A 57,671-nucleotide genomic window follows, 5' to 3' on the forward strand; every position below is an offset into this window, starting at 1 on the left:
ATATTTAACTGAGATTTCAGATATTGTGAGCTCCTGTTCTTAGTTTGCGATCGATTATTCAGCAAGTCCTAATTAAACTACTAATGCTTGAGTATGTTGAGCGAAATGGATAGAGTTTAGTATAAAGGAAAATGCAGATTCCTAAACAAAACTAATATTAACTGTTACAATGGCAGGCCAAGTATAACAATTTTCGCATCATTTGTGTGTGTAATTATTGTAGGGGCAAACCCCCCGTGGTTGCCCCGCTTTGCCTGTGATCGGGGTAGGCAAAGAAAGGCACTACCCCTACATCTTTGTACGACTCCTGCAAGGACTGCTATAGCTGAAAAATTGCTAACCTAATTTGTTAGATACTTCTGCCAGTTTAGTCACCATTTGGGATACGGCTTTGTCAACTGCAGCGCTCAAAAGTGAGTCTTCATTGCTGCTGCCAGAATTGCTGCTGATACCTCTGACAGAAATATTAGAATCGCTTTGATCGGCTTCTCCTACTGCTTTTGCAGTGGCAAGAATATCTCCTGAAGCTGTACCGATTAACCGCACATCTATTTGAACGGTAGCTTTGGTTTTTTGTGAACCGGCGCCGATTCCCATGAAACTGCCGCCGCCGGATTGTTTGTCGATATTAAACTTGGTAATGGTGCCGATGAGCACGGCGTCAACTCCTAACTCTTTGCCAATTTCGGCAGCGGTACCGGCATCCATCGCACCGCTGCGATTTTGCTGTTTGAGCACTTGTTCGAGTTTGCTGCGATCGACTACTGTATAAGTGCCGTTGTTGACGAGTTCGTTGATTAGCAGTTCGCTGATGCCTTTGGCGGCGCCGACTCCCCTGTAGGAAGTGTAATAGCTGTTGGTGGTGCCGTAGTCGAAATCCATGACGACTAGGCGCTTTTTGGCAGTCGCTTGGGCGAGTTGGGTTGCGGGTTGGGTGGTGGCTGGGGTGGCGATCGCGTTGACTGAAACGCCGGCTAGCATTAGGGTAGCGAGGGAAATGCTGGTTAAGCGAGATATGGTGGTTGTTTTCATAAAGGTTTCCTCACAGTGACTTTGTGCCGACTCTAGGATACTTTACGGAACAGTCCGATGTCAGGGTTGGGGGTGAGGAGGTTGGAATTGGCGGGTTTTAGTGTTTTTTGACTTTCAACGGGCTTAATTTTTGTTAATTAACCGCAGAGGACGCAGAGGACACAGAGAAAGAAAGGAAGAGTGTAATCAAGCTTTCAATCCTTTATAGGGATTTAGGGGTTTGTCTGCCAATAATTTTAATATCTCTGTACTTTAACGGTGGCCACAACCGCACAGCCATCCAATATTCCTCTTACGCCCCAGCTTCCATAAAACCCATCAACCAATTAGCCATCGTCGCCCTGCGAGTCTGTCTTGGCCCGAATTCCCCAATTTTATAGCCTTTAAAGCCCAATTTTTCCTTCAGCAACTGCTTCTTTTCTGGAGGGGTCGATCGAGTCAATTTCACCGTCGCGGGCCTAGAATCGATAAAATCCGGCGGTTCCGGGTACTCTTGCCGCCACTCGGATGCAACACCTGCACTGTTCCACTTGCCAGTCTCGGCATCCCAGCGGTAGCCCAGATATTGCCAAACTAATTGGTTGACAGCAGCATCGTCGATTTCTTCGTTGAGAATAGCCCAAATAGTTTCGTTATTCAGCGGTGGTAATTCAGACATAAGCGCGATCGAATCGGAAATAAAAAAAGTTTAACTCACATTAGATAACATGATCAGGAACGGGCCGGACAGCCCGTTCCACAAAACATCATAGGAATTTGTTTGTGGGGTGGATACGCGAACCCGCCCAAAATGCCACCCCCAAAAAAATTAATTATTCAAAATTCCGTCTTTCTGGGCCATAGACAGCATTAAGTCAATTACGCGGCTAGAATAACCCCACTCGTTGTCGTACCAGGAAACAACTTTGAAAAACTTAGAATTCAGTTCAATTCCCGCACCTGCATCGAAAATGCTCGATCGCGCGTCGCCCTTAAAATCTGTCGAAACAACTGCATCCTCAGTATATCCAAGAATGTTTTTGAGTTCGCCCTCTGAAGCTTTTTTCATTGCCTCGCAAATTTCTTTATAGCTAGTTTCCTTCGCCGTTTTGAAAGTAAGGTCAACTACAGACACGTCGGGAGTTGGCACGCGCAAAGCCATTCCAGTCAATTTTCCTTTCAATTCAGGCAACACTAAAGTAACAGCTTTCGCTGCACCGGTCGAAGATGGAATAATATTTTGAGCCGCACCGCGTCCTCCCCGCCAATCTTTTTGGCTAGGGCCGTCTACAGTTGGTTGAGTAGCTGTCATTGCGTGAACTGTAGTCATTAAACCTTCTTCCAATCCGAAGTTATCGTTGATAACTTTGGCAATTGGTGCTAAACAATTTGTCGTACAGCTAGCATTAGAAACAACCGTATCTTTTGCCGGGTCAAATTTGTGGTGGTTGACGCCTACTAGAAAAGTTGGAACTTTTTCCGGGTCTTTTGTCGGTGCTGAAAGTATTACTCGTTTTGCTCCCGCCGTCAAGTGTTTTGATGCGCCTTCAAAATCTGTAAACAATCCGGTAGATTCTACAACATAATCGGCGCCGGATTTACCCCAGGGCAATTCGGCAGGATTTCTAATCGCTGTACAGGGGATAAATTTTCCGTCAACGACAATCCCGTCTGGTTTACTTTCAACTTCGCCGTCGTAAATGCCGTGGGTGGAGTCGTATTTGAAAAGATAAGCCAGGTTTTCTGGCGAAACTAAGTCGTTAATGCCGACAAATTCGATGTTGGGGTTTTTGATGCCGGCACGCATGACTAGCCGTCCGATGCGACCAAATCCGTTGATGCCGACTTTTAATGCAGCCATGTTTAAACTCCTATTGAAAATATAGTTAGTCGATCGGGCGTTAGCGAAGCCCTCGCAGAGGAGCGCCTGTTGTGGCTTAGAATTTACCACGCTCACTGATTTTTGCAACTGATTCTTTTCTATCTCTTAAGAATTCTGAATTCTGCCCCGGCTGGGAAGGGCAATTCATCCTGAAATAACCGCTGACTAATGGCTAAGGGCTGATGATTATCAACTTGTAAAAGTGCTATAATAGACTGAGATTATTTTCAAAATAGCTTTTTTTAAATCAGGTTAAAGTAATAATAAAAAACTTATACAAAATGCGAAACGGATTGGCATTCTCACCAGTGGCGATTGTCGGAACCAAAGCCTAGTATTAAAGTCGCATATCCGCTCAAGGACACGGCAATGCCGTGTCCCTAAACATATGGCGTAGAATCTATATGTAGCTCAAATTTTCCGAATTGGTCTAATCACCAATAACTAATGACTACCCGACGCACCTAGTAATTAGCAATTCCACCGCATCTGAAATAAAACACGACCCACCAAACTTATTTAGAACTGGTCTAATGTTTTCTGCAACTGCTGAAACTTGAGCTGGTGAACAAAAAGCAAGCACATAAATGTTATCCAGCGCCGTCATTGATGACTGGCGCGAAACGTGATCCCTGGTGCTTTTTCCCGCGACATCACGAATCACCGAATAACCGGGTACGCCAGCTTTGTCTAAACCGTCTAAAATCTTGCCGAGCTCCACTGAGTGGGCTATGATTTCTACTCTTTTGACTGACTCCATCATCTCACCTCCAAAACATATTGATTCCGTATAGATACAGGGGAATGCCTACAATGATATTAAATGGAAATGTCACTGCTAAGGCAGTTGAAATGTAAAGACTTGGGTTCGCTTCGGGAACAGTTAGGCGCATGGCTGCTGGTACTGCTATATAAGAAGCACTCGCGCACAATACGGCAAACAGCAAAGTGTCTCCTTGCGGCATTCCGATTAATTTGGCTATTAGCAAAGCAATTACTGCGTTGAGTATGGGAATTAGGATTGCAAAGCCGATCAGAAAAATTCCTGCTTCTTGCAAATCTTTAATTCTGCTAGCGGCAACCAGCCCCATGTCTAGCAAGAAAAAAGTCAGAACTCCGTAAAACAAGTCTTGAGTAAACGGACTCATAACTTCCCAACCGTGTTCTCCTGTCATTATGCCCATAATTAGGCTGCCAATCAGTAGAAAAACTGAACTGTTTAGGAATGCTTCTTGCAACACTTCTGGCCAAACTATTTCGCGTTTTCCTTCTTCCCCGCCAAATACACTGACTAGAATGAGACCGACTATAATGGCTGGGGATTCCATTAATGCTAGCGCGGCTACCATGTAACCGTCAAAGTCGATCCCCTGTGCTGTGAGGAAGGAGGTTGCGGTGATAAATGTGACGGCGCTGATGGAACCGTAGGTGGCTGCGATCGCTGCGGCATTGTAGGAGTCGAGTTTGACCCTCAGTATGAAAAAAGTATAAATGGGTACTAGCATTGACATCAGCATCGCTGCCAAAATTGTCAGGGCAACTTGCTGGTCAATGCCGCTTTTGGACAGTTCGACACCGCCTTTAAATCCGATCGCAAACAGCAGGTACAGCGAAAACAGTTTGGGGATGGGCGCTGGAATTTCTAAATCAGATTTGAGAAAAATTGCCAGCATTCCCATGAAAAAAGCCAATATGGGTGGATTTAAGATATTTGACGCGACTAAACTCAAATCCACGATCGTTCACTCCCATTTCTTGCGTTTTTAATATTACTTCCCCAGTAATTGTGGCACGAGAATGGATCAATAGACCGATCGAACTTTTGAGGCGAAAGCTCGATCACGCTAAATACCGCCAAATACGGCAAAGGCGCACAGTACGCACCCTACAACGAAGGTATGCACTGGGCACCTGCAAGCTAAGTATTTTGGTTTAACTAAGCAACACCCAAATAAGACTCTAGGGCTTCGGAACCACCGATCAACTTGCCGTCGATAAATACTTGCGGCACAGTTGTAGCCCCAGTCATAGCCCGGAGCGATCGAGTTGTGATCTCCCGGCCCAAGACGATTTCTTCATAATCAAAGCCATGTTTACTCAGCAGTGCCTTAGCCTTAGCGCAGAAGGGACAGCCCATTTTTGTAAACAACGAAACGACCTTCGGCTTGGCTGCTGCGGAGTTGATGTAGTTGAGCATCGTCTCGGCATCGGACACTTTGAAAGGGTCGCCCGGTTCATCAGGCTCAATAAACATTTTTTCAACCACGCCATCTTTTACCAGCATCGAATAACGCCAAGACCGCTTGCCAAAGCCTAAATCTGTTTTGTCTACCAGCATTCCCATGCCTTCAGTAAATTCACCGTTACCGTCGGGAATTAACGTCACATTGTCTGATTCTTGGTCTTTTGCCCACTCGTTCATCACAAAAGTGTCGTTGACGGAAATACAAACTATTTCATCTACGCCATTTTCTTTGAAAACTTTGGCACATTCGTTGTAACCGGGGAGGTGCGTTGACGAACAAGTGGGCGTAAAAGCTCCTGGCAGCGAGAAGACTACTACGGTTTTACCTGCAAATATATCATCGGTGGTGACATCCACCCACTCGTTGTCTTTGCGAGTGCGAAAGGTGACTTTGGGTACTCTTTGACCTTCTTGGTTCGTCAGCATGATTTTAAATTCTTAGGTACTTGGGTTAAATTCCTTTCCTGATTATAGCGTACTCATAACGAGTATGACTTGTCAAGGGGCAGCGGGTTTTTTCCTGGGACGTGGGCGCGGGGCCGTAAGAAATCAGGTTTCTGCACAATACAAAACTTTTTAAGTATGTTAAGTACAGAAAAACCTGTTTTTATATAAATGGAAATATATTTTTACAAATATGACTTTTATAATTTGATGAATTTACATTGTGAATTTTATGACTTTTATGTATTGACAGGCTCAGCAGTTTATTTTATGATGTTAATTACAACTTTTAATCAGGGCATACATCATGGTTTTACAAGCAGATCCATCTGAACCGCGCCGCTTAATTGGCGACAATACATCCGAAATCGATTTTTTATTTAGTTTAGATGAAATTGATTTCCCTTTGGGAGCATAGATGCTCGGAGGTGACGATATACTTTTCGGTTCCCCAGCTAACGATTTAGCTTATGGCAATGAAGGAGAAGATGCTTTTGACGGAGATTTGGGTAACGATTCCTTGTTCGGAGGAAGGGGGAAAGATGCACTATCTGGAGAGGAGGGAAATGACTATATCAGCGGAGGGCAAGATGCAGATATTATTGATGGCGGTGACGGAAACGATTTTTTATTGGGCGGTAGAGGCAATGATTGGTTAATCAGCGGTAACGGAGATGACACTCTAATTGGAGGTTTGGGGCGAGACTATTTATATAGCGCGGGCGACGATCCAGATTTACCTAAAATCGGCAGCAATTTGTACGTCTTACAAGCAGAGCCCGGACTTACAGATATCAATAATGCGGATGTGATTTTACCTTTCAAAGTTGGTGCCGATCGAATTGGATTAGCGGGCGGTTTGACGGCCAGCGATGTAGTTTTGGAAAACCTGACAAATGTGACAATTGTACTTCGGTTAGACCTGCCGCAAAGTTTTCAAAACTTTATCGAACCTGGTCAATTTGATGGTGTACCGACGGTGAGTTCAGGAACTGTAATCAGAGTTAAAAATTCCAGCGATATATTAGGTTTTGTTGACGGTGTAACGCCTGCCCAGATTCAAGGCAGTATTATTTCGGTTCAAGGATTCTAATCTCAAACGACAAGAAGGTACTCAGTTTAGCGGCGGGTAATAAGGGGAACCGGAATAACTCAAAGTTCCCCTTCTTCTGGGGGAGTAGGAGGTATGGGAGGACGAGGGAGACTCAGCTAAAAATAAGATGTATGCAGAGGAGGTCATCAAGAAGATTTTAAACTTGGTGTTTAGTCCGATCGCAAATTTCGCCTCCATTCCTTTGCTGCTGCTAACGGGTGAGGATTTTTTACACATTCTGTCAACATATCGATATCAATTCCCGGTAGCAATTCGCTTTGTGTGATTAATTCATAACCGCAGTTGGACACGAATTCAACCGGAATTTCTTCTCGCAAATGGTAGATAGAAAATCGGTCATTTCGCCAGAACCAAACCTCTCGCACATTCAACCTTCTATACAGTTCTAGTTTATTGATGCTGCCACTGGTAACAATCACTTCAATTACCAAATCGGGAAATTCTTTATCTGTGCCAATACAGTAAGCTTCATCCGGTTCCGTACCGCCACTTTTTTCCTCTTGTCGCAGAGTTGTAGACCCAAAAGGAAAATATTCGATGTCAGCTTCTACAAAATAAATAAGCAGCAGATCTCCAATGCGAGTTTTTCTACTTTCATGGCGGCGAGAAGGTGACATAATTTCCAAAACTCCATCTAAATAAGTAACTCGATATCCTGCCGCATCTCCAATCCGATTCAGCAGTGTCTCGTATTGTTCCCAGTTGGCGCTATCGGTAATGTAGCGATCTTCAGGATCTTGGCGTTGGAGTGCTTGTTCCTTAAGTAGCGTATCTAGCTCGAACGTCAGCATTGGTATTACCTCCTTAGAAGTTGTTCTAATCTTAGCTCAACTTTATTCCCAATCAAACTGCCTCCCCAAATATTCCTCTAATTCCTGATTGTAAGGTCGGAAATAATCGCTCAACCTGTCGCGAACCGATTCATTGATCGGCTGGTAAGAACCGGGATTAGCATTTTGGTATTCAGATAATTGATATTCCGGCAAATCTAAAAATTCTAAAACTTGCTTGACAGTTGTCGCCGCACCTGAATAAAAATCTTCGCTTTTCAAAATTAACAACTGTTCTGGGGGAAAGAAATTCCGCCAGTTTTTGATAAATTCTATGTACCTACCGCGAGCTAAATAATTCCCCGGTTCCTCGCCGATGATGTATTCTGGATTTTGACTCAACCGTTCAACTTCATCGCTAATTACTCGATCGAGCGATCGCGCTTCCCAATTTAAGCCCGTCAAGCGGTAGAATTGAGAAATCGCCCGATCGACCGGATTTCGCAAAAGTACAATCAGTTTAGCCTCTGGAAACAGGCTGTAGAGACGTTCCGGTGCTTCCCGATAGTCAAAATAGCTCGGACTTGCTTCGCCAGTCAAAAATTCCTCACCCTCCGGCATTGGCGGAAAATGAGCCAAATACCAATCAATCCCTCTGTCAAAGTGCCACGATAAAAAATCCATCTCCTTTTTAATCGGAGTCAAAATTTGCGGGTGTTGAGCTAAATAAGTATAAAGAGAAGTTGTACCGCACCGCTGAGAACCAATAATTATAAAGTTAGGAACTTTGACTGGTTTTAAGTTCAAATTTTGTAGAACAGGCATCTTGCCTGTTCTATTACTTAGAATAGATGCAAAACTTTGTTTGAAACTGACTGTTCGATAAAAATCAATCGCCTCGGCAATTTTACCTTGCCTCGTCAAAGCTTCTCCCAAATTCAGATAAGGCCAAAAAGCCTCCGGTTTAGCTGCAACAACTTCGCGGCACAAGTTCTCCACTTCATCTAGCTTGTTTTGCCTAACAAAAACTTCCCACAAATTGTAATAAAACCACCAAGGAAGATCGGGATTTATTTCTATTGCTTGGAAAAATGCCGCCGCCGCTTCCTCCCAATATTTTTGGTGGCTCAGAACAGCACCTAAATTATAATAAGACCAGCAATCATCGGGTTTTTGGGCTACAGTTGCGCGAGATGAGGCTAATGCGCGGTCGCACTTTTCTTGCTGCTGCAACAAGTCCTCTAATTTCGCTGATATTTCTGCACAACTCGGCATCCTTGTCAATAGCAATTTGTAAATAATAATTGCGCTTTTTGGGCGATCGTACTTGGCTAAATTCTCTCCTAACTTCAAATAAAAATCCCAATTTTCCGGTGTAATTTGCAATTGAGATTGTTCTAACACTAAATTTAAATCCGACTCTGTTTGTCCGAGAGCATATCCCAACTTCTCGTAAATTCCCGGCAAATCTCTGTCAATTTCAACAGCTTTTAAATACCTAGCGATAGCTTCATCCCACTGTTTTAGTTTAGTTAAAGTGTCGCCTAAATTGCAAAAAGACCAAGCAAAATCCGAGTTGAGTGCAATCTCGCAACGGTAAGCGACAGCAGCTTCTTCCCATTGCCCAAGTTTCAGCAAAGCATCGCCCAAATTGTGATAAGACCAGGAAAAATCGGGATTTAACTCAACAGCTTTTTTGTAAGCAGCGACAGCTTCCTCCCATTTTTCAAGTTTCAGGAAAACATCGCCCAAACTGTGATAAGACCAAGAAAAATTGGGATTTAATTCAATAGCTTTTTTGTAAGCAGCAACAGCCTCATCAAAGCGGCCGCTTTCTTGCAGGGAATTCCCCAAACTGTGGTAGTCATTATCCATGCAAAACTCCTGCCATAGCCAGTAATTTCTCCAGCGAACTCAAATCCAACTGCATATCTTTATGTAAAGGTTTGGTCGGAGTTCCATCATCAACCAAATCACCAATTAAATAGTAATGTTCCAAACCGCACAAATTACTAATCATCCAATAACAATGCGGAACGTAAAGGGGAGAAAAAATCTCAATTACCTTAGTTCCAGAACTGCAAAAAACTAGATTTGTCAACCCCCCTCCGTGGGGTGCGACAACTACTTTAGCAGCAGCCAAACACGCTGCTTGTTCCGCTATGGACATCGTTTCCAGCTTCACACTGCGGAACCCAAATTTTTCTAAATATTTAATTACCTCTTCATCGTTGACTATTTGCCGATAAGATGCTTTTTGGCGGCTGATATAAATTCGCTCTGAATAGTCTGTATTGCGAGGCTGTTGTTCATTTGAAAATGTCTGTTTCAGATATTCACACTTCCATTTTGAAACCGCCCCAGATCCGTCATAAGATATTGAAGGAACTATTAATTTATCTGCTGTAATATGTAAATTGCAGCGACTTTCTAAAAGTTTCTCTTGAGGAATTCCTAAAATCTTTAAAGTTTCTGCTTGATAGGAAGAATCCGAGGCATTGACAACAAACTTATCTATAGTTTCTATCAATCCGCTACGCTGCAAAAGGTCAAATCGCGTAATCACATCAAACATCCAATGAAAATAAGCGGCTCCACCCCAGCGAGCAGATAAAAAAGCCACATTTCCATGGACGTGTTCAGCGGGAGTCAATTTGTCGGAAGTGATTACCAATTCAGAACAGCCCATTGAAATATCAGCAACAAGTTTATTGTTTGAAGTAATCACGGCGGTAGTCACAACATCTGCCCAAGCTCGTCCGTTTGGCAATACGGCAACAAAAGCTTTTCTGGAATGACTTTGATGTTCCCAAAATCTGCGGCTGCTGTCGATTGTTTTGGAATCAGATAAATTGATTTGACTCGCAGGATGGATGTCAATGCAGGTGAGGTGCGGATTGGATTCTGCTACAACGGTCAAATCTTCTGTAAACCCACAGTATTTTTCGAGAATACTTAAGGGTAAATTTTGATTACTGCATTTTGCCCGATCGCTCTCATCGACTTCTCCTTGTTGTTCCAGAGCATAACCTATATTATCGTATGCTTCAAACAAATCGGGTTTAATTTGCAGGGCTTGAACTAAATTAGTGATTGCAGGTTCCCACTGCTGTTTTGCAATTAAACTCAAACCCAATCCTTCGTAACACCAGCAGGATTTTGGATCGAGATTGATACCTTTTTCATAAATGGCGATCGCCCTTTCCAATTCTCCTTGATTCCGCAGTGCATCACCCAACTTTTTGTACAGCCAACTATGCTCAGCTTCTAGCTCAATAGCACGATTAAAAGCCCCTGCTGCTTCGGGCCAATTTTCTTGTAATTCCAGAACTTCTCCCAAAGCATTGTACAGCCAACAATCATCAGAATTTAATTCAATAGCTTTGCGGTAAGCCACCGCCGCTTCTTCCCAATGTTCCAGTGCAATCAAAGCCTTACCTAATCTATCGTAAGACCAACAAAAATCGGGATTTAGTTCAACTAACTTGCGGTAAGCAACAGCAGCTTCCTCCCACTCAGAAAGCTCCATCAGCACATCGCCTAAATTGTTGTAAGTCCAACAAAAATCGGGATTTAACTCAATAGCTTTGCGGTAAGCAGCAGCGGCTTCGCCCTGTTCCTCAATCGCCTGCAAAGTTTCCCCCAAAAAGTGGTAAGCCCAACTAAAATTAGGGTTTAGTGCGATCGCCCGTTGGTAAGCGACCCTAGCTTCGTCAAATAGTTCTTTTTTTTGCAAACTTTTACCCAACTTGTGGTAAGTTAAGTAGTTGCCCGACTTAATTTTAATAGCTGTTTGATAGCGGGCGATCGCCTCATCCAAATAACCCGCATTTGCTGCAATATCCCCCAACTTTTCCCAACCCAGAGACAACAGAGTTTGCTCTTCGCCCAAACTTTGATTGCCGATTTTTTTAACAATCAGTTGATAGCCTTTATGTACTACTTCTAACTGACTTGCAAACATCTCCAAAAAAACATCTATCCCTATTTTAGTATCTTGCTCCGGGCTGTCGGGAAACGTAAACTCGTAATCGTCAAAAATCATCAATCCCCCAACTTTCACCAACCTCCAAGATAAAATTGCATCTTGCAGAGCACTGGTGGGTTTGTGACAGCCGTCAACGTAAGCAACATCGTAATATTCCGAAGTCAAATTAATTAACAAATCTTGAGAGTAACCTTCTAATTCAATTACCCGATCTGCTGCTCCCGTTTTAACAATATTGCCCTTAAAATGTTGTTGAAAAAACAAATCAATACAAGTAATCTTTGCCGTCGGATGAGTTAAAATATTATCCAGCAGCCAGCAAGCCGACATTCCCTGAAAACTGCCGATTTCCACAACTTGAAAATCTGCAATTCCGGTAAATTCCTGCAAATGCCGTTTCCAAATAGGAATATTGTGGGTAAACCAATCTTGGGTAAATTGATAATCTTTCGCCGCACACTCAGCCCAACCCCTCAATTCGGCCGCTTTTTGGTGGCAAATAATTGCTTCTTCTAATTCCCCTAATTGGGGTAAAATATTTCCTAAATCGTTGTAAGGCTTAGAATTGCTCGGATCGATTTCAATTTGGTGGCGGTAAGTGGCAATTTGTGCGTATAACTCCTGTTGTTTCGCCCGAACATCATTCAGTTGGGCGACAACTTCCGCAGCATTGGGTTCAATTTGCAGTGCCATGCTATAAAATACGATCGCACCTTCCAACTGCTTCTGTTTCGCTAAACTATTGCCTAAATTTATATAAAACTCCGCTCCATCTAACTCAATTCCCAGCAAGTTGTGGTAAATTTTCCCGCTTGCAAGTACCTCTACACCTTGACAATAAGTTTCGATTGTGCTGTCTAAACCCGATTCGCTGCGCTTCCGTAAAACATATCCCAACCTCTGATTAATTCCCGTTAAATTCGGCTCAATCTGAACCGCGTGCAGGTAAGCGCTAACAGCTTCATCCCAGGATTGTTCGCAGGTTAAGGCAATTCCCAAATTACAATAAAACCAAGGAATATTGGGATTTATTGCAATAGCTTTGCGGTAGCAACTAATAGCTTCGGGCCACAGTTGTTTTTGAGCCAAAGCTTCCCCTAAATAATTGTAGGCCCAGTAGGAATTATCATTAATTTCAAGAGCCTGACGGTAACATTTAATAGCTTCATCCAACTCGCGCTTCTGCACCAAAACATTGCCCAAACCAAGGTAAGCACGAGCGTAGTTGGGATTGAGTTCGAGGCTTTTGCGGTAACAGGCGATCGCCCGATTTAATTCTCCTCGCTCCGCCCAAGTTTTACCCAAACTGTGGTAAGATTCAAACGAATTTGGATTGATGGCAATGGCTTGTCGGTAATTGGCGATCGCCTCATCCCACCGTTTCTCCCCGACCAGCATTTCCCCCAAATTGTGATAAGCTGTTGCCAGTTGCGGGTTTAACTTAATTGCCCGCGAATAACATTCAAGAGCGCGATCGAACTTCCCCAATTCAACTAAACTATTTCCTAGAGTGACGTGCTCGTCAGCAGTTGCCCAATTCGGCTCGATATTAAAAGCTTGATACCAGCACTCTGCCGCCTCTTCTGGCTTCTCTAACTGCGTCCAAATTCTCGCCAACTGCCGATAAACAGCAGCAAAATTAGGCGCTAGCGAAATCGCTTTTTCACAATTGGCGATCGCATTTTCCCACAGTTTTTCTTGAGAATACAAAATGCCGAGATTAGCATAAACTTCCGGCAAATTTGGATTGCGATCGATCGCCCTTTCATACCAATGCTTAGCTTGCTCGATTTCACCTCGAACCTGCATCACCTTTCCCAGCGTCTGACAAGCTGCCGCCAAATTCGGTTCAATTTTCAACGCTGACTCGCAAGCAGCAACTGCCTCATTCAACTTTCCTTCGGCTAAATAAACTTCTGCTTGCCGACTCAAATCAACCGCTGCCTTTTCCATCTTCTCAATCGAGGGCATAATTAAACTTTCTCCAGACACCAACTAACCCAAACCCACCACTTCAACCATCCTTTTCAGCGAACTCAAGTTCACTAAAATATCCTCAGTCAGCGAATTCTGATACATCAACTGTCTAATAGGATAGCATTCAAAAGCCTCGCCCGTTAAAAAGTAATGTTCCAACTGCAAATATTGACTGATTCCCCAGTAATAATGGCTGATATAGTGAGGCGACACCAACTCAATTACTTTAGTTCCCTGGCGACAAAAAATCGTATTTGTCAAGCCGCTGCCGTGGGCTGCAACTATTACCTCAGCGTGGTAAAAATGAGCAATTTGCTCTGCCAAAGACAAGGACTCAGGTAAAATAGAAACAAAGCCAAATTTCTCCAAAACCTCAACCACATCTTCCTCGTTCAAGACTCGTCGGTATCTTGCTTTGCTGCGGCTGATATAAATGCGTTTTGGATAGCTCGAACTAGGTACAATTCCCTTGAGAAACTCGCGCCTCAAAAAATCCATCGCCCACCCAGAAGGCCAGCCCAAATATCCCGCAAAAGACGGTACAATTAACTCGGTTGCTTGAATATGAGGCAAGCGATCGCTCTCCAAGACTTTCTCTTCTGGAATGCCCAGAATTCTTAGACTTTCCCGCTGAAATTGGTGCTGACAACTATTCACCAAAAACCAATCAATCTCCGCCCAATCCCTACCGCTGAGCCGCAGCAATTCTATCCTCGGCAAAACATCAACCATCCAGTGAAAATAGACATTTCCCGACAAACCCGAAAGCACCGCCACGCTGCCGTCAATTTGCTTTAAGCCTGGAAACGATTCTAACTGAAAAACGCTGTGTTTCCTCACATCATACTTTTCGCATCCCGGCAAAAACCCCGGATAATCTCTCGACACATCAGCCAACAAATAATTGTCAGGAGTAATTACAGCGATCGCCTTGCAAATCAGCCAATAATTTTCCTGCGGCACAATCCAAACTCGCCCGTTAGGAATTGCAGCCACAAAAGTCTTGGGCGACTGTACAGGTATTGGTTGCGAGTTGGACAAACGGCAAACTCCCCAACCCAAATGCACCGGATCGAACCACTTAGAAAGTCGCTGCAAACACAGCCCGCAAGTTAACCCGGCACAATCGGAATTTGCCAATTGGGAATTGGATCTCACAAATTGGGAATTCGGAATATTTTCTGCACTTGCTTCTGGTGCGGATTCCCAAAATATTTCCACATAATTGTCAGCATCCAACTTAGCATTAACCAGCCAATCCCAACTCGATAAATAAATAGCGTGAGGAGGTTTTATAGAAGTGCTATCTGGCAATATAAAACTCTGTTTTTCCCACTCTTTCTGGTCTCCATACCCGTGCAATTGCAACTCTAAAACTTTTTGATAATAATCAAGCGCCCGTTCCCAGCGCCCCTGTTTTTCCAGCAGTTTTGCCAACTCAAAATAAACCTGCGGTAAAGCAGGTTGAATCGTCAAAGCCATGCGGTAAACTGCAATTGCTGCACTGAACCGCTTTTGCTGGGCTAAGGAATTTCCCACCCGCCAGTAAATCTCTGCATTTTGTGGCTGAATTTGCAAAGCTTTTTGATAATAAGCGGTGGCAGATTCGTGTCCGCCGTACTCTGTTAAAGCATTTCCCAAATGCAAGTAAATTTCGGCTAAGTTATCGCAAATTTGAGCAATTGGTAATTGGGCATTGGGCATTGGGCATTGGGCATTGGGAATAGTTTCTTTTTCTTCCTTCTTCCCTCTTCCTTCTTCCTTCTTCCCTCTTCCTTCTTCCTTCTTCCCTCTTCCTTCTTCCTTCTTCCTTCCAATTAGTGCTGTGAGAAATCGATCGCACGCAGCGATCGCCCTGGACAATTCATCATCTTCTACCGCCGCAACTCTGCGCCTGTCTCCTAAGCGGCAGTAAGCTTCAACAAAATCAGGCTTCAGAGCTATTGCCCGCTCAAAATAAGGCATGGCTTCAGCAATTTTGCCCAAAACCATCAAAGAAAACCCAGCGTCTGTATAGCCCGAAATATAGTCGGAATTGATCTCGATCGCGCGATCGAAACAAGCAACCGCAGCCGAATGTTCCCCCTGTAATTGCCACGCTTTCCCCAGATTGTAATGAGCCAAAACCATGTCCGGCTCCAACTCAATAGCGGTGAGGTAAGATGCGATCGCCCGATCGGGATTTTTGTCCAGCAAGGCTTGACCCAAATTATTGTGCAGCGTCGCCCAATCCGGCTTAATCTCCATCGCCCGCTGGTAAACCTCGATCGCCTCAGCAGCCCGATCGTCCTTTAGCAAAATCACACCCAGATTGCTGTAAGCTTCCACGTAATCCGGCGCCACGGCGATGGCCTGCCGGTAGGTATCCATTGCCTCTTCGAGCTGACTATTTTCATCTAAAACCACAGCCAGATTGTATAAAGCATCGAGATAATCCGGTTTTTGGGCGATCGCCTTTCGGTAACACTCGATCGCCCCCAACAAATTACCCTGCTTGTGAAAAACATTTCCCAAGTTATAATGAACTTCCGCCCAATCTGGTTTCAAATCCAGAGCTTGTCGGTAGTGAAAAACCGCTTCATCCAGCCACGAATAGTCGTTGTAAAGTTGACCCAAATAAGCATGAGCCAGAAAAAACTGCGGCGAAATCTCCAAAGCTTGCACAAAAGCGTCTCTTGCCGCCGTCGGATCGCCTTGAGCTTCGAGAATTTCGCCTAAAGTCGTGTAAGCCGAGGGCGAAAACGGTTGAAGTTCGATCGCCTTTTTGCAAAACTCGATCGCCTCAGTTAACTTCCCCCGGTTCAAATAAATTTGGGCTTGCCGGATATATTCTTCAGTGCTCATTGCTAGCCAGCAGTTGCGGTTTCTTTACCGCTTCAGTAAAACTTAGAAATTCTAATTTAAAAACTTTGTATTTATATTTTGCCCGATCGGGCGATCGATTAATTTTATCAATAACTGTCGATCAACTTTTTTGTAACTGCCCCTGCTTTAGTTCCTGCATTGAATATTTCAACCTCACCCCGCTTGTGGCAGAGTGAGGTTGAAATCCTTTAAAACTACCGGCTTTGTGAGAACAGCCCCGAATCTTATCCGGTGCCGCCCCACAACAGCCAGTTGTTTTAGAACAACTCGAAGTTGTTCGAGGTAATTGTCAGACCAGGCTGCAACTGAGCAATAGTTAGCACTCCGCTGGTGCCGTTGAAGTACAACGCACCGCTTGTTGGGTCGTAGACTAACTTGTTCGTCGTGGCTGCTCCTGGAGTAGCTGCGTTGAAACCAGAAACGACGACAAACTCGCTTGCCTCGAGGCCGCTACCCAAACCAGCGAACACACCGCCCTGTTTCAAGCGGATCTTATCTTCGCCTGGGGTAAAGTCAGTGATCGTGTCTACGCCATAATCGCCACCGCTGGAGAAGAAGTAGAACGTATCGCTACCAGCACCGCCGGTCAGGACATCGCTGCCTCTGTCGCCAGAGATAAAGTCATTGCCAGAGCCACCATCGACAGTATCGTTGTCTTTACCGCCGAACAGGCTGTCGTTGCCGTCGCCACCGCTGACAATATCGTTGCCTCGGCCACCAAAGACTGTATCGCTGCCCGATCCGCCGAGTACGGTGTCGTTGCCGTTGTCGCCAGAAACCAAGTCATTGCCATCACCGCCGTCTACGAGGTCATCCCCTTTACCAGCAAAGATCCGGTCGTCGCCGCTGCCACCAGCGACCACATCAGCGCCGCTGCCTGCAAAGATATTATCGTTGCCGTCACCGCCGCCGACAGTGTCATTTCCGCCTCCGGTAATAATCAGGTCGTCGCCACCGCCACCGGCTACGACATCTGCGCCCCCAAAAGTCAGGATAATATCGTTATTTTCGCTGCCGTTCAACCTGTTGGCGCCGTTGATGCCGATAACGGTTGAGCCACCGCCACCACCACCACCTGGTAATGAACTTGCTGGCTGTGTTGGATTAGTTACCTGTGTCATTTACACTCCTCCTAAAAGATCAATCATTTTTCTACAATACACTTTTCCCTCCAAAGGGATTCAATAAATGAAACCGGACATCGGTTGAGACCCTAATTTACCCGGCTGCTATAAGCTGTCATGTAATTTAAATTGTCAGCAGCGAGCCTGGGAGCGCGAGTTGAATCCTGTATTCGTTGAGCAGCAAATCTCGGTTGTTTCCTGCTTTTGACTCTCGACTCCACCACTGCCTCCTCTAACACGAAAATATTCCACTTAAACGTTTGCGAGTTTACCATAATGACCGTCGGTGTGGCTAGTCATTATTAAAACAATAGCCGGAAGATACACAGAGACCATTTTTAATGGGAGTATGCTCTCAAGATTGAGAACTTGCACCGGGTCCTTAGCACTGTCGATCGCCGGAGAGTTCGATCGCCCGCAATGGGGCTGGAACTGAGCTGCGAGTTCTTTTAAGTACACTGTAGTTGACCAGACTTTTGATTTTCGCCAATAGTTCCCCAGGAATCAAAATTTTTTAACTGACTTTGAAAGCAAGCCGGCGCACACTGGAGGCCGTATTTAATCAAAAGTGCGTCCCAACACAGTCCCGGACGGACTTTTGAGCCTCATCACCTTGATGTTTCCAGCCAAATCACTCACCCTCAATGCAGGATTTTGGCTAAAAAACCCAGTTTTTCAACCACAATCCTTCATTTCAACCATGATCCGCATCCACCCGGACAATCAGACAATGCAGCGCTCGTCTTTTGGTGAAGTTGGGATGAACGGTGAGTCGGTAAAGTTGTGACGGTACTGTCACTAGATTTTAGATTTAGTCCAAAGATGAATCTGGGAACTGGGACTAGGATATAAAATTTGGAGATGCTGGCGACTCCTGCCCCAGTTATGGGTTAGCCCAATTGTAGTTATGAATAATTTACCTGTTTATCATGAATGCTGAAGCCGTCAATTTTTTGATGGCATCTATCGAACCCAATGTAAAATTCTTACCTCGATACTCGCCGGATTTATCTCCCATCGAGCTGTAGTGGGCAAAAATCAAAGCAATTTTGCCTTCTGAAGCATATCCACCTTCAAATGTTCTTGATGAAGCGATTACTAAAGCTATTAAGGCTCTTACTGATGAAAATGCTTGGCTATCCTTTCATCACTCTGGTCTCTTTTGAGAAGAAATTAAATAGTTAATTTTTGCGGTACTTTCGATGGCTAATACCTGTGGGTGAAAATATTAAGTTTTTAGCAAAGACTTTTTTACTAATTGTTGTTAACTTCGAGCTGATCATTAACGATTAGCAAATTACCCGAAATTTTGTTCGGCATTCATTCAGAGAAAATCTCTACTATTTATTTCTAGCGGTGTGCTTCAAGTTGCGCTGGTAACGCGTTGGAATTGCTCTGGCTGTCGTACTTGTAGATGTGAACGTGAGAGTCACTCTCGAAAATATAATTGATGGAAGTAGCTCCATAGTATGCCAGCGCTAGCAGCGACAAGAGATGAAGAACTCTATAAATTGGTTTCTCAGATACTTGGTTCATTTTGACTCCTACTTTTTATGCAAATAACGAATTTGGATACCGTGACGGCAGTTTTTTTTAGAAGTTCCCAAACATCTCGCACGTCTAAAAATTTAGCTAGCTCCCGTTATAAACTCCTGATGCCCGATCGCCAAAAATAAGTCGTACTTGAGATTTGAAACAGTTTTTGTTGCCTATTTCATATTGGAGTCTTTGCCTTGAATTGTCTATCTAACTGCGGTAAGAGTTAGGCCTTTTGGCTGCCAGCGAACTCTACAATTTACTGTTTAGAGCTGCTACGATTTGAATAAAGAGAGCTGGGAAAGGTTACAGAGCAAAGAGCCTAGCTGTTTTTCAACACCTAGCCAGGATTTTCCCACATTCGATTAATGGTAGGTAGCAGCCGGAAGTATAAAAACTCTTAAGTTGGTCAGCGGCAGGCGGAAATATGTCTGAAGTTATATTTTTGCAAACAACAGGCCATGTTACATTACATATTAATTTTGAGCTTGGTTGAGGTGGCAGATAATTTTTGAGTAAAAAAATGTTGTGGTCGCTGTCCGACAGTTTCGGTCTGACAGTTTTGCATGAACAATTTTGACCGAAAGTATCCAGGATACAAGCCCCCGGAATCATCTGTCCAGAAATAAAAAACCTGTATCCGATGAAACTTGCCCCCCGAATTTCTCCGTGGGATCAATGCTTCAATTCTTTAATCTAAAATCTTTAATCTAAAATCGATTGACTGAGCCGCACCATTAATTCACAATGTGACAGAAAATTAGGCATCAGTCGATTGGATACTTCGGCGTGAGACCTTTGGCGAGCGCTGAGTCAATCTCGCTTAGTTGAACGATTTGAGATTTGAGATTTATTTGACAGATGAATCTAAGAGCTTGAACAAAAGCCTAAAATTTTGGGCTACTGGCAACTCCTGCCGGAAAATTGTATCCGTTTTTGGGCGGGTTCAAAAAGCAGAAGGCAGAATTTGATATGGGTAAAAAAATACTGTTTTAGAATTCAGAATTTTTAGGGGATTCTACCTTCTCGCTGCATTTTTTTTACTATGAAATATGAAACAAGATAAATTACTCGCTGCCAGGAGCGATGCACGCAGAATAATTTAGGACGAGATAAGCGACTTTGTTGAAGCTAGTTGCTTCCACAATTTATTATAATTCTTGCTCGCATTGAGCAGTTTTTACAACAGACTTTTTGCTGGTAATTTGCAAAAGGGATAGGGGCAGAACAACAGGCCAAAACAGAGGCCCGATTATTAAGGCTATCCAAGATATCACGTCTTTTTTAGATGTCGCAGTATCATTCAAAAAACTTTTGAACCAAACAAGAAAAACGATTAAGGCAATCGAAAAGTAGCTAATCATTATCATTTTTTTACCTGCCTGCCTATAGATGGGATAGAAGTATTTATAATTATTGTATCTCAGGCCGTGGCTCGCCGATCGCAACTTTATGCCCTGAGCTGCAAGCTGCAAGTGTCTAAAACCCAAAGTTTCACAGCTATCCAAGTCCATAGCCTGCCAGGTGGAGCGGACGTACTCACCCTGCGCGGCGGTATTGGGAACTCAAAGCCTTGCGTTCATGGCTTTTCGAGGTTTTGTCAAACCTTGAGGCTACTACCCCAATCATAGCTTATGCGATCGAGGTCTTGGGTTTTCTGTGATTTAACTCACGTATACTGGCAGACTTAGGTCACAAACGGAGCCAAGAACGATCACACAGCTTAGCCGACTGCAATCACCCTACTCTTTTGTCAAATGCTCGATATTATAATAGTCGAGTTCAACGAGATTTCATGCAAGCTCTGACTTTAAAATCTGATCGGGCGATCGCTGAACTGTTTTATCAAGTCACCAATTCCGGCAATCTGACTCGCACTCAAAGCCACGGATTGGGCGAACTCTGCCAAAGCGCTCTCAGCGAAGACGCCAGAGATGCAGTCAACCGCCTGCTGCACGCCATCCGCCGGGGATGGGTCAGGATTTCCGATTAGTCCCCTCACACACAAAGTTGAGATGAGTATTTCTACTTTCTCTCCTGTCAAGCTTTGCCAACAATAAGATTGAAGTGAGTAGGTCGCTCCATTAACCCTCTCAAAAAAAAATTGTAGTGCGATCGAAAAGCTCGACCCGGTTTCTTGAAGAAGCCGGGATTTTTGATTTGAAGCAGCCAGTCGATTTTAGATTTTAGATTTTAGATTTTAGATTGACTTCACAGATGAATCTGGAGCTTGAACTTGAGCTTAAAATTGGGGGGGGGGTAGCCGCTCCTGTCGGAAACTTGTATCGGTTTTTGGGCAGATTATTAAGTATATCCACGGAACAAAGACCACACCAAGAAACTAGGTAAATGTAGGTAAAAGCGGGTTCCTAAACAGGCTAAACGTTTTACTCTGAATTAAGCCTAGCGCTTTCGCTAGCAGTCATTAGTAATCTCTTAATAGATAAATCTTAATTTATTTGTCACCATTTCTTAACCAAAAGTAGAGATGTGGGGGTTGCCAGAAGCGAGGAATCGGGACGGGGTTTGTGTTTCAAGTAGCAGGGCTATCGAGGACATATCCGCTCCCCTAGTCCGGCTGACACAAATCACTCATCAAGAGCCAATGGATCACATTTACTCCCGTAGTTGAATCACATAAAAATTGGGAAAATCACTCAATACTGTCAAGAGTGAGTTCAAAAAAAAACACATGATCACCACCCAAACGCTTTTACCTCAATTTACGATTGCAGAGCTAGTCTTTCAGGTATATCACTCCGGTCTGCTGACTCCCACTCACCGACAACAGCTCAAAGCAGCCCTGTTAAATGACTGTCTTACCGAAGAAGATCAAACAGCCATCAACCGCTTGCTCCACGCCGTTCGCCGGGGCTGGCTGAAAGTTGTAGATTAAACTCGGTTCTAAATTTTTTGCCGCTACCCTTTAAATGCACTGTCACTTGAAGGCAGAATTAAATCCCCTTAAAAAAATCAGGCATTAGCCTAAATGTAGGGTGCGCCAGAAGCACCCTGCGGTTTTAACTTCTATTTTCTCAGCTTATTTAGTCAGAGATTGTGCCGTCAGGCATCATGGCCTCTCTCAGATTCGCTTCATCCAAATTTGTCCCGCGCAAAGAAGCTTGATGCAAGTTTGCTCCCCGGAGATTTGCTCCCTTAAGGGAAACTCCGCTCAAATCTGCTTGATGGAGATTTGCACAGCTCAAGTTAGCTCCGCTCAAATCGGCTCCCTTCAAATCAGCTTTTTCCAGATTTGCTTCCGTCAAATTAGCCCAACTCAGATTTGCTTGAGTTAGGTTAGCACGGCTGAGGTCAGCTTGTGTTAAGTTCGCATCCGTTAAATTTGCTTTGCTCAGGTTGATTCCGCAAAGCTTTACTTCTGTCAAGTTTGCACCTTGGAAGTTAGCGTTAACTGCATAAACTTGAATCAAAATTGCCCCCTGAAGGTTTGCATCTCTCATGTCTGCACCCCTGAGACTCGCCCCCGTTAAATCGGCTCCACTGAAGACGACACTCCGCAAGATGGCGCCGCTCAAGTTCGCTCCCACCGCCTCGCATTCGCCAAAATTAGCGGACATGAGGTTGCCTTGGGAGAGGTTGGCTTGACTGATATCTGCTTGATACAGATTAGCTCTGTAGAGGGTGAGACCGATCGAATTTGCACCTTTTAAATTAGCGTGACTCAGGTCAATATCGCGCAAATTTGTCCTTGACATATGGACACCGCTCAGGTCTACTTTGTGAAAAACCCGTTCTCCGGCTGCATACCGTCTGAGAAGTTCATCTGCATCCATGTCATTTTCCCCAAAATAATTAATAATACCTTTGATATTTCCATAATATTAGGCATGAGCGACCTTTACATTTCTTGGGCTGATTACCATCGAAAAATTGAGGATGTGGCTGTAAAAATTGAGGAATCTCAGTGGAAATTCGATCGAATTGTCTGTCTGGCGAGAGGAGGGCTGCGGGTTGGAGATACTCTGTCACGGATTTTCGACAAACCTCTGGCAGTTTTAGCGGCCTCGTCCTATGGTGGGGCAGAGGGAAATGTCCGGGGTGCGATCGAGTTTGCCCGCGATTTGACAATGGTGGGCGATAATTTGGGCAGCCGCATTCTCCTGGTTGACGATTTGGTGGATTCGGGAATTAGTTTAGAACAAGGTATCGCTTGGCTGAAGAGTCGCTACGGCGAGGATATTCAGGAAATTCGGACTGCTGTAATCTGGTACAAGGCTTGTTCTGTTGCAAAGCCGGATTATTATGTAGATTATTTGTCTGACAATCCTTGGATTCACCAACCTTTTGAAATGTACGAAAAGATGAGTGCGGCGGATTTGGCTGCAAAAGTTGGGAGTTAGTCTATAAAAAACTAAAGTCAGGTCAATTTTTTATAGTGTTCTCCCGATATTTTACACTTTTTGGTATAGTCAGTCCGGGGTTTCACCCCCTGTCTCATCGCTAAAGTCCTCTCAAAGAAAACTGAATATTTATTAAGGTTTGGCAGTCGGTTTCAAGCGACTTTAGCTATGAGACGGGGAATTAATTAATTCCCCGGCGGGCTTGTGGGTAAGTGCAAGTCTGCTGATACAATTAGCGAACCGAAAGAATACGATCGCCCAATTCCATACTATCTGCCAAAACTTCCTGTCTCGCCCACCTATCCGCCGCCAAAATATCGTCTAAAGCAGGACTTTCACAGTTATCGGTTTGATGTTTGTCGCACGCCTTTTCAATCAACTTTGGAATATCCAAAAACTGAATCTTCTCCTGCAAAAATAGCGCTACCGCCTGTTCGTTTGCCGCATTCAGCACCGCCGGCATCGAACCGCCCGCACGTCCCGCCGCATAAGCCAACTGCATACAAGGATACTTTTCGTGGTCTGGTTCTCGGAAAGTCAAATCCCCAGCTTTCACCAAATCCAGCGGTTTCCAATCCGTATAAATTCGCTCCGGCCAAGACAAAGCGTAAAGCAGCGGCAATCGCATATCCGGCCATCCCAATTGCGCCAAAACCGATGTATCTTGCAGCTCAATTAATGAGTGGATTATGCTCTGAGGATGGATGACAATATCAATGTCGTCATAATCCATCCCGAACAAGTAATGAGCCTCAATTACTTCTAATCCTTTATTCATCAAAGTAGCAGAATCGATCGTGATTTTCTGCCCCATCGACCAATTTGGATGTTTTAAAGCATCGGCTACTGTTACTCCTGCTAATTTGTCGATCGGCAAATCTCGAAAAGAACCTCCCGAAGCAGTAAGAATAATTCGTCGCAACCCGCCAACCATAACACCTTGCAGACACTGAAAAATTGCTGAATGTTCCGAGTCAGCCGGCAATATTTTAACGCCATATTTTTCGATTAAGGGGTTGACAACGGGGCCCCCTGCGATTAATGTTTCTTTATTGGCTAAGGCAATATCTTTGCCTGCTTTGATAGCCGCAATTGTTGGCAGCAAACCGGCACAGCCAACTATGCCCGTGACGACGGCTTGAGCGTCACCGTATTGGGCAACTTCGACAACGCCTGACTCGCCAGCAAGTAAAATAGGTTGAGGGTCGATATCTGCGATCGCCTCCTTCAATTCCAGTAATTTATCTTCGTCGCAAACCGCGACAATTTCCGGTCGAAACTGGCGAATTTGCTGGGCCAGCAACGTTACATTTTGTCCGGCGGTTAACCCGACAATCCGAAATTGATCGGGGTATTGAGCTACAATATCCAGAGTCTGAGTGCCGATCGAGCCTGTGGAGCCGAGAAGAGTTATTGCTTTCACAATTTTTTAATGTTTTGTGGATTATTCTAATATTACGATTGCGGGGATAAAAATTAGTGGTTAACTATTGCGTGGAAAGCACATTCGATGGAATCATATTTTGAGTGACCACCTAGTGCCAGATTTCATGCAGAATAGGGAAAATTTTGCTGATGACCGTGAGGACATCAGTGTCTCGATCGCCGAAAATAGAGAGGAAGCTCGATCGCAGCTACCGTCGAGTTTGGTTTGGGCGATCGCTACTGCTGCGGCAATTTTCTTTTTGTGTAGCAGTTTACGGCACGCTTTATTCCAATCAACTGCTTTCGATTTGGGAATTTTTGACCAAGCAATTTACTTAATCAGCCAAAATCAAACGCCTTTTTCTTCTTTAATGGGGATTCATATTTTGGGCGATCACGCAGCGGTAATCTATTATCCGCTAGCTTGGCTGTACAAAATTTCCCCCGATGTGCATTGGCTGCTGTTTGTACAAGCAGTTGCATTATCCCTGGGGGCTTGGCCTACCTGGAGTTTAGCGCGTTTTGCAGGTTTAAATCAAGAACAATCCCGTGCGATCGCATTGATTTATTTGCTCTATCCGGTGGTATTTAACATCAATTTATTTGATTTTCACCCGGAAGTAATCGCTTTACCCGCACTTTTGGCAGCAATTTTGGCGGCGCGTTTAAATAAAATTGTGTGGTTTTGTACCGCTATTCTGTTAGTTCTCAGTTGCAAGGCGGTTTTGTCCCTAACCGTTGTTGCTATGGGTTTCTGGCTGTTTTTTTGCGAAAAAAAGCAACGGTACGGGGCGATCGCACTTTTGCTGGGTGCAGCTTGGTTTTTGATAGCTTCCCAGAAAATCATCCCCTTCTTTAGCGGCAGCGAAGTCGCTGGAGTCGGGCGCTACAGCTATTTAGGCAAATCCGTACTAGAAATTATCATCAATCTCATATTAAAACCACAGTTAGTATTAGGAAAAATCCTTTCTTTCGATACATTCAAATATTTATTTCTCCTCACCTTACCTGTAATTTGGCTGCTATTGCCATTTTCTGGAAAACTACGCCTACAATATTTAACAGCGCTAATTCCTGCTCTCCCTACCCTGCTGATCAATATCCTCTCTGACTTGTCATTTCAACGCAGCTTAGCCTATCAGTATTCAGTCCCTGTAATTCCATTTTTATTTTTAGCAGTAATCGCGAAGGAAGAAACAAGGAACAGGGAAGAAATAAAAGGCAACAAGGAAGAGGAAAAAGCAAATAAGCAACATTTTTTAACATGGGTCAATCTGCCACAAGTTAAAAATTTCCGAATTTCTCAACTTTGGCAGGGAATTCAATTACCGAGGATCATGATAATTTGGTCATTACTAATTTTCCTATGTGTGGGCGAATATAAAGATTTTTATTTGTACCTAAATAGACTAGATACCTGGCAAGCTACACGCGAAGCAGTCGCACAAGTTCAACCTCAAAGCAGTATTTTAACCGATAATAGACTTGCCCCTCACTTTGCCCATCGCCCAATAGTAAAATTGCTTTCACAAATTTCGCCCCAAACAAATTTAGCTGAATTTCAATACATATTATTAAACCTACGCCATCCCTGGCCTGATACTGAAAAACTTGGTGATACCTTAGCAACTCAACTTAAAAAATCTCCAGATTTTCACTTAAATTATCAAAAAAACCAAGTTCTGCTATTTAAACGAATCGCTGATTAAACCAATAAAATGCTAACTTTAAAATCCCTAAAATCTCATCCAGTATTTTTAATGATTGTTGTGACAACGATAGTCTTATTTACCGCCAGCAGCGCGCGGCACGCTTTGTTTCAGTCAACTGTATTCGACTTAGCAATTTTTGATCAAGCAATTTATTTAATCTCCCAAAATCAAACGCCATTTTCCTCTTTGCTCGCCATAAATATTTTGGGCGATCACGCCTCTTTTATTTTCTATCCCCTAGCTTTACTTTACAAAATATATCCCGATGTTCACTGGCTTTTTTTAGTGCAAGCTGTTTCCCTCGCTTTAGGTGCTTGGCCGAGTTGGAGTTTGGCACGTCAAGCCGGGTTAAATAATAGTATATCTTGGGCGATCGCCTGTATTTACCTCCTGTATCCATTAGTATTTAATGTCAATCTCTTCGACTTCCACCCAGAAGTAATTGCTTTACCAGCACTGCTAGCAGCAGTCTTAGCCGCGAGGCTGAATAAAACATTGTGGTTTTGTGCTGCTACTGTATTAGTTTTGAGCTGCAAAGCCGTGCTATCTTTAACTGTGGCTGCGATGGGTTTGTGGTTGTTGTGTTTTGACAAAAAACGCACTTGTGGGCTCATAGCTCTATTTCTAGGCGCGGGTTGGTTCCTGGTAGCTACTCAGGCAGTTATACCGTATTTTAATCAGGGAAGAGCACCCGCGGGAATCTGGCGATATCAATATTTGGGAAACTCGGTTTTTGAAATTGCTATTAATTTAATAGTGAAACCAAATCTAGTTTTAGAGCGTTTGTTTTCTCTAGAGACTTTTGGATACTTAGTGTTATTGCTATTACCTGTAATTTGGTGGCTGTCCCCGCGTCATCTGTCATCTTTAATTAGTGCTGTGCCGATTTTGGCGCTAAATATTCTTTCCTATAGCCCCGCTCAGCGGGATTTAATTCATCAATATTCGGTGCCCATATTGCCGTTTTTGTTGGTTGCAGTAATTTCCAGTTTAGCAGCTAGCAATCAGCAAAAGGGAAAGACAATATTTGATAGATTGCCAATTCCTAATTATCCATTGCCTAGAGTCATTGTAATTTGGTCGTTGATTGCTTTTTTAGCTTTAGCGAAATACGGCTATTTTTGGACTATTTATTTAAATGGACTCGACACTTTGCCAGCTACCAAAGAGGCAATTTCTCTTGTTAAAACCAAAGGCAGTGTTTTAACAACTGCTCAGATTGCTCCGCACTTAGCGCACCGCCCTGTAGTAAAATTTACTGAGGCTCACGCGCCGCCTGCAAATCTCGCAGAATTTGATTATGTATTGCTGAACCTCAGATATCCTGGCTGGATGAGCGATCGAGAATTTGTTAATAACTTAGTAACTCAACTAAAAAACACCCCTCAATTTCAACTAAAATATCAGCGAGACGACATATACCTATTTACTAAGAGTCATTAGTCAACAGTCAACAGTCAACAGTCAACAGTCAACAGTCAACAGTCAACAGTCAACAGTCAACAGTCAACAGTCAACAAATTCGTGCTAATCCTCCACTTTCAAAGCCCTTCTTGCCAACTTCACGTAAGTTTTCACAGTTTCATAAGGCATTTCCAAATCACCAGCAATATCAAACAAAGATTCCCCCAATTCCCGGCGCGCCAAAATCGTCGCCCAAGTTTCAGCAATCTCAGCAGCGCGACTTCCGCCTGTACGCTTTCTCAGTGCCATAAACTTCTGTGTCAATTCATCTATTCGCGCCGCCAATACGCTTTGTATCGATACTTCAGGTAGCGCTTCTGTCAACCATTGTGATCGCGTTTGTCCCAATCCAAAAGTTGTTTTGTGGCCAGTGCCGCAATAAGGGGCTAACCGCCCCAAAGCATAAAATAATTGTACAAAATCAGGGCGATTGTGAGCCGATCGCCCTAGCCCAAATTCCACAGCCCCAGTGAATCCCGTTACCATGCCTTTTTTGCCCGCCGCTACCTTTTGCGACTCCAATTTGTGGCGGCTAATAATTGCATTTTCATCAATCCAATTCAAAAATTCTGCTTGGTCAAAATTTACCCCCGAAAAGTTATTCCAGCGGCGCAAATAGCTGTGAAAAACATTTTCGGGAACTGGCAAAGGGAAGTGATGCCCTTTGCTACGAAAGCTTGTAGGAGTCACAAAACTAAGTTTGATGGTGGGCGAAAATGGGAGTTCTGCTGTTAATAATTGCTGGTAACTTGTGGGTTCAAAAGCAATATCCCAAGAGCGAATTAGTAGGGGAGAATTTCGCAAATCTATCTGTTCGGGCAAATTTTGCAGCCACTGACTCAGCCACTGCACTACTGGCTTTGAAAATCCTGTTACGTACCAGCGATAAATTCGATCGCCCAAAAGCTGAAATTCTTTGCCACCGGGAAGCAAATCACCTTCCAATCCCGAAATAGTAAAGGCTTTTTCGGACTGTTCATCGTGCAAAAGTTGCGATAAATCCGGGTCAGTTTGGTGTACTTGACCTAAAAACCAAGCGTGCAAACCTATAGCATACTGCGCGTACAGATAGCTAGCAGCGCCGGGAGTCAATTCAAACACTAATCCGACTAACTCGCTGTCATCCGGCCAAATCAGCCCAGACGGAAGAGATTTTCGATCGCCGGTGCCGGTGCGCTTCGGGGAAGTTGCCATCAGATGCCACTAACAGGGACAGGGCTGTGCTATCTTATCAGATTTTTATCCCCTTTGGGGGATAATTGTTGAGGGTCCTCAATCGCCCAAATCTTTTGGCTGCTTCAAAAACCGGGTCTGCAGCCAGTTTCCCGCACCCTCCGGGATAGACAAAAACCACTAAAAAACCAACAACCTAAAACTCAATCTTTGTCAAGGTTTTCCTCCTTGTAAGTAAACAGAAACATACAAGTGTTTAAAACCCCATTCTGCGCTACAATTGTTAAAAGCTCGTAGCATCCTCAACTCCGATCCTAAACTATGAACACAACAGAGAACACAACAGAAAAATCTAAACTCTCCAACGAAAAAACTTTGGAGGCGATGAAGAATTTCTCCGAAACCTACGCCAAGCGCACGGGAACTTACTTTTGTTCCGAGCCTTCCGTCACTGCTGTGGTGATAGAAGGACTAGCCAAACACAAGGATGAACTAGGTGCTCCCTTATGTCCTTGTCGGCATTACGAAGATAAAGAAGCCGAAGTAAAAGCCGCCTACTGGAACTGTCCCTGCATTCCCATGCGCGAGCGCAAAGAGTGTCACTGTATGTTATTTCTGACGCCAGATAACGATTTCGCTGGAACTAATCAGGAAATAGGAATGGATCAGATTCAAGCTGTCAGAGATACTATGTAATCGGTTAAGCAGGCGGTCGTGAAAGGGCAGTAGTTTTGAAAACAGGTCGTTATTTTTCCTATTTTTAAGGCTTAGCTATTTAAAAAAATCGATCGCCGCCTACTCAAACACACATCCGCCATCGAAAATCCCCAATCTCCAATCGAATGACAGAGGAAATCCCGCTCGAATTTTGGCAAGGTATCGAACAGTTTAACAGCCAAGAATTTTACGCTTGTCACGATACTTTAGAGGCTTTGTGGATGGAAGCCGGTGAGCCGGAAAAAAGGTTTTATCAGGGAATATTGCAAATTGCGGTCGCGCTTTATCACTTAGGAAATCAAAACTGGCGTGGTGCAGTAATCTTGCTGGGAGAAGGAATAAATCGGCTCAGTTATTATCAGCCGAGTTATGCCGGAATAGCTGTTGAAGACTTGCTCGGACAAAGTGCTAAACTTTTGAGCGCTTTGCAACAAGCTGGCCCGGAAGAAGTAGCTAAATTTCAACCATTGTTCGCAGGTACAGAAGTTGCAGGCTTGCAATTGCCGCGAATTATCAACTTACCAAAAAGTTAAATAAATGTTTGTATTAGGGTTTGCAGCCGACTTAGCCTCTACACCGAGGAGGGCTTTCTTGCCGGCTGTCCAAGTATATTAATTTGCTGTGGAACCAGCCTCTTGCCCGTTCCCGGTTAAGACAGTTGCACCAACTCAGCAAAATAACCAATTAAATTCGCTGCTCTCTTGCTAGGATAATTGGTTGAGACTCTCGGGTCAATCGATCGACCTCACGGGAATCCTTCTGGCCGTTAAGATAAAATACCTAACTGGAGATAATGCCCTTCAGTAATTTCACAAATATTGAGGCTCCAAGCTTATGATGCCCTCCGCTAAACTACTCAATTCCAGAATATTCAAAGGATTATCGCTGCTGTTGCCCCTGACTCTGGCAGGCGCGATCGCCTCTCCCACCTATTCGCAAGCCGACGCGCCGCGTACCCTCAGCGTGCGATCGGACATTCAAGAAGCCGACTCCAAAACCGGCATCGTGACAGCCCGCGGCAACGTCCAAATCAACTATCCAGCCCGCCAAATACAAGCAACCGCAGCTCAAGCTCAATACTTCAGCCGCGAGCGCCGGATCATTCTCAGCGGAGATGTTTACGTATTGCAGCAGGGCAACAGCCTGCGCGGCGAAACCATAACATACCTCATCGACGAAGGGCGGTTTATTGCCCTGCCAGACAACCCAGGACAGGTAGAATCTGTTTATCTGGTTGCCCCGGAACAAGATGCGGCAGCCCAAAATGCAGTGGGCTCCCCACGTCCAACTACAGCCCCCCGGTAACAGTGGCTTGCAGCAGCGAAATTTCGCCTCAGTCAAAACATACTACTTGGGATAGATGCGAAATTTCGTCTTTATAAAAGTGACAAACTTGAAAAGGTAAAATTTAAATTAGAGACTCGATCGCACAAAGCTGCTGTCTGAAATTTAGCTTGTAGAGGTTGCCGGGAGCGAAAATGAAAATTGTACTCGAAAATATTCACAAATCCTACGGAAAACGCAATGTAGTTAGTCGCGTCAACCTGTCGGTAGCCCAAGGAGAAATCGTAGGATTGCTAGGCCCAAACGGTGCCGGCAAAACCACAACATTTTACATAGCAACCGGATTAGAAAAACCAAATCAAGGCACCGTTTGGCTAAATGATTTAGACATCACTAAATTGGCGATGCACCAGCGAGCGCATTTGGGAATTGGCTATCTCGCTCAAGAAGCAAGCATTTTCCGAAACATGAGCGTGCGCGACAACATTTTGTTAGTCCTAGAACAAACTCAAGTACCTCGCTGGGAATGGCGCGAGCGAGTCGATTTCCTATTGCAAGAATTTCGCTTAGAAAAAATAGCATCCAGTTTGGGAATTCAAATATCTGGGGGAGAAAGGCGGCGGACTGAACTAGCCAGAGCATTAGCTGCAGGGCGAGACGGGCCCATGTTCCTATTTTTAGACGAACCGTTTGCAGGCGTCGATCCAATCGCCGTAGACGAAATTCAAACCATTATTGCTAAACTGCGCGATCGCCAAATCGGCATCCTCATCACCGATCACAACGTCCGAGAAACCCTCGAAATTACCGATCGAGCCTACATCATGCGAGACGGCCAAATTTTAGCCTCCGGGGCTGAAGAAGAACTCTACAGCAACCCTTTAGTGCGACAGTATTACTTAGGTGACAACTTCGTGCGATAGTCTTTTGAAGGCATTCAGCAAACGGCAGAATTTTAGATTTTAGATTTTAGATTGAGGAGCAATCTGCGAGAAAGCGCCACTATGAAAATAGCAATATCCAATTCTTTGAATCCCATCAACTGGCTGCCGAGAATTTCAGTAATGGACTGGTACATTACCAAAGAACTAATCGGCCCATTTTTATTTGGCGTCGGACTCTTTACATCCGTCGCCGTCACAGTTGGAGCTTTATTTGAATTAGTCCGCAGAGTAGCAGAATCCGGCCTCCCCTACGGCGCAGCCATAGAAATTTTTCTCCTGCAAATTCCCTACTTCGTAGTATTGGCTTTCCCCATGTCAATGCTGCTAGCAACCTTAATGGCCTACAGCCGAATGTCCAGCGACAGCGAACTCATCGCCCTCCGCAGTTGCGGAGTTAGCGTTTACCGATTGATACTGCCTGCAGTGATAATGAGTTTAATTGTTGCCGGCTTCACCTTTGCTTTGCAAGAGTTAGTCGTACCCGCCGCTAGCTACAGAGCTACTGTCACTTTAGACAGAGCCCTGAAGCGAGAAAAACCGATATTTCAAGATAGAAATATTATCTACACAGAATTTCGCAAACCAGAAAAAGGCGGCGACGAAATCCTCGCCCGCTTTTTTTATGCAGAACAATTTGACGGCCAGCAAATGAAAGGTTTAACAATTATCGATCGCTCCACCCCTGGCCTCAATCAAATCGTTTCTTCAGAATCAGCTACTTGGAATCCCTCACAAAATACCTGGGATTTTTTCAACGGAACCGCTTATATAGTTGCTCCTGATGGCTCTTACCGCAATATAGTTAGGTTTCAACACCAGCAGTTGCAACTCCCCCGCACGCCATTAGATTTAGCTGCTAGAGCGCGGGATTTCAAGGAAATGAACATTGCCCAAGCTTTAGAGCGTTTGGATATCCTTAAAAACAGTGGCGACGAACCGCAAATTCGCAAATTAAAGGTGCGGATTCAAGAAAAATATGCTTTTCCTTTCGTGTGCATGGTATTTGGTTTAGTGGGAGCCGCTTTGGGAACTCAACCGCGCCGCTCCGGCCGAGGAACGAGTTTTGGTATTAGCGTAGTTGTGATTTTTACTTACTACGTATTTTCTTTCATCACCAGTTCTATGGGCGTGAAAGCTGTTTTGACTCCGATTCTTTCGGCTTGGCTGCCCATCGTGTTTGGTTTGGGAATCGGGGGATTATTGTTGGCGCGGGCCGCCGCTAGGTAAGTTTTACCACTAACATTGGGAATGGCGAATTCGGAACTTGTACTGCAATTTGACTGCCTTCGGCTCCCTTCCCTTCGACTATGCTGAGGAGAACCGAAGTCGAAGGAAAGGAACCGCGTAGCCTAAGTATTGGGAATTGATAATATCGTTTTCGTGGCCGAACTTCCTTCATTTAAGGATTAGAAAAAGTATTGATTTGGCCACCGCCAATGTAGCGTCCCGGAGCCAAGGAGCGGGGTGTAGCAAAAGTTTGAGGTTGAATGGGCTGCACGCCCTGATTTGTGTTTTGGGGAACAACTCCAAAGTTAGGCTGATCCGGCAAATTAAGCTGACTCGGTGGAGGTGTTTGAAATTGAGAATTCGCTGAATTGGGAGAGAATTGAGGGCTAATTATCTTGCTTCCCCCAATCCCATTCGGAAAGGGAGATGGACCGACATTTGGAAGTAGAGGTGTTGGCGAAGGTATGGCTACTGGAAGTGCCACAGGTTGAACTTCAGGTGCGAAGCCTGAGCCAGATAAATTAGTTTGGTAGGGGTTTTTCGGCAAAGCCACCGTTGCAGCCCCTGCATTAATTTCGGAGAGGTTCGGTACTCTGGAATTTAACCCCCCCAATGATTCAGGGACTGTAGCTGTCGGTTTTAAGAATTCTTGAGATTCCTTGCTCACAGTATTTGTCGGAACCACAATTGGGGGAAGTGCTGTGGGAACATTCACAGGATTTGCTCCACTTTGAGCAGTAGCGGTCGTTGGGAGCAAATTTGTCGCATTTCCTGCAGCCGGATCGGAAGCCGGTCGATCGAGCAATGTAGCCGAGTCTGCCGTTTTCTCAGGCGAAGCCGCCGTTGCCGAAGTGTTAGCAACGACGTATTTTTTCATAGCTGCTTGCAGCGGACTCAAAGGCAGAGAATTTTCGTTTTGTTTATCTGAATTAGCATCACTCGACGCCTGCGATAAAGTTGCTGTTGCTGTACCCCCAGACTCAGGCTTGATCGTTTTTATCTCGGAAGTCAGTCTCCCACTGCCAGATAAACTCAACGCTGATGTTGCGTTTGAACTTGGCAAACTGGAATTTTGGGGGTTATTGTTTCCGGCCTCGACAGCAGAATTTGCTAAATTTGGCAAGGGGACCAATCCGCTGCTTCCTACCCGCTTGGAGGCTGAAGATGGCTGAGGATTTTCTAAGTCCCGATCTCGAAGTTCCTCGAATAAACCTTTGCTTTTTACTACTGATGAATTTAACAAGTTCAGTTCAGAAGCAGTAGAGCCCTTAAACTGATTGACTAGCACTGGTGAGCTGTCGATTTCAGCCGCAATGGCAGTATCTTCAGCAGATAGTCCCGATAGCGAAGCTGGAGTGTTTGAGGCTGGTTCTTCTTCGCCATCTATACTCAACCTTTCTGGATTTACAGAGACCTCCCAGATAAATAACCCCCCTGCACAGAGCACGGCTAACGGAGCCCAAACCGCAGGTTGCGTCCAGTGGCGCAACCGCGCTATTAGATAGCGGACTGATGTAGGAAATCGCTTAAAAATTGACATAGTTTTGCTTCCTTCCGAGCGTGCGGATTTAAAACTATTTTTCCTAGTCTACCACATCAATCTTGATTATTTTTGCTATGCCGGGGTAAGTGGGATCGGGAGCATCTCGGTTGGGCTTTTACTGTCGGTGTGCGATCGTCAGGCTGGCTATATTTATAGACTTTGCTGTGCGGGACGGATCGGAGTCCCAAAAAACGCTTTTTACTTTCTGCAGAGATGCTCGGAGTACGATCGAACTTTTGATTGAAAGTTGCGAAAGCTCAATGCAACCGGTGAAAATCCATAAAGCACTGGTAGAAATATGTCTTGCTTTCCTTAAATCAATAGGCATAAGATGATAAAATTTTATGGGGTGCTGTGCGCGGCCTGCCGGGTCTGTCAGCCGATCGACCTCAAACCAAAATGTCAAACCAAAATGTCAAGGTAAAATTGGCAATTGCCCAGAACAACACGAATAGGAAAGTTGAGAGGAAATTAATGAAAAAAGTAGTTGAAGTATTAGCAAATCGGGAACAACTAATAGATCGATCGCTGGAGATTGTGCTGTCGAAAATCTCAGAAGCCATAGCCGAACGCGGACTTTGTACGATCGCAGCAGCGGGCGGAAGCACACCGGAACCACTCTACAGAGCGATCGCAGCCCAAGACCTGCCTTGGGAGAAAATTCACGTTTTCTGGGGCGACGAACGCTACGTTCCCCCAGAACACCCAGACAGCAATCAAAAAATGGCGCGCCTCGCGTGGCTCGATCGAGTGAATATCCCCGCCAGCAACATCCACCCCATGCCCACAGGCGCCGGCGACCCCGCAGCAGACGCGGAGGCGCACCAAACCGAATTGCAGCAGTTCTTCAAAGTATCCGAGGGCCAGTTTCCTGCCTTCGACATCATTTTATTGGGCATAGGAGACGACGCCCACACAGCCTCTCTATTTCCCGGCACAGCAGCCTTGGAAGTCCGCGATGCCCTAGTAACTGTCGGCAACAAAGACGGTCAACCCCGCATTACCTTTACAGTCCCCTTAATCAACCGCGCCCGGTGCGTCATCTTCATGGTCGCAGGAGCCAGCAAACAACCCGCCCTAGCTCAAATTTTTGCCCCCGCAGCCGACGAAATGACCTATCCAGCCAGACTCGTTCAACCAGAAGGCGAACTTTGGTGGCTGCTCGATGCGGCGGCTGGCGAAACAGTAAAATAGCCGACAGAGCCGCAAGCGTGCCAACACAGTCAGCATTATCACTAACTCAATCTTGCCCATCACAGCTAACGTCACAGCGTCAGCTCAGTTGCTAGTATTAGCGAAGCAATATAAGAATTGTGGCGGTTAAAGTTAAAATTTGACCATATACACGAGTATTTTTATGAGGCTGATTTGAAAATCTGGCCGATAGCAAGGAGAAATCGATGATTGTCTGTCCCAATTGCAATCACCAGAACCCCGACGGGGCCAGCCAGTGTGAGGCTTGCTACACGCCTTTACCTGTTACCGCAAGTTGCTCAAACTGCGGTGCAGCAGTTCAGACAGATGCAGCATTTTGCGGCCAGTGTGGCTTTAACTTGCGTCCGGGTTCCATAGTTCCAGAAGTTGAGGTGACAGTACCGTCCCCCTCGCCTGTAGGCCCCACAGTGGTATCGTCACCGGCGCCCGATTTAGTGTCACCCGAACCCCTGATGGCCATGGAACCTCTAGTTACCCTGAATAAGGGTCTCAACTTGGAAAAAACTCCCGCCAGCATTCCGACGATTCCAGATCCCCCGCCTTCGCCCTCGGTTCCTGTTACAACTGAATCGGTGGCAACACCAGTAAATATCTCTCCTCCGGTTCCGGGTCCACAGCCAGCAGGTGTAGCTAAAACTCAACTGCAACAGCAGTCGGCCCGCCTGCTACACGTTCAGACAAATACGCCGATGGAATTGCCTCACAGTCTGTCTGTGGTTCACATAGGCAAGCCAAATGACTTAGTGCCGCCGGATATTGATGTTTCGGGATTTGCTAATTCTGAGATAGTTTCTCGGGTACACGCAAATCTCCGGGTGGAGGGAGATGCTTGCTACCTAGAAGATGTAGGCAGTTCCAACGGCACTTACGTCAACAATACTCCGCTACCCAAGGGAAACCGCCACCGGTTGCGACCGGGAGACCGCATCTCTCTGGGCAAAGGAGACCTGGTTACATTTTTATTTCAAATCTCTTAGAGCGAGTTTGGATTGGGCGATCGAAAGTCTAAAATCTAAAATCGCATCTTGAGGCGCTCTACCAAAACTCAATGCTGCCAATGTGATTAAGCTGACCTTGCTACATCCACTCCAGTCTATACCCGTCCGCAGTTGGATCTTTGAAGACGAGCAGGTCGTGCGGATCGGGCGCTCGACCGAAAACCACGTCGTTCTTTTTAGCGCTGTGGTTTCTCGTCGCCACATCGAATTGCGGCGCAGCGGCATAACTTGGGAACTGATCAATTTAGGTACCAACGGCACTTACCTCGATGGTAAGCCGATCGCTAAGGTTCCCATTGTGGACGGTCTGATCGTTCACTTGGCTCGCTCAGGTCCGAAAATTCAAATCAACGTAGGCCCGAATCAGTCCTCAGTCCAGTTAGGACAAATTAGCGTCAAGCCCAGGGAGGCTAAGGAAATTAACGCTCCCTCGGGCGGCGTGCACATTAGCACGATTCCTGTTCCCGACCAAAAAGAAGTTGGCACTTCCAGGGAAGAGGAGGAGTTAACCGAGGCAGATAATAATCGCCATTATTCGGAAGAAGAATATTAAATCGGCTTCTTTGGACGATCGACATTTTTCAAAGGCGGCACTCAGGAGTTTATTTATGAGTACATCACCACAGATTGTTAGGCGCAGCGAACTGCAGGGCCGCCGCACCATCGACCGCAGAACGGCGGAAGAGGTCGGCAGGGTAGATCGGGTTTGGCTAGATGCTCACTCCCAACGGGCGATCGGCTTTACTTGCAAGTCGGGACTTTTGGGCAGCAAAAAAACTTGGTTCGCTTGGGCGCAAGTTGATACGGTGGGGGAAAATGTTTTTGTCACTATTAACCCGGAACTGCCGGAATTGCATCAGCCGGAACAAGCTGTTTGTCCGATCGGGCTGGAGGTGCTCACGGACGCTGGGAATAAGGCAGGTGCAGTGGTTGACTACTTATTTGATGCCCGGACGGGTTCAGTCACCCACTACCTATTTAAATCGAGCGGCTGGCGTGGCGTTTTAGACGACATTTACCTGTTACCTGTGGCAGCTATTTCGACCATCGGCAGCAAGCGGGCGATCGTCTCTGAAGCTGCTGTATCGGAGCCAGTGCAGTACGCGGAGGGACTGCACAAAAAAGTCGGTCTGGTAGCAGAGTTTTTACACGAAGATTTCGACAGAACTCTCAAAAATGTGGCAGGCGTGAAGCGGGGCGCTCAAAGTCTGGCGGAAAAATTCCAAGATAAAGCTCTCGAAGTCAGGGATGTAGCTCAAGAAAAAGTTGCAGAGTTGAAGCGGCAAAGGCAAGAATCTGTCCCGCCAGGGCCGAACCCGGAGCCGCCTGAGTCAGATTTGAGCTGAAGTTTGGCCTTCCTGCTCGCCCTGCGACTAATTTCCGAGCACATTTTGGGGTGGCGCGCGCGAGGAAGGTCGATCGGTATTTTCGCTATCAGAGATTGAGGCGTGGTCGCTCAAAATTCCAGTGCTGCTCAAAGCATTGTATTTTAAAGGTATCGCATCAATAAGGAAAATGTTAGCAACTCAAAATGATCTATGCTGTTTGATACAATCAACAAGTATTTTATCTAGAGACCCCAGGATTAATAATTGGTTAAGTTCTTTGTTTATAAACAGCGAGTCGTTGAGCAGTGACTGTCGCCCGATCGAAAACTCGAATCAGCGGTGCAACCAGCACGGGTCTGAGTTAAATGCTCTGGTTCATCAGCGGGAAAAGGGTGATTTGGCCGATCGAATTGAGCGGCTCACCCATCGGCAGAATCGCTCCGTCACAGACCAAATTAATCAAGCGGTTAAAACCGCTGTCCATCACTGGGAAGTTCACCCGATTAATAACATCGTGTTTGGTTGTTACCGAGAACAGCAAAAATTTGCGCCTGCGCCAAAAGCTAACCCTCAAAAGTTTGTTCAAATTCCTCAAGCAGCCAAAAGTTCGACTTTTAGGGCAGATAGAGGGAATAGTGGCGCACTGACGACGCCTTTAAAAATCAAAGTTTTTGCAGTTTTCTCCCAAAAAATCTCTCTAGAAGTATCCCCGTTTCTGTCTGGCGGTGGAGTGTCAAAACATCCGTGATTACCTTAACTCTGTTACATCCTATCCAATCTGTCCCAGTTCAAAGTTGGTGTTTTGAATCCGAACCGGTGGTTCGGATCGGTCGATCGAACGACAATGATGTAATTATTTACAGCGCTGTAGTTTCCCGCCACCACGTAGAGCTCTGGAATCACGCCCATGGCTGGGAAATTATTAATTTTGGTGCTAACGGCACTTATGTAGATGATAGACCGATCGCTCAGGTGTCAGTCGCAGACGGGATGACCATTCGCTTGGGCAATTCCGGGCCAAAAATCCGGATTAGGGTGGGCGCCACGAATCAACCGGGCAAAATAATCAAGCCACCGCAGCGAGAACTCCGCCAAAAGGACGAAGTTTCAAAAGACAGGTCAACAGCTTGGCCTGGGGGCGTGGGAATAATCGAAGACGATGAACTTGGAGGGCTGACTCAAATCGATCTTGACTGACCGACAGCTATCTATCTATCCCTGCTTGCTAGTTCCAAAAAAGCGACCGATGCCCAATTCGAGCGTCTAACTAATATTGTGGTAAGTAGCCTGATTTGTGCCTACATATCCCTATACACTAATTAACAGGTTCTCTAATAGGATTTCACCCTTCTAAAGATAAGATTGGGGGGAGATCGATCGATGTTAGCTCACTTTCGCTGTTTGCCCAGCGGCGGTAATCTAAGAGCAACTGGTGCATCAACCGCTGTTTCACGCTCAGCAGTACGCTCTTAAGCAAAGCATTCCCCGTTGCTTCTAAAATGGGTTTGGGCGTCAGCCAAAACGGCGGCGGTAATTCTACTTGCACTTCCAAATCCGCTTTTCCCTTTAAGTATGCTACCCCGCTGCTTTGGTGTACACAAAGCTTTCCTTTGAGATTGAGAGCAAAGCGATCATTGATATAACCCACGCCACGAATTTCGCAGGCGACGGACTCCAAATTGATTGTGCCATCCGACTGGGCCCACACCCTCATGTCTACTGTGGGTTGAATGCTCAGCATCATAAATTGTAACGGTCGCATTTTTAGGCGGAAACAGTCATCGTTTAGCTGTTCTGTGCGACTTTGATCGACAAGGGCATTCACCAGTCGCCTCGGTTGGCGCAGATAATGTTGAATGGGAACCCGTTCCTCTGGTACGGCGAGCTCAACTGATTGGGAAGAATTAAAGCGGGTATACATGAGAAAATATCAAAATATAGGATTCCTAAGTATATCTTAATAAAGTATCACCTTTTTTAAGGTGACATACGTCGCGAACCCAGCCATGTCATCCGAGAAATCACTGATAAAAGCTTTCGGGACATCGCTAATTTTTCATCATACTTCGTAGCTGATGAGAGTAAAGCAAACATTTGTAACCTAAAATTGCCTCTAAATGAAAATTTCTATCGCACATCTCGGCCCTCTTGGTACAAATGCAGAAACAGCGGCTCTAGCTTATGTCAATTGGTTGAGCCTGGAAACTAACTTGGAATGCACCCTGTGTCCTTATTCCACCATTTCCCAAGCGCTAGAGGCATCTGCCGTAGGGCAGGTTGACTATTCAGTTGTGCCCGTCGAAAATTCGATCGAAGGCAGCGTGACTGTCACCTTAGATACACTGTGGCGACTCGATCAACTCCGCATTCAACACGCCTTAGTTTTGCCAATTTCCCACGCGCTAGTGTCTAATGCTAAAAATTTTAACGAGATTCACAAAGTTTACTCTCACCCGCAAGCGCTAGCTCAGTGTCAGGTATGGTTGGGGCAGTTTATTCCCTCAGCTCAATTAATTCCGGCAAATTCAACCACGGAAGCATTGCAATATCTGGAAGATACAAATGTAGCAGCGATATCTTCGCCAAGAGCTGCTGAACTTTACCATTTGCCAGTGTTAGCTCAACCCATTAATGATTATCCCGATAATTACACTCGATTTTGGGTACTCAGCAGGAGTTTTGGAGAAATCGCCAACGTAGAACAAGGGGAGGGATCATCCCTTAAATCCATTACACAATCTGCTTCTAAGTTGATCCTCGATGCTTCATCGTCTAATTGCACCCATACCTCACTAGCTTTCAGCGTACCTGCCAATATGCCGGGAGCACTGGTAAAACCTTTGCAAGTATTTGCCAGTCGCGGTATTAATTTAAGTCGGATTGAATCTAGACCGACTAAACGATCGCTCGGAGAATATATTTTCTTTATGGACGTTGAAGCTAACGCCTGTCAAGCATTTGTTCGCTCGGCACTCGAAGAATTAAAAAATCACACAGAAACTTTAAAAATATTTGGTTGCTACAATGTACTGTCAGTAGTATAATTTATTTTTAAGTAAAACTTAGGAGGCTGGTGAGATGAATGCGGATGAACTTCTCAAGCGATACGCAGCCGGAGAAAGAAATTTTCATGAAACCAACTTGAAAGAGGCTTCTTTGCGAGAAGCTTTCCTAATTCATATTAATCTAGCCTGTGCGAATCTCAAGGAAATAAATTTTGCCCTGGCCAACTTAAGGGGGGCAAACTTAATAGGTGCCAAGCTCAAGAATGCCTGTCTGGTGATGACCAACCTAAATGGAGCTAACCTGAGCGGAGCCGATCTAACTTTCGCAAGATTAACAGGAGCTGATTTGATTGAAGCAAACTTAGAAAACGCAAACTTGAGCGACACCAAAATGATTGGTGTTAATTTGAGTGGAGCAAACTTGGAAAAAGCGAACTTGATGGAAGCAAACCTCCTAGATGCTTGCTTGGACAATACAAACCTCGAAGAAGCAAATTTAAGTGAGGCTAAACTGCGGGGTTCGAGTCTGAAGAAAGCCAACTTAAGAAACGCTTTTTTGTGTGAAAGTAACCTTGAGGGCGCTGATTTGAGCGGTGCTGATTTGAGCGGTGCTAATTTGAGCGGGGCATTTTTATGCGGTGCTAATCTGGACGGAGCTAAGTTAGATAAGGCAATTTTAAGTGGAGCAATACATTTTTGCGTCAGACAAGTTTGAGATTACGGAATATATAACCGCAGAATCCGACAACTAAGGACTAAAAAATATACTATTGACTTGGCTGAAAGTGAAGTCTATTTGCTGCTGTACCTTAGCAAAATGAAGCTGCATCTTGAGGATCTCTTTCTTGGAATTAGCTTGAGCAATCTTACTTTCCAAAGCCAGCAAATTGCGGTTAAGATTTTCTACTCGCACAGTTTGGTAGTCTAAGTCAATTTTTAGTTCTGCAGCCTGATCGACTTGCACCTGCTGGCGAACCACGGCGAGGCGGATTGAATTCTTATCCTGTGTCTGAAGAGCTAGCAAAGCTCGCTGCTGCCACTGGTTGGCTTGAGATTCAGCTTGATTGTACAGCCACTGAATCCGCAGTTGGGCGGAAATCGCACTGCCAACAGCCTGACGCAGTTCTTTGAGAGGTTCCTGAATTTCTAAGATTAATAGTTCCCAAAGATTCATCAGTTCGCTGGTAAATTCTTCCCGTTCTACAGAGGCTACCAGTGCTTCTAATAGCAACAAATTTGGTTCCATCTGCTGCGTAATTGTCTCAAATATTAACTGTGCTTCGGACATTTGCCGATCGTAATTTTTTTCTGAGACTGCACCGGAGGAGTGCTTTAATATTTTTTCCGTGCTGTCTACCTCAGCTTCTGAATCTGAACTTGAAGCTACAAAGGCCTGTAATTTTTCGCGGGCGATCGAATTCAGCCTTTGTCGAAGCAAATCGCAGGCCGCCCGCTGCACTGGCCCTGTTTCGCTTTGACAAATCTTGATGACTATTTTTAAGCCAGTATCGCCGTAATTAAATGTCTCTCTCAGGGCGGCGATTCGATGTTCGTTGACAGAACTAGACAGCCGATGTTTAACTCCTGCTAGTCCGCCGAGCACTACACCGCCCACAGGAGGTGGCAGTTGACCGCCTCTAACTGCATCGTATGGTTTCGGTTGGTCGTGATTGTCTAACACAAGCATTTACTGCTATAAGGAACCTATCCCAACCTGTTTGAAGTTAAGAATTAAACAGATACCAGTTCCCAACAAGAATGGAACTTTAGGCGCGCGATCCAAACCCTTAGTTCATCAGTCAATCGAAAATCAAAAATCGAAAATCGAATGATTTGTGTGTAATTCTTTCTTCAATGCAGGTCAAACCGATCGTGCTTTTTCCTAGGCCAATTGGCTACTTGAGGGTATCTTTAAGTACAGTCCTGGCTGCCAAGTGATTGCGAGTAGAAGTCAAAATTTCGGTTTCGCGTTCCAATCTCGCAGCAGTATCTTGCAATTCTAAAAGAGTTTGCTGTTCTGTCGCTGCGCCGTAAAGGTAGCTGGCTACCCAGTAGGACAATTCTGTAGGCAAACTGGGAATGTCTTCGGGCAGGTCGATGGGCTGATCCATCAATTTGCTGGAGAGGCGAACTACATCTCTCAGCAGTTGTTCGACATCTTTTCCCAAAGGTCTGAGGTCTTGTTGCGGCGGTTCGTCTTCGATCCATTCTACTAGACCGACTAAATACGGTTTTTCCCGAACGGCGTCGAGCACTCGGAACCGCTGCTGCCCGATAGTCATAATTTTCATGCGGTCGTCGGGCAGGCGTTGGCAGTGAATCACTTCGGCGCAACAGCCAACGGCAGAGACTTTGTTTTGGTTGGGGTCCCACATGAGTACACCGAAACGCCGATCGCCTTCCAGAATCGTATTCATCATGATTCGATAGCGAAACTCGAAGATTTGCAGCGGCAGCGGTCTACCTGGAAATAGAACCACTTCCGGCAACGGAAATAAGGGGAGTTCGCGAACTGCTACAGAGGAAGAGGATGCCATTGTCGCTCAAAAGTGACGGTACTTGCGCTTATTTTTCTTACTTTAACTGATTAAAGGCAATTCCGGGGCAGGAGCGATCGGGCTTTTTTGCTCGCAACGGGAGCGACGACTCGCTATATCCGGTGCTGGCAGCTTGACAAAGGCGTTATTTCGTCAAAATGTTAAATATACCTTTTTGCTAAACTAAGTGATGCTGAAGGCGATGATAGCGACTGCTAAAGGAGCGTTTTTGTAGTGAGCGCGCCTTAATTAAGAATAATTATTTAATATCGTGTCGAAGCAGAAATTATTGCTGATTATTAACTAATAACTAACACCTAATAATTAATTACTAGGGAAATTTATACAAAAAGAAGGAACAATTTATTTAATCTTTGTTCCTTCTTTCCGAGTTTTCGATAAGTCAATCTACAGCTTGACTTCGATATCTACGCCGGCTGGCAAATCCAGTTTCATCAAAGCGTCAATTGTTTTGGCCGATGGCTGGTGAATGTCGATGATGCGTCGGTGCGTGCGGGTTTCAAAGTGTTCGCGAGAATCTTTGTCTACGTGGGGCGATCGCAGCAAGCAATAAATCCGCCGTTTTGTCGGTAGGGGAATCGGGCCGATCGCTGTGGCTGCTGTCCGATTTGCTGTATCTACAATCTTTTCGCAGGATGCGTCTAGAATCCGGCGATCGAAAGCTTTGAGGCGAATGCGAATTTTTTGCTGTTGAATTGTTGCCATTTTTGTTTCTTGAATTTTCTAGGTTCAGTTTATTTTTAGTCATTAGTCATTAGTCATTAGTCAGCAGTCATTTGTTATTTGTTATTGAACATTTAATTCATAACTACTAACAACTGGCCACTAACCTATAACTACTCACTACTCACTAAATAGCAGAAAAGCCTATTGACATTTGGTGGCTTTTCTGCTATTTAGGCTGTTATGCGAGTCCTACTTGAGGATTTTGGAAACAACGCCGGCGCCGACGGTGCGGCCGCCTTCGCGGATAGCGAAACGCATTCCTTGTTCGATCGCGATCGGGTGAATCAACTCCACAGTCATTTTGATCCGGTCACCGGGCATCACCATTTCTGCTTCAGTACCGTCATCAGCGGTGAACTGTGCGATCGTGCCGGTCACGTCAGTAGTACGGACGTAGAATTGAGGGCGATAGCCAGAGAAAAAGGGCGTGTGCCGGCCGCCTTCTTCCTTCTTGAGGATGTACACTTCAGATTCAAACTGAGTGTGAGGCATGATGCTTTTCGGCTTGGCAATCACCATTCCGCGTTCAATATCCGCCTTTAAAATCCCCCGCAGCAGTAGACCAACGTTGTCGCCAGCCAAACCTTCTTCCAGAGACTTGGTGAACATTTCCACACCAGTCACCGTAGTGCTGCGAGTGTCCTTAAGACCTACCAATTCGACTGTTTCGCCGACTTTGATAGTTCCACGTTCGATCCGGCCTGTGGCGACAGTACCCCGACCCGTAATCGAGAATACGTCTTCAACTGCCATCAAGAAAGGCTTGTCAACTTCGCGTTCTGGGGTGGGGATGTAAGCATCTACTTCTTCCATCAACTTGTAAATTTTGTCAACCCACTCATTTTCGCCCTTGACAGTCTTAGGATTAGCAAGCATCGCTTCGAGAGCTTTCAATCCCGAACCTGTGACGATGGGGATGTCATCGCCAGGAAAATCGTAAGAGCTCAAAAGTTCGCGAACTTCCAGTTCTACCAATTCCAACAGTTCAGCATCATCCACCATGTCTTCTTTGTTCAAGAAGACAACCAAGCTGGGAACGCCAACTTGCTTAGCTAGCAGGATGTGTTCGCGAGTTTGAGGCATGGGGCCGTCTGCCGCTGACACGACTAGGATGCCGCCGTCCATTTGAGCTGCACCGGTGATCATGTTTTTCACATAGTCAGCGTGTCCGGGACAATCTACGTGGGCATAGTGCCGACCTGTTGTTTCGTACTCAACGTGAGCAGTATTAATCGTAATACCCCGTGCTTTTTCTTCTGGCGCAGCGTCGATGTCGGCGTAGTTCTTAGCCTTTGCTTGACCTAGTGCAGAGAGAGTCATCGTAATCGCGGCGGTCAAAGTTGTTTTGCCGTGGTCAACGTGACCGATCGTGCCGATGTTTACGTGGGGTTTATTCCGTTCAAATTTTGCGCGTGCCATTCTTGATCTGTTCCTTGTTTCTTTTAGCGATTTTAGACTTGAGATTTTAGATTCTAGACTTTGGATTCAATCCAAAATCCAAAATCTAAAATCTAAAATCATTAGTTCCCTTTGTTCTTAGCGATAATGGCTTCAGCCACGTTTCGCGGCACTTCTTCATAATGGCTGAATTCCATTGTGAAGATGCCTCGACCTTGGGTTTTCGAGCGGATGTCGGTGGCGTAACCAAACATTTCTGCTAGTGGAACTTTTACAGAAACTTTGGCTATACCCTGATCCGTCTCTTGACCTTCGATCTGACCCCGACGCGAGTTGAGGTCTCCGATGACGTTCCCGATGTAATCTTCGGGAACTTCAACCTCTACTTTCATCATAGGCTCTAGCAGCACTGGCGACGCCTTCATCACGGCTTCTTTGATCGCCATTGAACCGGCGATCTTAAATGCCATTTCTGAGGAGTCTACGTCGTGGAAAGACCCGTCTACCATAGTAGCTTTGAGGTCAATCACGGGATATCCTGCTACAATACCTGATTCGCACGCTTCTTTCATCCCTTGTTCTGCTGGGCCGATGTACTCTTTGGGTACAGTGCCACCAACAATTTTGGAGACAAATTCAAAGCCGCTTCCGACTTCGGTGGGTTCTAGTTCGATCACGACGTGACCATACTGACCTTTACCGCCGCTTTGGCGGATAAATTTACCTTCGGCGCGGACGGCTTTGCGAATGGTTTCGCGGTAGGCTACTTGTGGCTGACCCACGTTCGCTTCTACTTTGAATTCCCGCAGCATCCTGTCTACCAGGATTTCCAGGTGCAGTTCGCCCATACCGGCGATGACTGTCTGGTTTGTCTCTGGGTCAACGTTGACTCGGAAGGTGGGGTCTTCTTCCGAGAGCGACTGGAGGGCTTTGGAGAGCTTCTCCATGTCTTGTTTGGTTTTGGGTTCGACAGCCACGGAGATGACTGGCTCTGGAATAAACAGAGATTCCAGAATCACTGGCGCTCCTTCTTCGCAGAGGGTGTCCCCGGTGAAGGTGTCTTTCAAACCCAAGGCTGCTCCCAAGTCTCCTGCGCGCAGTTCCTCCACTTCTATCCGATCGTCCGCTTTGAGGACAATTAAGCGAGAAACCCGCTCTTTTTTGTCTTTGGTGGAGTTCAGGACGTAGGTACCTTTTTTGAGGATACCGGAGTAGACGCGAACAAAGGTCAGGCGGCCGTAGGGGTCAGCCATGATTTTGAATGCCAGGGCTGACAGCGGCGCGCTGTCGTCTGCAAACCGCTCTGCTGTGTCGCCGTTGGGCAGGAGTCCTTGAATTGGAGGAACTTCCAAGGGCGAGGGCAGATAGTCGATGACTGCATCCAACAACAACTGAACGCCTTTGTTTTTGAATGCCGAACCGCACAACATGGGGACGATCGTACCTTCGACAGTGCCGTGACGCAGGGCCAAGCGGATTTCGTCTTCCGTTAACTCTTCGCCTTCGAGGTATTTCTCCGTGAGGGCGTCGCTGGTTTCTGCTACGGACTCGATCAGCTTGGTGCGGTATTCTACAGCGAGATCTTTTACTTCATCGGGGATTTCTACTTCCTCGATGTCGGTTCCCGTGTCGTTGTTGTAGATATAGGCTTTCATTTGCACTAAGTCTACAATTCCCCGGAAGTTTTCTTCACTGCCGATCGGGATTTGGATGGGTACGGCGTTCGCTCTCATTCGATCGCGAATTTGGCCGTAGACTTTGTAGAAGTTTGCGCCCATCCGATCCATTTTATTGACGAACACGATCCTCGGTACTTTGTACCGATCGGCCTGTCGCCAAACTGTTTCGGATTGTGGCTGTACTCCCCCTACCGAGCAGAACACTGCGATCACTCCGTCGAGCACTCGCATCGAGCGTTCGACTTCGATCGTGAAGTCTACGTGTCCGGGAGTGTCGATGATGTTGATTTTGTAATCTTTCCAACTGGTGGTGATAGCAGCGGCAGTAATCGTAATTCCCCGCTCCCGCTCTTGCTCCATCCAGTCAGTGACTGCTGTTCCCTCGTGCACTTCACCCATTTTGTGAACCATGCCTGAATAGAACAGAATTCTTTCAGTTGTTGTTGTTTTGCCCGCATCTATGTGGGCTGCGATGCCGATGTTGCGAGTTTTTTCTAGCGGGACGGTACGTGCCACAGCTACCTCCTTAATCTTGTGTTGCTGTTATAATACTATAATACTACACAGTAACCCTATTTTGCACTCCCCAGCGACTTACAAAAGTCTCTGGAGCTTATTGTTACATTTTAATATTTTTTGCAAGATTTGTTTACAAAAATATTAAGGATGCGACATGGAGGATTCAGAGAGTGCGTGAATTTTGAGTGCGTGAATTTTGATTTTGAGAGTTTTGAGTTTGCTTCACGAATCGCAACTGCGCCAAGAGAAGCAATCTCAACACTCAAAACTTACACTTTCCAATTTCTCACCCGATGCTTTTATACCGCACGATCGCGCTCTTCTCCATGCCCTATGTTGGAGTTAGTAGCGGTAGTGAGCAAAAGCCTTGTTAGCTTCAGCCATGCGGTGAGTTTCTTCGCGCTTGCGAATAGCACTCCCTGTTTCATTAGCTGCATCCATCAGTTCGTTGGCTAGCTTGGCTGCCATCGAGCGGCCGGTGCGGGCGCGGGCAAATCTGATCAGCCAGCGGAGGGCGAGGGTGGTACCGCGATCGGAACGTACTTCCATCGGCACTTGGTAGGTGGCGCCACCTACCCGGCGGGCTTTGACTTCGACCAGGGGTGTCGCGTTTTTGACTGCTTTTTCAAACAAGTCTAACGGTTCAGCCCCTGTGCGTTCTTGGATGGTTTTGAGGGCGTCGTAGACGATGCTGGAGGCAACGGATTTTTTGCCGTGCTGCATGATCCGTCTCACCATCATGCTTACCAACCGGCTGTTGTAGGTTGGATCTGGTGGAACTGGACGTTTTTGAATAACTGTGCGGCGAGACATAGTTCTATTTGGGATTTTTGATTTTGAATGATTGAGTTTGGGGTTTTGGGATCACATTTGGATATATGACGATCGAGCGTGCAATTAATTGATCGGCGCGATCGAATTTATTTTTGCTTCCCAACCCCGACGATCGGGCGAGTTCCGTGTTATTTTTTCTCTTTAGGACGCTTGGCCCCGTATTTGGAACGACCCTGCTTGCGGTCTTTCACCCCAGCGGTGTCTAATGTACCCCGAATGATGTGGTATCTAACTCCGGGCAAATCTTTTACCCGACCGCCCCGGATCATTACTACCGAGTGTTCTTGCAAGTTGTGACCGATCCCTGGGATGTAGGCGGTGACTTCAAAACCAGAGGTCAGCCGTACCCGAGCCACCTTCCGCAGCGCCGAGTTAGGTTTTTTCGGGGTGGTCGTGTACACTCTGGTGCAAACTCCCCGGCGCTGGGGGCAACTCTTGAGAGCTGGCGATTTGGTTTTTTTCTGCGTTTGTTCCCGTGCTGAACGGATGAGTTGCTGAATAGTGGGCATGAGTTACGGCATTTCTAGCTTTTTGCTGAATATAGTGATTTGGCTGTATCCGCACTGAAAGTCCCTTCCCCTCTCGGGGGACGGGATGAATGAAAATAATTATGGGTAAGTGAGGATACCAGACTCTGTATTATACACGACGCGTGTTTCTTTGGCAAGAAATTTGCGTGATCCGCGCTCAAACTTCCTTTCTTCCTTGCTGCAAGTTAGGAGGGGGCGAGCGCAACGGGAGAATGGTATGTGACATCCTATAATTTGAGGCGCAACTATGATGAATTTCACAGCCGTCAGCAAAATTTATGACGATCGCAATATCGAGCTTTTTCGCTCAAATTACCATTGTGAGGAGAAGTGCATTAACTCCAGCCTGCGATCGCATCACAGTCTATAGCCGATCTACATCACATAAAGTTGTCTAAAATTGCCGGATAATAAGAAATATACATTGAGTTGACTGCAGATGACAACCAAAGCTTATATTCCTGAATATAAAATTTCCGAACTTTACTTGAACATTTGGAAATCCAGTAAGATCGATCGGACTGTGTTCCAGCAAATTAAATACGAAATTAATTCTCACAGTTTAAAAAGTTCAGAGGAGCGAAAAATTGTCAGCAGGCTGCTGTATGCAGTACGGCGGGGATGGGTGTCAGTGATGGACTGAGTTACTTGGGAGTTTTGAGTCAGGGCGCGAGATGGCTTCGTGACACCGCGGGCGTAGCTGCGTCAATGAGTTTTGAGATTGCCACCCACGGAGCACAGTACACACGGGGTGCATGAGTTGTGAACTAAAATCTCATCCATAAAATTAGAGGACTCCCCAATAGATGCACCGCTCTTAAAAGGAAATATTAAGGTAAAAAGACAGGGTATGTTTAATTCTACAGAACTGCTGATCGAGGCTTTCATCGAACAACTTCAGAACGGGTACAGCCGCACTTACGGAGGCTACAAATCAGACTATGCTGACATTATTGCCTGGGTAGGGGCAATGGCCTTAGAAAACATCGCCAACAGCGACGCTCTTTATCACAATGTAGAACACGCCATTTGCATTAGCTTAGTCGGTCAAGAAATCTTGCGGGGAAAACACATTCGCAAGGGCGGAGTTTCCTGCGAAGATTGGCTGCACTTCATCATTTCTTTGCTGTGCCAAGACATCGGATATGTCAAAGGAGTTTGCCGGCAAGACCAAGAATCAGAAGGATTGTATGCTACGGGAAAAGATGGCATGAGAATTGCACTTGCTCCCGGTGCAACAGCGGCCAGCCTAGCTCCTTACCGAGTTGACAGAGCTAAATTGTTCATTGACGAGCGCTTCGGCAACCACAAGCTAATTAATGCTGAGATAATTAAGCAGAACATAGAACAGACTCGTTTCTCGGTGCTTGACGGCAACACTGACGAGGATGCAGTTAATTACTCTAGTTTAGTTCGCGGTGCTGACTTGATAGGTCAGCTCAGCAACCCGCAATATTTGCAGAAAATTGGCGCGCTGTTTTACGAGTTGGAAGAAAGCGGTGCAACTAAACTTTTGGGCTATCGACATCCGGGCGACTTGCTGCAAAGCTACTCTAAGTTTTACTGGAGCGGCATTTATCCTCACATCAGTGAATCTCTCGGTTACTTGCAGTTGACGCAGGAAGGTAAACAGATCGTTGCTAGTTTGTACGCTAACATATTTCGGATGGAACACCAACGTTGCGATTCTGAGGTTGCTTAATTGCAAAAGTGAATTCAGCAGTCAGCAGTCAGTTGTCAGTTGTCATTGGTTATTTGTAGGTGCTAATAACTAACAGCTCATAACGAATAAAAAAGCACAAATCACCTATTACGATTAATTACCAATTACCGAATTGTATTCCATCCAAATCAACTAATTTTCTCATCAATTTCAGAATGATATCTGGGACACAACCAATTGCTGGGTACCAAAGAAGGCCATCCCTCCCGTAGCGCTTCCAAACAAACAGCTCGCACAGTTAATTGACAGTCAAGCAGTTCTACCCCAGCTTTTTCAACTTGCTTTTTGCCAATTTTAAAAATCGATTCATCGCTAAATTCAAAGGTTTTGTGACACTGAATGCAAACCAGATGGTGGTGGTAGTGCAATTCGGGAAAATTCAGTTCGTAATGTTTGTGTCCTTCTGCTAATTCTAGTTCACGCAAAATTCCTATCCTTGCTAATAAATGCAGCGTTCGGTAGACAGTAGACAAGCCAATTCGTTCTCCTTTATTCTGCAAAGTCTTGTATAATTCTTCCGCACTTAAATGATTACCCTGCGGTAAATTTTGAAAGACACTCAAAATAGTTTCCCGCTGGGGAGTCAGGCGGCAGCCTCTTTGGTTGAGTTCGACTTTGAGTGAGTTAGCACTGTATAAATTCATGTCGGAAAAAATAAAAAAGTTGAACGAGGATTGTCATGGATTATCTATTATTTATTCGTGCTATTTTTTAGATGCTCCTAAAGTATATTTTCCGTGATAATCCATATAAATCTAGACTCCCCCTTTAGTCCAGGGTAATCTGCTATCCACCTATCCCCCTTGCTAAAAGTGGAACTAAAAAAGTTGTTTTCGGTATTTCTGCGGAATTTTTGTGAAGTTTAGAGCAATGTTGCTGATAAGCATTGGCAAAGCCAGTCTTAGGTTCAAAGTTAGTGCAACCGATCGCCTCTTCAGTACCAGCAACGCACGGGTATACTGTAAAGGTGAGGCGGTAGTCGTTAGTAACAAAATCGCAATAACAAGGAATTGGATATAAGCGCTTGATTTGATGCACTCCTTCTGGCAATGTTACGGACAGACTCCACAAAAATAATCAAAGTGGCAATACATAAATATTAGAAAAAGACAGTCATAAACCACCCAAATACATAGCTTTAGCCACCAACAAGAAGGTAGCGACACCCAGCAAAACTAGGCGGATGCCCAAGATGGTGGTCGTTTTGTCTGCGTCTTCCCATGTGTAGTCAAAGAAAGAAGTTCTTGCTTCGAGGGTTGCTGGCCCTTTGAGCGAGTGAAAGATACCGCCGAAGCCGAGAAAGGCTGAGCTGATTAGGTGAATCGCGCCAACGGCGAAGTACGGGTCAGTATTGACAATTTTGCCTCCCGCACCCCTGCCCAAGCCGAGCCTGGCTAGGTTTGGCAACAGGATTAAGCCTTGTTTGTACATGGGCAATTCTGGATTAAAGCGGGAAAGCTCCAATAGGGTATAGGCTCCCGCCCAGAAGACGATGAGGCCGGCGTGGGCGACGTGGGTACTGAGCAAACGGCCGGAAAGGTTGATTAAGCAGGCGTTGCCGACCCACCTGGGAAATGATTTTCCTTCGGCTGGGAAGGATTTTGCCATGCTGGTCACGGCGATTTACCTCTTGAGAAAGATGTCAGGGGAGTTTTCAGCGATTGCAGGTTATTGATATAGATAATCAACAATTTTAGGAGTTTCGTCAAGGGGTATTTGAGAAAAATTTTCACTGATTTGAGTTCAGGTATGTAAATCAGTAGGAAAAAACATCGTTAGATCACGATTATGACTGTTTTTGGGGCTTGAGCGGAATTGGGCTTCTCGTTAGCAAAAATAGCAGCTAAAGGAATACCTCTAAATTTATTGATAAATAATATTATTAGTAGTATTATGGTTAGAGTATTGTTTAAGTAGCTATCCAATCTTCTCGGAAAAGACAAGGTGAAAAAAGAAATCCGGTACTTTCCTACGGGCAAGCTTCTCTAAAAGTAGGGTTAGAGGGGGTGCGGGATTGCTTTTTTCCGAATCAAGAGAGTTAATGCCTACTTGTTGACATATTCATCTCAAACTCCAAACAACCAAGCCTGAGAGCAAATGCTCTCAGGCTTTTCCAGCAGAGGAATTATTAACTGCTTGTTGTATCTGGCGCGCTAGCTCAAGCAGAGGATTTGGTTTCTTCAGCTACTTGTTCGTTGTTAGGTAACTCCAGGCAATAACCAGCCCCGTATACGGTTTTGATGTACCGAGGATGGCGGGGATCTGGTTCCATCTTGGTTCTCAGGTGTCTGATGTGTACACGAATAGTTTCGATGTCGTCGTCGGGGTCGTAACCCCACACTTCTTTGAGAATTTCGCTGGGAGAGACTGTCTGACCGTGGCGCTGAAGCAAGCAGTGCAGCAACTCAAACTCTAGGTGGGTCAGTTTGACTGTCTGAGTGTACCAAACAGCTTCAAACCTTTCGGGGACAAGGGTTAGCGGGCCGTAATTCAGAATTTCGGAGTGTTTGGCAGCTTGGGGGATGCGGTCTGTGCGCCTTAGTAGAGCTCGCACTCGGGCTAGCATCTCTTCTAGTTCAAAGGGTTTGGTCAGGTAGTCGTCGGCGCCGGAGTTGAAGCCTTCTACTTTGTCTTGAGTTTGACTTAAGGCTGTCAACATCAAGACGGGAATGTCTGAGGTGCGATCGTCACGCCGCAAACGCTGACATACGGTGAATCCGTCTACTCTAGGCAGCATCAGGTCTAGCATGATCAGGTCGGGGAGCAGTTGTATGGCTAGTGCCTGACCTTTGATGCCGTCTTCTGCCTGGGTGACTTCATAGCCAGCCATTTCTAGGTTGACGGCTACGAGTTCGGCGATCGCCGCGTCATCATCAATAACAAGTATCCGGGGCATCATTATTTATCTCACCGCTAACCGAATGGGGAAGGCTATAGCCTTCTGGGGGTTCCAGGTAACTTTAACAAGCAATTTTTTAATTTTAAGCTTCATTTAAGAATTATAAGGTTGATTAAGACCTTTTTGAGCTATGTAAAAATTGTTGTATTAATTATAAGCGCCTTCAGTCGGTATCAGAAAGACTGTTCGCCAGAAATCTGGCCTGGAGTAGGTTTTTTGTTTGCGGGCGCGACTTCTGTGGCGACGAGTGATGATGGGATTTGAGATTTTAGAGCCACCCTGCGTTTGTTTGCTCGTAGTGGGTCATCGCCAAAGGTGTCGCTCGGCACCTTTGCGGGCCTGACATTGCCAATTCTGCTCTCTGCAAGTTACATATTTTCGACGATCGCCCACTCTACGACTTGTGATTTATAAAGTTGGTGAGGTTGAGAAAAATTTTGTTTTTTTTGAGGGTTAGCCCTTGCTTTTTTTAGCTCTTGACTGTATTATTAAATAATAGAAATCTAACTATAGCAATCCGATCTGAGTCTCACAACACAACGCCCTCTTGTCTTCCTAGACTTCTTGTATAGCAAGACTTTCAGATTTTACAGAGCGAGAAAATCACTTAGGATTGCTATATTTATTTTAAAAAAATTCACTATTCCCATTATTAAATAATATCATACAAATGTCAAAGATTCCATCCCAAACCCCTAAAATTTTGGGCCGATTTTGGAAAATAAGGCAATTTTTTTGGTACCTCAGAAGCAGTGAAAGCAGTGAAATAAGCTGTAACAATAGCCGACAGCACTACTGAGAAAGAGTTGATTTTTGAGCTGGCTGAGTATTTTTGCTGGGAACAGTCGCCTTAGAGCCTAATTTTTGGAAATAAAGACCGCCGACGGTGGCTAAGAATATTGTGTAAGCGGCTGCTTGGACGAGATAAAGTCGATCTCTGTATCCAAAGAGTGCTTTAAGAAGCACTCCGGGAAATTGTCGATCGGGCAAAATTTCCGCTGCATTCCACACCATAGGCCCTAAAATACAAGAGTGGACTGGTGCTAGGCGATCGTAATAAAAACAAATCGCTGCATACTTGCTATTCATCTGCGACAAAATCCCCGCGGCTTGGTCAAAATGCTTGAGTGCAGATACTGCCAAACCTGCCACGATTAACAACAACAAAATCCCCATAAACTTGAAAAACAGGCGGATATCAATTTTGACACCCCACTTGAACAGTAGCGCGCCAATGATTGCCGCCCCAGTCAAACCGCCCAAAGCACCTAAAGCAGGAGTTAAACCTTGTTGAAATTGAGCGCTGACAAATATAACTGTTTCAAAACCTTCGCGCAGTACGGCAATAAAAATCAAGCCAAATACGCCCCAGCCGGCATTGCTATTTTCTGTCAAAGCTGCTGTAACTGCTCCTTCAACTTCTGCTTTGAGAAAGCGAGCTTGCTGAGTCATCCAAATTAGCATCCAGCTTAGCATTGCGATCGCCACAATGCCCAACACGCCCTCTAATAGCTGTTTAATTACTGGTGCGTAAGGCTGCTCTGATGTTGATAGTGCTGCCAGCAATCCATTGAATAGAACACCCACAAAACCGCTAGCAGCAATGCCGGCTGCGATACCTGCATAAACCCAAGAATTGAGGTGACTTTGCTCGGCTTTTTTGAGGCAAGCTAGTACAATTCCGACGACCAAGGCGGCTTCTACGCCTTCGCGCAGGGTAATTACAAAAGTTGGTATGGCTTCACTAAAATTCATTTTTTATAATCATGGGGCATTGGCCTAGGGCATTTGTCATTGGTCATTGGAAATAACCAATAACCAATAACGAATAACAACTAACTAATGATTAAATCAACTATAATCCCGAAGCATTTTTTTCAGTTCTACTTGGTGCAATTCTTCTTGTCCAATTAGATTGCGGGCATATTCTTCCAAATAAACGCTGGAGTCTGTCACGACTTCAAGTAAAGATTTATACTTTTTGAGCGCTTTTTTCTCGTGATTTAGACTTTCTTCCAACAAGTCTTTCACGGCGTGTTTGTAGGTTTCTTCGATGGGAGCAATTTTCTGACTGGGATGCCCCTCTAAACCGGTGAGAATTTCCCCTGCTTGTTGGGCGTGGAGTAGGGATTCCGTTGCTTGTGCTTTAAAAAACTGCACGATGGGAATCCGGTTTGGCCCAGTCACCATTAGTGCATAGTGAGTGTAGCGCACGACACCTGCTAGCTCCCATTCCATGATGGTGCATAGCAGTTCCTGAGTTTTTTTTTCGTCAAGTTCTTTCATTTGTTGTTTTAGATGTAGAATGCCTTAGAGGGCGCTGTTTATAATATCACATTTAAGTTAAAAATGAAAAGTAAGGTGCTGATGGCGCACCTTACCGGATATAGATGTTGTATGTGAGTTAGGGGTTAACTTCTAAGGTTCCAGTAGGAGCAAACACTACAGTAAACTTAGCGACTGGTGCTGCACTGTTACTGCTGCTAGTTTCGGAAGATTTCAGCAGATTTGGCAAAGGAGTTTCTTGGGTGTAATCCTTGGCTGGTTGATTGAGTGGCTCGAAATTGCCGATCGCCCCATCTTGACTTGTACTGACTCGATAGACTAGATTTTGATTGAACGTAGGGCTAGTTTGCCAACTTTGATCAATGCGATCGTAGACTTTTAGAGCTAGCTCATCTAGTTTTACGCGATCTGTAATTTCTGCTGTCTGATTTGTTCTATCCACCGCCTGAACTTCCTGCTGGTCTGCTGATACAGGTACAGCTTGGACAGTCTTATCTGTAGGGCTACTTGCAATAGCCGTTTCAGTAGACGTATTAGTGAAAGGTACAACCTTTGGAGACTTGTCAGGCAGCTTTTTTTGGCTGTCAACCGCTAAATAGGAATTATTTGCAGCCGGAAGCGCACTGCTACTGGCAATAGCTGGTTGGGCCAGCCCCTTAGCAACAGCATTAGCAACAGCATTAGCGGGATTTTGCCCCTCGATTGTGAAAGACTTGACGTGAAAGCCGCGAAACTTTTCTTTTTGGCTAACGCGCCACATTGCGATGGGAAAAGTCATAAAGAAAAGAGTTAAAACTCCGACGCTAACCCAAACTATTTTGTGCATCTCCCTGGCTGGGATCGGCTTATTTTTTGCGTCCATTATCAAACCTCACATTACTTAAGTTAACGGCAAATAGGGAAAGAGAGGATGCCAGCACATAGCTGTGGCAGCAACCAACAAAGCAAACATCCAGAAAAATATGGTGCGGCTTTTAATGTTCTTATTCTTCCACAGAGTATGGAGAATTGCCCAACTGATCAGCCAACCCACAAGCAACATAGTTTCTTTGCCTGTATAACTGCCGATATTTCCCCACAATTCGCTATCTGTCTTGCTTCCGGGAATCCAAGTACCGAGATTCCAAACAATTTTTTCTGTGGCTTTCGATGTGTCTGACAAGTGGT

Annotated in this window: 54 protein-coding genes (1 of these 54 running past the window's edge); 23 read left to right on the plus strand and 31 right to left on the minus strand. The window is 45.3% G+C overall.

What is annotated here, in order from left to right; genetic code table 11:
• Window positions 1-336 precede the first annotated feature (336 nt).
• From QUB37_RS00005 to QUB37_RS00030, 6 genes are all read right to left on the minus strand, one after another.
• Complete coding sequence (locus QUB37_RS00005) at window positions 337-1,032, minus strand: LPS assembly lipoprotein LptE (RefSeq protein ID WP_333157963.1); 696 nt, start codon at window positions 1,030-1,032, stop codon at window positions 337-339.
• A gap of 292 nt (window positions 1,033-1,324) precedes the next feature.
• Window positions 1,325-1,690 (minus strand): DUF1823 family protein, encoded by a 366-nt coding sequence (locus QUB37_RS00010; protein ID WP_333157964.1) that lies wholly within the window; start codon window positions 1,688-1,690, stop codon window positions 1,325-1,327.
• A 150-nt stretch (window positions 1,691-1,840) separates the two neighbouring features.
• On the minus strand, window positions 1,841-2,872 hold the full coding sequence (gene gap / locus QUB37_RS00015) for a type I glyceraldehyde-3-phosphate dehydrogenase (RefSeq protein ID WP_333157965.1): 1,032 nt from the start codon (window positions 2,870-2,872) through the stop codon (window positions 1,841-1,843).
• Between the two features lie 472 nt (window positions 2,873-3,344).
• Entirely contained in the window at window positions 3,345-3,656 is a 312-nt protein-coding gene (locus QUB37_RS00020; RefSeq protein ID WP_333157966.1) for a P-II family nitrogen regulator, read from the minus strand.
• A 1-nt stretch (window position 3,657) separates the two neighbouring features.
• Complete coding sequence (locus tag QUB37_RS00025; RefSeq protein WP_333157967.1) at window positions 3,658-4,629, minus strand: sodium-dependent bicarbonate transport family permease; 972 nt, start codon at window positions 4,627-4,629, stop codon at window positions 3,658-3,660.
• Between the two features lie 200 nt (window positions 4,630-4,829).
• Entirely contained in the window at window positions 4,830-5,564 is a 735-nt protein-coding gene (locus QUB37_RS00030; protein ID WP_333157968.1) for a glutathione peroxidase, read from the minus strand.
• Between the two features lie 436 nt (window positions 5,565-6,000).
• Between QUB37_RS00030 and QUB37_RS00035 the strand changes: the two genes are divergently transcribed.
• Window positions 6,001-6,675 carry a calcium-binding protein gene (locus QUB37_RS00035; protein ID WP_333157969.1) on the plus strand — a complete coding sequence of 225 codons (675 nt, stop codon included), beginning with the start codon at window positions 6,001-6,003 and terminating at the stop codon, window positions 6,673-6,675.
• A 170-nt stretch (window positions 6,676-6,845) separates the two neighbouring features.
• Here the strand turns inward: QUB37_RS00035 and QUB37_RS00040 are convergent, their stop codons facing one another.
• The 5 genes from QUB37_RS00040 to QUB37_RS00060 form a co-directional block, all read right to left on the minus strand.
• Window positions 6,846-7,487 (minus strand): Uma2 family endonuclease, encoded by a 642-nt coding sequence (locus QUB37_RS00040; RefSeq protein ID WP_333157970.1) that lies wholly within the window; start codon window positions 7,485-7,487, stop codon window positions 6,846-6,848.
• Between the two features lie 42 nt (window positions 7,488-7,529).
• Complete coding sequence (locus tag QUB37_RS00045; protein WP_333157971.1) at window positions 7,530-9,341, minus strand: tetratricopeptide repeat protein; 1,812 nt, start codon at window positions 9,339-9,341, stop codon at window positions 7,530-7,532.
• Window positions 9,334-13,425, minus strand: coding sequence for a tetratricopeptide repeat protein (locus QUB37_RS00050; protein ID WP_333157972.1), 4,092 nt, complete (start codon window positions 13,423-13,425; stop codon window positions 9,334-9,336). Before QUB37_RS00050 ends, QUB37_RS00045 begins: the two co-directional genes overlap by 8 nt.
• Before the next feature lie 24 nt (window positions 13,426-13,449).
• Window positions 13,450-16,275: a tetratricopeptide repeat protein gene (locus tag QUB37_RS00055; protein WP_333157973.1), complete on the minus strand. Its 2,826-nt coding sequence runs from the start codon at window positions 16,273-16,275 to the stop codon at window positions 13,450-13,452.
• A 278-nt stretch (window positions 16,276-16,553) separates the two neighbouring features.
• Window positions 16,554-17,417: a calcium-binding protein gene (locus QUB37_RS00060; RefSeq protein ID WP_333157974.1), complete on the minus strand. Its 864-nt coding sequence runs from the start codon at window positions 17,415-17,417 to the stop codon at window positions 16,554-16,556.
• Window positions 17,418-17,988: 571 nt separating this feature from the next.
• Here QUB37_RS00060 and QUB37_RS00065 point away from each other — a divergent pair.
• From QUB37_RS00065 to QUB37_RS00075, 3 genes are all read left to right on the plus strand, one after another.
• Complete coding sequence (locus QUB37_RS00065) at window positions 17,989-18,207, plus strand: hypothetical protein (protein WP_333157975.1); 219 nt, start codon at window positions 17,989-17,991, stop codon at window positions 18,205-18,207.
• A 2,544-nt stretch (window positions 18,208-20,751) separates the two neighbouring features.
• Entirely contained in the window at window positions 20,752-20,949 is a 198-nt protein-coding gene (locus QUB37_RS00070; protein WP_333157976.1) for a hypothetical protein, read from the plus strand.
• Window positions 20,950-21,648: 699 nt separating this feature from the next.
• Window positions 21,649-21,852: a hypothetical protein gene (locus QUB37_RS00075; protein WP_333157977.1), complete on the plus strand. Its 204-nt coding sequence runs from the start codon at window positions 21,649-21,651 to the stop codon at window positions 21,850-21,852.
• Between the two features lie 148 nt (window positions 21,853-22,000).
• Here QUB37_RS00075 and QUB37_RS00080 read toward each other — a convergent pair whose 3' ends face one another.
• The gene (locus QUB37_RS00080; RefSeq protein ID WP_333157978.1) at window positions 22,001-22,750 is read right to left on the minus strand and encodes a pentapeptide repeat-containing protein; all 750 of its coding nucleotides are present in this window, start codon (window positions 22,748-22,750) and stop codon (window positions 22,001-22,003) included.
• Window positions 22,751-22,804: 54 nt separating this feature from the next.
• On the opposite strand from QUB37_RS00080, the gene QUB37_RS00085 reads away from it, so the two are divergent.
• Entirely contained in the window at window positions 22,805-23,317 is a 513-nt protein-coding gene (locus tag QUB37_RS00085; RefSeq protein WP_333157979.1) for a phosphoribosyltransferase family protein, read from the plus strand.
• Between the two features lie 232 nt (window positions 23,318-23,549).
• Here QUB37_RS00085 and dxr read toward each other — a convergent pair whose 3' ends face one another.
• Window positions 23,550-24,740, minus strand: coding sequence for a 1-deoxy-D-xylulose-5-phosphate reductoisomerase (gene dxr / locus QUB37_RS00090; protein ID WP_333157980.1), 1,191 nt, complete (start codon window positions 24,738-24,740; stop codon window positions 23,550-23,552).
• A gap of 127 nt (window positions 24,741-24,867) precedes the next feature.
• On the opposite strand from dxr, the gene QUB37_RS00095 reads away from it, so the two are divergent.
• Both QUB37_RS00095 and QUB37_RS00100 read left to right on the plus strand, forming a co-directional pair.
• Window positions 24,868-26,451 (plus strand): DUF2079 domain-containing protein, encoded by a 1,584-nt coding sequence (locus tag QUB37_RS00095; protein ID WP_333157981.1) that lies wholly within the window; start codon window positions 24,868-24,870, stop codon window positions 26,449-26,451.
• Window positions 26,452-26,460: 9 nt separating this feature from the next.
• Window positions 26,461-27,897 (plus strand): DUF2079 domain-containing protein, encoded by a 1,437-nt coding sequence (locus tag QUB37_RS00100; protein WP_333157982.1) that lies wholly within the window; start codon window positions 26,461-26,463, stop codon window positions 27,895-27,897.
• Window positions 27,898-27,981: 84 nt separating this feature from the next.
• Here the strand turns inward: QUB37_RS00100 and cas6 are convergent, their stop codons facing one another.
• Window positions 27,982-29,112: a CRISPR-associated endoribonuclease Cas6 gene (gene cas6, locus QUB37_RS00105; protein WP_333157983.1), complete on the minus strand. Its 1,131-nt coding sequence runs from the start codon at window positions 29,110-29,112 to the stop codon at window positions 27,982-27,984.
• Between the two features lie 300 nt (window positions 29,113-29,412).
• On the opposite strand from cas6, the gene QUB37_RS00110 reads away from it, so the two are divergent.
• The 5 genes from QUB37_RS00110 to QUB37_RS00130 all read left to right on the plus strand — a co-directional run bounded on the left by QUB37_RS00110 (window position 29,413) and on the right by QUB37_RS00130 (window position 33,263).
• Window positions 29,413-29,787: a ferredoxin-thioredoxin reductase catalytic domain-containing protein gene (locus QUB37_RS00110; RefSeq protein ID WP_333129403.1), complete on the plus strand. Its 375-nt coding sequence runs from the start codon at window positions 29,413-29,415 to the stop codon at window positions 29,785-29,787.
• 146 nt (window positions 29,788-29,933) lie between these two features.
• The gene (locus QUB37_RS00115) at window positions 29,934-30,341 is read left to right on the plus strand and encodes a DUF309 domain-containing protein (protein ID WP_333157984.1); all 408 of its coding nucleotides are present in this window, start codon (window positions 29,934-29,936) and stop codon (window positions 30,339-30,341) included.
• Window positions 30,342-30,642: 301 nt separating this feature from the next.
• Entirely contained in the window at window positions 30,643-31,113 is a 471-nt protein-coding gene (locus QUB37_RS00120) for an LptA/OstA family protein (RefSeq protein ID WP_333157985.1), read from the plus strand.
• A 173-nt stretch (window positions 31,114-31,286) separates the two neighbouring features.
• Window positions 31,287-32,015: an LPS export ABC transporter ATP-binding protein gene (gene lptB, locus QUB37_RS00125; protein ID WP_333146003.1), complete on the plus strand. Its 729-nt coding sequence runs from the start codon at window positions 31,287-31,289 to the stop codon at window positions 32,013-32,015.
• Between the two features lie 81 nt (window positions 32,016-32,096).
• Entirely contained in the window at window positions 32,097-33,263 is a 1,167-nt protein-coding gene (locus QUB37_RS00130) for an LptF/LptG family permease (RefSeq protein WP_333157986.1), read from the plus strand.
• 172 nt (window positions 33,264-33,435) lie between these two features.
• On the opposite strand, the gene QUB37_RS00135 is transcribed toward QUB37_RS00130, so the two are convergent.
• A complete protein-coding gene (locus QUB37_RS00135; protein ID WP_333157987.1) occupies window positions 33,436-34,803 on the minus strand; it encodes a hypothetical protein in 1,368 nt (455 codons plus the stop codon).
• Between the two features lie 477 nt (window positions 34,804-35,280).
• On the opposite strand from QUB37_RS00135, the gene pgl reads away from it, so the two are divergent.
• The 6 genes from pgl (at window position 35,281) to QUB37_RS00165 (ending at window position 39,544) form a co-directional block, all read left to right on the plus strand.
• A complete protein-coding gene (pgl, locus tag QUB37_RS00140; protein ID WP_333157988.1) occupies window positions 35,281-36,000 on the plus strand; it encodes a 6-phosphogluconolactonase in 720 nt (239 codons plus the stop codon).
• 206 nt (window positions 36,001-36,206) lie between these two features.
• Window positions 36,207-36,998 carry an FHA domain-containing protein gene (locus QUB37_RS00145; RefSeq protein WP_333157989.1) on the plus strand — a complete coding sequence of 264 codons (792 nt, stop codon included), beginning with the start codon at window positions 36,207-36,209 and terminating at the stop codon, window positions 36,996-36,998.
• Window positions 36,999-37,080: 82 nt separating this feature from the next.
• Window positions 37,081-37,572, plus strand: a complete 492-nt coding sequence (locus QUB37_RS00150) for an FHA domain-containing protein (protein WP_333034787.1) — start codon at window positions 37,081-37,083, stop codon at window positions 37,570-37,572.
• Window positions 37,573-37,627: 55 nt separating this feature from the next.
• Window positions 37,628-38,365: a PRC-barrel domain-containing protein gene (locus QUB37_RS00155; RefSeq protein WP_333157990.1), complete on the plus strand. Its 738-nt coding sequence runs from the start codon at window positions 37,628-37,630 to the stop codon at window positions 38,363-38,365.
• Window positions 38,366-38,624: 259 nt separating this feature from the next.
• Complete coding sequence (locus QUB37_RS00160) at window positions 38,625-39,095, plus strand: hypothetical protein (RefSeq protein ID WP_333157991.1); 471 nt, start codon at window positions 38,625-38,627, stop codon at window positions 39,093-39,095.
• Window positions 39,092-39,544, plus strand: coding sequence for an FHA domain-containing protein (locus QUB37_RS00165; RefSeq protein WP_333157992.1), 453 nt, complete (start codon window positions 39,092-39,094; stop codon window positions 39,542-39,544). The genes QUB37_RS00160 and QUB37_RS00165 overlap by 4 nt, the downstream gene beginning before the upstream one ends.
• Window positions 39,545-39,689: 145 nt before the next feature.
• On the opposite strand, the gene QUB37_RS00170 is transcribed toward QUB37_RS00165, so the two are convergent.
• Window positions 39,690-40,268, minus strand: a complete 579-nt coding sequence (locus QUB37_RS00170) for a DUF1997 domain-containing protein (protein ID WP_333157994.1) — start codon at window positions 40,266-40,268, stop codon at window positions 39,690-39,692.
• Between the two features lie 196 nt (window positions 40,269-40,464).
• Between QUB37_RS00170 and pheA the strand changes: the two genes are divergently transcribed.
• Together pheA and QUB37_RS00180 are read left to right on the plus strand one after the other, a co-directional pair.
• Window positions 40,465-41,391 (plus strand): prephenate dehydratase, encoded by a 927-nt coding sequence (gene pheA / locus QUB37_RS00175; RefSeq protein ID WP_333157995.1) that lies wholly within the window; start codon window positions 40,465-40,467, stop codon window positions 41,389-41,391.
• 34 nt (window positions 41,392-41,425) lie between these two features.
• On the plus strand, window positions 41,426-42,067 hold the full coding sequence (locus tag QUB37_RS00180; protein ID WP_333157996.1) for a pentapeptide repeat-containing protein: 642 nt from the start codon (window positions 41,426-41,428) through the stop codon (window positions 42,065-42,067).
• Window positions 42,068-42,100: 33 nt separating this feature from the next.
• Here QUB37_RS00180 and QUB37_RS00185 read toward each other — a convergent pair whose 3' ends face one another.
• From QUB37_RS00185 to rpsL, 7 genes are all read right to left on the minus strand, one after another.
• Window positions 42,101-43,039: a PspA/IM30 family protein gene (locus tag QUB37_RS00185; protein ID WP_333157997.1), complete on the minus strand. Its 939-nt coding sequence runs from the start codon at window positions 43,037-43,039 to the stop codon at window positions 42,101-42,103.
• 208 nt (window positions 43,040-43,247) lie between these two features.
• Entirely contained in the window at window positions 43,248-43,889 is a 642-nt protein-coding gene (locus QUB37_RS00190) for an LON peptidase substrate-binding domain-containing protein (RefSeq protein ID WP_333157998.1), read from the minus strand.
• 408 nt (window positions 43,890-44,297) lie between these two features.
• Entirely contained in the window at window positions 44,298-44,615 is a 318-nt protein-coding gene (gene rpsJ / locus QUB37_RS00195; RefSeq protein ID WP_006632193.1) for a 30S ribosomal protein S10, read from the minus strand.
• Between the two features lie 210 nt (window positions 44,616-44,825).
• Window positions 44,826-46,055 carry an elongation factor Tu gene (gene tuf / locus QUB37_RS00200; protein WP_333044561.1) on the minus strand — a complete coding sequence of 410 codons (1,230 nt, stop codon included), beginning with the start codon at window positions 46,053-46,055 and terminating at the stop codon, window positions 44,826-44,828.
• Between the two features lie 101 nt (window positions 46,056-46,156).
• Window positions 46,157-48,229: an elongation factor G gene (gene fusA, locus QUB37_RS00205; protein ID WP_333157999.1), complete on the minus strand. Its 2,073-nt coding sequence runs from the start codon at window positions 48,227-48,229 to the stop codon at window positions 46,157-46,159.
• Between the two features lie 345 nt (window positions 48,230-48,574).
• Window positions 48,575-49,045, minus strand: coding sequence for a 30S ribosomal protein S7 (rpsG, locus tag QUB37_RS00210; protein ID WP_006632196.1), 471 nt, complete (start codon window positions 49,043-49,045; stop codon window positions 48,575-48,577).
• 149 nt (window positions 49,046-49,194) lie between these two features.
• A complete protein-coding gene (rpsL, locus tag QUB37_RS00215) occupies window positions 49,195-49,575 on the minus strand; it encodes a 30S ribosomal protein S12 (protein WP_006632197.1) in 381 nt (126 codons plus the stop codon).
• A gap of 268 nt (window positions 49,576-49,843) precedes the next feature.
• Here rpsL and QUB37_RS00220 point away from each other — a divergent pair, with 268 nt between their 5' ends.
• From QUB37_RS00220 to QUB37_RS00230, 3 genes are all read left to right on the plus strand, one after another.
• Window positions 49,844-49,966 carry a hypothetical protein gene (locus QUB37_RS00220; RefSeq protein WP_333158000.1) on the plus strand — a complete coding sequence of 41 codons (123 nt, stop codon included), beginning with the start codon at window positions 49,844-49,846 and terminating at the stop codon, window positions 49,964-49,966.
• A gap of 69 nt (window positions 49,967-50,035) precedes the next feature.
• Complete coding sequence (locus tag QUB37_RS00225; RefSeq protein WP_333158001.1) at window positions 50,036-50,239, plus strand: hypothetical protein; 204 nt, start codon at window positions 50,036-50,038, stop codon at window positions 50,237-50,239.
• A 207-nt stretch (window positions 50,240-50,446) separates the two neighbouring features.
• Window positions 50,447-51,298, plus strand: a complete 852-nt coding sequence (locus QUB37_RS00230) for an Npun_R2479 family HD domain-containing metalloprotein (protein ID WP_333044556.1) — start codon at window positions 50,447-50,449, stop codon at window positions 51,296-51,298.
• Window positions 51,299-51,447: 149 nt separating this feature from the next.
• Here QUB37_RS00230 and QUB37_RS00235 read toward each other — a convergent pair whose 3' ends face one another.
• The 8 genes from QUB37_RS00235 to QUB37_RS00270 form a co-directional block, all read right to left on the minus strand.
• On the minus strand, window positions 51,448-51,963 hold the full coding sequence (locus QUB37_RS00235) for a transcriptional repressor (protein ID WP_333158002.1): 516 nt from the start codon (window positions 51,961-51,963) through the stop codon (window positions 51,448-51,450).
• A gap of 142 nt (window positions 51,964-52,105) precedes the next feature.
• Window positions 52,106-52,390, minus strand: coding sequence for a hypothetical protein (locus QUB37_RS00240; protein WP_333158003.1), 285 nt, complete (start codon window positions 52,388-52,390; stop codon window positions 52,106-52,108).
• Between the two features lie 42 nt (window positions 52,391-52,432).
• On the minus strand, window positions 52,433-52,927 hold the full coding sequence (locus QUB37_RS00245; protein WP_445299998.1) for a hypothetical protein: 495 nt from the start codon (window positions 52,925-52,927) through the stop codon (window positions 52,433-52,435).
• 550 nt (window positions 52,928-53,477) lie between these two features.
• Entirely contained in the window at window positions 53,478-54,215 is a 738-nt protein-coding gene (locus QUB37_RS00250; protein WP_333158470.1) for a response regulator transcription factor, read from the minus strand.
• A gap of 795 nt (window positions 54,216-55,010) precedes the next feature.
• A complete protein-coding gene (locus tag QUB37_RS00255) occupies window positions 55,011-55,973 on the minus strand; it encodes an FTR1 family protein (RefSeq protein WP_333158004.1) in 963 nt (320 codons plus the stop codon).
• Window positions 55,974-56,069: 96 nt separating this feature from the next.
• Window positions 56,070-56,504 (minus strand): ferritin-like domain-containing protein, encoded by a 435-nt coding sequence (locus QUB37_RS00260; protein ID WP_333127201.1) that lies wholly within the window; start codon window positions 56,502-56,504, stop codon window positions 56,070-56,072.
• Window positions 56,505-56,622: 118 nt separating this feature from the next.
• Complete coding sequence (locus QUB37_RS00265; protein ID WP_333158005.1) at window positions 56,623-57,366, minus strand: hypothetical protein; 744 nt, start codon at window positions 57,364-57,366, stop codon at window positions 56,623-56,625.
• Between the two features lie 18 nt (window positions 57,367-57,384).
• Window positions 57,385-57,671, minus strand: the 3' portion of a protein-coding gene (locus tag QUB37_RS00270) for a hypothetical protein (RefSeq protein WP_333158006.1). Its footprint extends 187 nt past the window's final position; 287 of the gene's 474 nt are visible here — the last part of the coding sequence; its start codon lies beyond the right edge, outside the window — the gene reads right to left on this strand; its stop codon occupies window positions 57,385-57,387.

The sequence above is a fragment of the Microcoleus sp. AT3-A2 genome, assembly GCF_036705685.1.
Classification (GTDB): Bacteria; Cyanobacteriota; Cyanobacteriia; order Cyanobacteriales; family Microcoleaceae; genus Microcoleus.

Excerpts from the sequence above, each read along its gene's own strand:
- QUB37_RS00080 (WP_333157978.1), bottom strand. The coding sequence starts at position 22,750 with ATGGATGCAGATGAACTTCTCAGACGGTATGCAGCCGGAGAACGGGTT.
- QUB37_RS00100 (WP_333157982.1), top strand. The coding sequence starts at position 26,461 with ATGCTAACTTTAAAATCCCTAAAATCTCATCCAGTATTTTTAATGATT.
- QUB37_RS00020 (WP_333157966.1), bottom strand. The coding sequence starts at position 3,656 with ATGATGGAGTCAGTCAAAAGAGTAGAAATCATAGCCCACTCAGTGGAG.
- QUB37_RS00230 (WP_333044556.1), top strand. The coding sequence starts at position 50,447 with ATGTTTAATTCTACAGAACTGCTGATCGAGGCTTTCATCGAACAACTT.
- QUB37_RS00180 (WP_333157996.1), top strand. The coding sequence starts at position 41,426 with ATGAATGCGGATGAACTTCTCAAGCGATACGCAGCCGGAGAAAGAAAT.
- tuf (WP_333044561.1), bottom strand. The coding sequence starts at position 46,055 with ATGGCACGCGCAAAATTTGAACGGAATAAACCCCACGTAAACATCGGC.
- QUB37_RS00095 (WP_333157981.1), top strand. The coding sequence starts at position 24,868 with ATGCAGAATAGGGAAAATTTTGCTGATGACCGTGAGGACATCAGTGTC.
- QUB37_RS00070 (WP_333157976.1), top strand. The coding sequence starts at position 20,752 with ATGCAAGCTCTGACTTTAAAATCTGATCGGGCGATCGCTGAACTGTTT.
- QUB37_RS00130 (WP_333157986.1), top strand. The coding sequence starts at position 32,097 with ATGAAAATAGCAATATCCAATTCTTTGAATCCCATCAACTGGCTGCCG.
- QUB37_RS00170 (WP_333157994.1), bottom strand. The coding sequence starts at position 40,268 with ATGTATACCCGCTTTAATTCTTCCCAATCAGTTGAGCTCGCCGTACCA.
- QUB37_RS00005 (WP_333157963.1), bottom strand. The coding sequence starts at position 1,032 with ATGAAAACAACCACCATATCTCGCTTAACCAGCATTTCCCTCGCTACC.
- pheA (WP_333157995.1), top strand. The coding sequence starts at position 40,465 with ATGAAAATTTCTATCGCACATCTCGGCCCTCTTGGTACAAATGCAGAA.
- QUB37_RS00075 (WP_333157977.1), top strand. The coding sequence starts at position 21,649 with ATGATCACCACCCAAACGCTTTTACCTCAATTTACGATTGCAGAGCTA.
- QUB37_RS00250 (WP_333158470.1), bottom strand. The coding sequence starts at position 54,215 with ATGCCCCGGATACTTGTTATTGATGATGACGCGGCGATCGCCGAACTC.
- QUB37_RS00235 (WP_333158002.1), bottom strand. The coding sequence starts at position 51,963 with ATGAATTTATACAGTGCTAACTCACTCAAAGTCGAACTCAACCAAAGA.
- QUB37_RS00260 (WP_333127201.1), bottom strand. The coding sequence starts at position 56,504 with ATGAAAGAACTTGACGAAAAAAAAACTCAGGAACTGCTATGCACCATC.
- QUB37_RS00255 (WP_333158004.1), bottom strand. The coding sequence starts at position 55,973 with ATGAATTTTAGTGAAGCCATACCAACTTTTGTAATTACCCTGCGCGAA.
- QUB37_RS00010 (WP_333157964.1), bottom strand. The coding sequence starts at position 1,690 with ATGTCTGAATTACCACCGCTGAATAACGAAACTATTTGGGCTATTCTC.
- rpsL (WP_006632197.1), bottom strand. The coding sequence starts at position 49,575 with ATGCCCACTATTCAGCAACTCATCCGTTCAGCACGGGAACAAACGCAG.
- QUB37_RS00045 (WP_333157971.1), bottom strand. The coding sequence starts at position 9,341 with ATGGATAATGACTACCACAGTTTGGGGAATTCCCTGCAAGAAAGCGGC.
- cas6 (WP_333157983.1), bottom strand. The coding sequence starts at position 29,112 with ATGGCAACTTCCCCGAAGCGCACCGGCACCGGCGATCGAAAATCTCTT.
- QUB37_RS00030 (WP_333157968.1), bottom strand. The coding sequence starts at position 5,564 with ATGCTGACGAACCAAGAAGGTCAAAGAGTACCCAAAGTCACCTTTCGC.
- QUB37_RS00040 (WP_333157970.1), bottom strand. The coding sequence starts at position 7,487 with ATGCTGACGTTCGAGCTAGATACGCTACTTAAGGAACAAGCACTCCAA.
- QUB37_RS00185 (WP_333157997.1), bottom strand. The coding sequence starts at position 43,039 with ATGCTTGTGTTAGACAATCACGACCAACCGAAACCATACGATGCAGTT.
- QUB37_RS00120 (WP_333157985.1), top strand. The coding sequence starts at position 30,643 with ATGATGCCCTCCGCTAAACTACTCAATTCCAGAATATTCAAAGGATTA.
- QUB37_RS00110 (WP_333129403.1), top strand. The coding sequence starts at position 29,413 with ATGAACACAACAGAGAACACAACAGAAAAATCTAAACTCTCCAACGAA.
- QUB37_RS00060 (WP_333157974.1), bottom strand. The coding sequence starts at position 17,417 with ATGACACAGGTAACTAATCCAACACAGCCAGCAAGTTCATTACCAGGT.
- gap (WP_333157965.1), bottom strand. The coding sequence starts at position 2,872 with ATGGCTGCATTAAAAGTCGGCATCAACGGATTTGGTCGCATCGGACGG.
- pgl (WP_333157988.1), top strand. The coding sequence starts at position 35,281 with ATGAAAAAAGTAGTTGAAGTATTAGCAAATCGGGAACAACTAATAGAT.
- rpsG (WP_006632196.1), bottom strand. The coding sequence starts at position 49,045 with ATGTCTCGCCGCACAGTTATTCAAAAACGTCCAGTTCCACCAGATCCA.
- QUB37_RS00155 (WP_333157990.1), top strand. The coding sequence starts at position 37,628 with ATGAGTACATCACCACAGATTGTTAGGCGCAGCGAACTGCAGGGCCGC.
- rpsJ (WP_006632193.1), bottom strand. The coding sequence starts at position 44,615 with ATGGCAACAATTCAACAGCAAAAAATTCGCATTCGCCTCAAAGCTTTC.
- QUB37_RS00190 (WP_333157998.1), bottom strand. The coding sequence starts at position 43,889 with ATGGCATCCTCTTCCTCTGTAGCAGTTCGCGAACTCCCCTTATTTCCG.
- QUB37_RS00115 (WP_333157984.1), top strand. The coding sequence starts at position 29,934 with ATGACAGAGGAAATCCCGCTCGAATTTTGGCAAGGTATCGAACAGTTT.
- QUB37_RS00145 (WP_333157989.1), top strand. The coding sequence starts at position 36,207 with ATGATTGTCTGTCCCAATTGCAATCACCAGAACCCCGACGGGGCCAGC.
- QUB37_RS00220 (WP_333158000.1), top strand. The coding sequence starts at position 49,844 with ATGATGAATTTCACAGCCGTCAGCAAAATTTATGACGATCGCAATATC.
- QUB37_RS00225 (WP_333158001.1), top strand. The coding sequence starts at position 50,036 with ATGACAACCAAAGCTTATATTCCTGAATATAAAATTTCCGAACTTTAC.
- QUB37_RS00055 (WP_333157973.1), bottom strand. The coding sequence starts at position 16,275 with ATGAGCACTGAAGAATATATCCGGCAAGCCCAAATTTATTTGAACCGG.
- QUB37_RS00035 (WP_333157969.1), top strand. The coding sequence starts at position 6,001 with ATGCTCGGAGGTGACGATATACTTTTCGGTTCCCCAGCTAACGATTTA.
- QUB37_RS00085 (WP_333157979.1), top strand. The coding sequence starts at position 22,805 with ATGAGCGACCTTTACATTTCTTGGGCTGATTACCATCGAAAAATTGAG.
- QUB37_RS00265 (WP_333158005.1), bottom strand. The coding sequence starts at position 57,366 with ATGGACGCAAAAAATAAGCCGATCCCAGCCAGGGAGATGCACAAAATA.
- lptB (WP_333146003.1), top strand. The coding sequence starts at position 31,287 with ATGAAAATTGTACTCGAAAATATTCACAAATCCTACGGAAAACGCAAT.
- QUB37_RS00135 (WP_333157987.1), bottom strand. The coding sequence starts at position 34,803 with ATGTCAATTTTTAAGCGATTTCCTACATCAGTCCGCTATCTAATAGCG.
- QUB37_RS00050 (WP_333157972.1), bottom strand. The coding sequence starts at position 13,425 with ATGCCCTCGATTGAGAAGATGGAAAAGGCAGCGGTTGATTTGAGTCGG.
- QUB37_RS00245 (WP_445299998.1), bottom strand. The coding sequence starts at position 52,927 with ATGGCAAAATCCTTCCCAGCCGAAGGAAAATCATTTCCCAGGTGGGTC.